This window comes from Aeromicrobium ginsengisoli, assembly GCF_004134905.2.
In the GTDB taxonomy this organism is placed as follows: domain Bacteria; phylum Actinomycetota; class Actinomycetes; order Propionibacteriales; family Nocardioidaceae; genus Aeromicrobium; species Aeromicrobium ginsengisoli.
Genome location: NZ_SDPQ02000001.1, coordinates 390588 through 447433 on the forward strand (window position 1 = coordinate 390588; position 56846 = coordinate 447433).

Annotated in this window: 55 protein-coding genes (2 of these 55 cut by a window edge); 21 read left to right on the forward strand and 34 right to left on the reverse strand. The window is 67.5% G+C overall.

Annotation, left to right across the window (positions count from 1 at the left end):
* Window positions 1–202, reverse strand: the 5' end (the start) of a protein-coding gene (locus ESP70_RS02050) for an urea amidolyase associated protein UAAP1 (protein ID WP_149687708.1). 638 nt of this gene lie to the left of the window's left edge; the window shows 202 of its 840 coding nt (coding positions 1–202); the start codon lies at window positions 200–202; its stop codon lies off the left edge, out of view.
* On the reverse strand, window positions 202–1785 hold the full coding sequence (locus tag ESP70_RS02055; RefSeq protein ID WP_149687709.1) for an APC family permease: 1584 nt from the start codon (window positions 1783–1785) through the stop codon (window positions 202–204). The genes ESP70_RS02050 and ESP70_RS02055 overlap by 1 nt, the downstream gene beginning before the upstream one ends.
* 182 nt (window positions 1786–1967) lie before the next feature.
* On the opposite strand from ESP70_RS02055, the gene xylB reads away from it, so the two are divergent.
* The 4 genes from xylB (at window position 1968) to ESP70_RS02075 (ending at window position 8585) form a co-directional block, all read left to right on the forward strand.
* Window positions 1968–3377 (forward strand): xylulokinase, encoded by a 1410-nt coding sequence (gene xylB / locus ESP70_RS02060; RefSeq protein WP_149687710.1) that lies wholly within the window; start codon window positions 1968–1970, stop codon window positions 3375–3377.
* A gap of 7 nt (window positions 3378–3384) precedes the next feature.
* The gene (gene xylA / locus ESP70_RS02065; RefSeq protein ID WP_056213567.1) at window positions 3385–4545 is read left to right on the forward strand and encodes a xylose isomerase; all 1161 of its coding nucleotides are present in this window, start codon (window positions 3385–3387) and stop codon (window positions 4543–4545) included.
* Window positions 4546–4547: 2 nt separating this feature from the next.
* Window positions 4548–5735, forward strand: a complete 1188-nt coding sequence (locus tag ESP70_RS02070; RefSeq protein WP_149687711.1) for an ROK family transcriptional regulator — start codon at window positions 4548–4550, stop codon at window positions 5733–5735.
* Between the two features lie 279 nt (window positions 5736–6014).
* Window positions 6015–8585 (forward strand): AAA family ATPase, encoded by a 2571-nt coding sequence (locus tag ESP70_RS02075; protein ID WP_223148583.1) that lies wholly within the window; start codon window positions 6015–6017, stop codon window positions 8583–8585.
* 139 nt (window positions 8586–8724) lie between these two features.
* Here the strand turns inward: ESP70_RS02075 and ESP70_RS02080 are convergent, their stop codons facing one another.
* From ESP70_RS02080 to ESP70_RS02105, 6 genes are all read right to left on the reverse strand, one after another.
* Window positions 8725–9471 (reverse strand): hypothetical protein, encoded by a 747-nt coding sequence (locus tag ESP70_RS02080; RefSeq protein WP_149687713.1) that lies wholly within the window; start codon window positions 9469–9471, stop codon window positions 8725–8727.
* 369 nt (window positions 9472–9840) lie between these two features.
* Window positions 9841–10290 carry a hypothetical protein gene (locus ESP70_RS02085; protein ID WP_149687714.1) on the reverse strand — a complete coding sequence of 150 codons (450 nt, stop codon included), beginning with the start codon at window positions 10288–10290 and terminating at the stop codon, window positions 9841–9843.
* A gap of 120 nt (window positions 10291–10410) precedes the next feature.
* Entirely contained in the window at window positions 10411–11178 is a 768-nt protein-coding gene (locus tag ESP70_RS02090) for a hypothetical protein (protein WP_149687715.1), read from the reverse strand.
* A 472-nt stretch (window positions 11179–11650) separates the two neighbouring features.
* Window positions 11651–12754, reverse strand: coding sequence for a CU044_5270 family protein (locus ESP70_RS02095; protein WP_149687716.1), 1104 nt, complete (start codon window positions 12752–12754; stop codon window positions 11651–11653).
* A complete protein-coding gene (locus ESP70_RS02100) occupies window positions 12751–13272 on the reverse strand; it encodes an RNA polymerase sigma factor (RefSeq protein ID WP_149687717.1) in 522 nt (173 codons plus the stop codon). Before ESP70_RS02100 ends, ESP70_RS02095 begins: the two co-directional genes overlap by 4 nt.
* Before the next feature lie 28 nt (window positions 13273–13300).
* Window positions 13301–13684, reverse strand: coding sequence for a peptidase inhibitor family I36 protein (locus ESP70_RS02105; protein WP_149687718.1), 384 nt, complete (start codon window positions 13682–13684; stop codon window positions 13301–13303).
* Window positions 13685–14138: 454 nt separating this feature from the next.
* Between ESP70_RS02105 and ESP70_RS02110 the strand changes: the two genes are divergently transcribed.
* Both ESP70_RS02110 and ESP70_RS02115 read left to right on the forward strand, forming a co-directional pair.
* On the forward strand, window positions 14139–15152 hold the full coding sequence (locus ESP70_RS02110; protein ID WP_149687719.1) for an ice-binding family protein: 1014 nt from the start codon (window positions 14139–14141) through the stop codon (window positions 15150–15152).
* Between the two features lie 73 nt (window positions 15153–15225).
* Complete coding sequence (locus ESP70_RS02115; RefSeq protein WP_149687720.1) at window positions 15226–15744, forward strand: hypothetical protein; 519 nt, start codon at window positions 15226–15228, stop codon at window positions 15742–15744.
* Between the two features lie 8 nt (window positions 15745–15752).
* Here the strand turns inward: ESP70_RS02115 and ESP70_RS02120 are convergent, their stop codons facing one another.
* The 3 genes from ESP70_RS02120 to ESP70_RS02130 all read right to left on the reverse strand — a co-directional run bounded on the left by ESP70_RS02120 (window position 15753) and on the right by ESP70_RS02130 (window position 18731).
* Window positions 15753–16472, reverse strand: a complete 720-nt coding sequence (locus ESP70_RS02120) for an SDR family oxidoreductase (RefSeq protein ID WP_149687721.1) — start codon at window positions 16470–16472, stop codon at window positions 15753–15755.
* 184 nt (window positions 16473–16656) lie between these two features.
* Window positions 16657–17547 carry a LysR family transcriptional regulator gene (locus tag ESP70_RS02125; RefSeq protein ID WP_149687722.1) on the reverse strand — a complete coding sequence of 297 codons (891 nt, stop codon included), beginning with the start codon at window positions 17545–17547 and terminating at the stop codon, window positions 16657–16659.
* 137 nt (window positions 17548–17684) lie between these two features.
* Window positions 17685–18731, reverse strand: coding sequence for an aldo/keto reductase (locus ESP70_RS02130; RefSeq protein WP_149687723.1), 1047 nt, complete (start codon window positions 18729–18731; stop codon window positions 17685–17687).
* Between the two features lie 76 nt (window positions 18732–18807).
* On the opposite strand from ESP70_RS02130, the gene ESP70_RS02135 reads away from it, so the two are divergent.
* Window positions 18808–19350: a TetR/AcrR family transcriptional regulator gene (locus ESP70_RS02135; RefSeq protein WP_149687724.1), complete on the forward strand. Its 543-nt coding sequence runs from the start codon at window positions 18808–18810 to the stop codon at window positions 19348–19350.
* A gap of 267 nt (window positions 19351–19617) precedes the next feature.
* Here ESP70_RS02135 and ESP70_RS20350 read toward each other — a convergent pair whose 3' ends face one another.
* On the reverse strand, window positions 19618–20625 hold the full coding sequence (locus tag ESP70_RS20350) for a helix-turn-helix transcriptional regulator (RefSeq protein WP_246161753.1): 1008 nt from the start codon (window positions 20623–20625) through the stop codon (window positions 19618–19620).
* A 150-nt stretch (window positions 20626–20775) separates the two neighbouring features.
* Between ESP70_RS20350 and ESP70_RS02145 the strand changes: the two genes are divergently transcribed.
* Window positions 20776–21339 (forward strand): hypothetical protein, encoded by a 564-nt coding sequence (locus ESP70_RS02145; RefSeq protein WP_149687725.1) that lies wholly within the window; start codon window positions 20776–20778, stop codon window positions 21337–21339.
* 47 nt (window positions 21340–21386) lie between these two features.
* On the opposite strand, the gene ESP70_RS02150 is transcribed toward ESP70_RS02145, so the two are convergent.
* Complete coding sequence (locus ESP70_RS02150) at window positions 21387–21761, reverse strand: hypothetical protein (protein WP_149687726.1); 375 nt, start codon at window positions 21759–21761, stop codon at window positions 21387–21389.
* Window positions 21762–21763: 2 nt separating this feature from the next.
* A complete protein-coding gene (locus tag ESP70_RS02155; RefSeq protein ID WP_149687727.1) occupies window positions 21764–22351 on the reverse strand; it encodes a GNAT family N-acetyltransferase in 588 nt (195 codons plus the stop codon).
* A gap of 98 nt (window positions 22352–22449) precedes the next feature.
* Here ESP70_RS02155 and ESP70_RS02160 point away from each other — a divergent pair, with 98 nt between their 5' ends.
* Together ESP70_RS02160 and ESP70_RS02165 are read left to right on the forward strand one after the other, a co-directional pair.
* A complete protein-coding gene (locus tag ESP70_RS02160) occupies window positions 22450–22854 on the forward strand; it encodes a hypothetical protein (protein ID WP_149687728.1) in 405 nt (134 codons plus the stop codon).
* Between the two features lie 138 nt (window positions 22855–22992).
* The gene (locus ESP70_RS02165; RefSeq protein ID WP_188110438.1) at window positions 22993–24183 is read left to right on the forward strand and encodes an FAD-dependent monooxygenase; all 1191 of its coding nucleotides are present in this window, start codon (window positions 22993–22995) and stop codon (window positions 24181–24183) included.
* Window positions 24184–24196: 13 nt separating this feature from the next.
* Here the strand turns inward: ESP70_RS02165 and ESP70_RS02170 are convergent, their stop codons facing one another.
* Genes ESP70_RS02170 through ESP70_RS02180 form a run of 3 tightly spaced genes read right to left on the reverse strand, consistent with a single transcriptional unit; the run spans window position 24197 to window position 25640 of the window.
* A complete protein-coding gene (locus ESP70_RS02170) occupies window positions 24197–24658 on the reverse strand; it encodes an SRPBCC domain-containing protein (RefSeq protein WP_149687729.1) in 462 nt (153 codons plus the stop codon).
* On the reverse strand, window positions 24655–25302 hold the full coding sequence (locus ESP70_RS02175; protein WP_149687730.1) for a dihydrofolate reductase family protein: 648 nt from the start codon (window positions 25300–25302) through the stop codon (window positions 24655–24657). Before ESP70_RS02175 ends, ESP70_RS02170 begins: the two co-directional genes overlap by 4 nt.
* The gene (locus tag ESP70_RS02180; RefSeq protein WP_149687731.1) at window positions 25302–25640 is read right to left on the reverse strand and encodes an ArsR/SmtB family transcription factor; all 339 of its coding nucleotides are present in this window, start codon (window positions 25638–25640) and stop codon (window positions 25302–25304) included. The genes ESP70_RS02175 and ESP70_RS02180 overlap by 1 nt, the downstream gene beginning before the upstream one ends.
* Window positions 25641–25776: 136 nt before the next feature.
* On the opposite strand from ESP70_RS02180, the gene ESP70_RS02185 reads away from it, so the two are divergent.
* Together ESP70_RS02185 and ESP70_RS02190 are read left to right on the forward strand one after the other, a co-directional pair.
* Window positions 25777–26061 (forward strand): DUF4242 domain-containing protein, encoded by a 285-nt coding sequence (locus ESP70_RS02185; RefSeq protein ID WP_149687732.1) that lies wholly within the window; start codon window positions 25777–25779, stop codon window positions 26059–26061.
* A gap of 142 nt (window positions 26062–26203) precedes the next feature.
* On the forward strand, window positions 26204–28777 hold the full coding sequence (locus ESP70_RS02190; RefSeq protein WP_223148584.1) for a helix-turn-helix transcriptional regulator: 2574 nt from the start codon (window positions 26204–26206) through the stop codon (window positions 28775–28777).
* Here ESP70_RS02190 and ESP70_RS02195 read toward each other — a convergent pair.
* On the reverse strand, window positions 28724–29053 hold the full coding sequence (locus tag ESP70_RS02195) for a hypothetical protein (protein ID WP_149687734.1): 330 nt from the start codon (window positions 29051–29053) through the stop codon (window positions 28724–28726). The genes ESP70_RS02190 and ESP70_RS02195 overlap by 54 nt on opposite strands.
* 112 nt (window positions 29054–29165) lie before the next feature.
* On the opposite strand from ESP70_RS02195, the gene ESP70_RS02200 reads away from it, so the two are divergent.
* The gene (locus ESP70_RS02200) at window positions 29166–29966 is read left to right on the forward strand and encodes a hypothetical protein (protein WP_149687735.1); all 801 of its coding nucleotides are present in this window, start codon (window positions 29166–29168) and stop codon (window positions 29964–29966) included.
* A gap of 15 nt (window positions 29967–29981) precedes the next feature.
* Here the strand turns inward: ESP70_RS02200 and arr are convergent, their stop codons facing one another.
* Window positions 29982–30392 carry an NAD(+)--rifampin ADP-ribosyltransferase gene (gene arr, locus ESP70_RS02205; protein WP_149687736.1) on the reverse strand — a complete coding sequence of 137 codons (411 nt, stop codon included), beginning with the start codon at window positions 30390–30392 and terminating at the stop codon, window positions 29982–29984.
* A gap of 153 nt (window positions 30393–30545) precedes the next feature.
* Here arr and ESP70_RS02210 point away from each other — a divergent pair, with 153 nt between their 5' ends.
* The 4 genes from ESP70_RS02210 to ESP70_RS02225 all read left to right on the forward strand — a co-directional run bounded on the left by ESP70_RS02210 (window position 30546) and on the right by ESP70_RS02225 (window position 36285).
* A complete protein-coding gene (locus ESP70_RS02210) occupies window positions 30546–31463 on the forward strand; it encodes an ABC transporter ATP-binding protein (RefSeq protein ID WP_149687737.1) in 918 nt (305 codons plus the stop codon).
* Window positions 31460–32806 carry an ABC transporter permease gene (locus ESP70_RS02215; RefSeq protein WP_246161754.1) on the forward strand — a complete coding sequence of 449 codons (1347 nt, stop codon included), beginning with the start codon at window positions 31460–31462 and terminating at the stop codon, window positions 32804–32806. Before ESP70_RS02210 ends, ESP70_RS02215 begins: the two co-directional genes overlap by 4 nt.
* Window positions 32807–32818: 12 nt before the next feature.
* Window positions 32819–35575: a bifunctional YncE/alkaline phosphatase family protein gene (locus tag ESP70_RS02220; protein ID WP_149687738.1), complete on the forward strand. Its 2757-nt coding sequence runs from the start codon at window positions 32819–32821 to the stop codon at window positions 35573–35575.
* 104 nt (window positions 35576–35679) lie between these two features.
* Window positions 35680–36285, forward strand: coding sequence for a hypothetical protein (locus tag ESP70_RS02225; protein ID WP_149687739.1), 606 nt, complete (start codon window positions 35680–35682; stop codon window positions 36283–36285).
* Between the two features lie 31 nt (window positions 36286–36316).
* Here the strand turns inward: ESP70_RS02225 and ESP70_RS02230 are convergent, their stop codons facing one another.
* From ESP70_RS02230 to ESP70_RS02280, 11 genes are all read right to left on the reverse strand, one after another.
* Window positions 36317–37786 carry an MFS transporter gene (locus ESP70_RS02230; protein ID WP_188110439.1) on the reverse strand — a complete coding sequence of 490 codons (1470 nt, stop codon included), beginning with the start codon at window positions 37784–37786 and terminating at the stop codon, window positions 36317–36319.
* Window positions 37783–38424 (reverse strand): TetR/AcrR family transcriptional regulator, encoded by a 642-nt coding sequence (locus tag ESP70_RS02235; RefSeq protein ID WP_149687740.1) that lies wholly within the window; start codon window positions 38422–38424, stop codon window positions 37783–37785. The genes ESP70_RS02230 and ESP70_RS02235 overlap by 4 nt, the downstream gene beginning before the upstream one ends.
* An 81-nt stretch (window positions 38425–38505) precedes the next feature.
* Window positions 38506–39729: an ROK family transcriptional regulator gene (locus ESP70_RS02240; protein WP_149687741.1), complete on the reverse strand. Its 1224-nt coding sequence runs from the start codon at window positions 39727–39729 to the stop codon at window positions 38506–38508.
* A 2-nt stretch (window positions 39730–39731) separates the two neighbouring features.
* Window positions 39732–40994 carry a sugar ABC transporter permease gene (locus tag ESP70_RS02245; RefSeq protein WP_149687742.1) on the reverse strand — a complete coding sequence of 421 codons (1263 nt, stop codon included), beginning with the start codon at window positions 40992–40994 and terminating at the stop codon, window positions 39732–39734.
* A 12-nt stretch (window positions 40995–41006) separates the two neighbouring features.
* Window positions 41007–41786, reverse strand: coding sequence for an ATP-binding cassette domain-containing protein (locus tag ESP70_RS02250; RefSeq protein WP_149687743.1), 780 nt, complete (start codon window positions 41784–41786; stop codon window positions 41007–41009).
* Between the two features lie 101 nt (window positions 41787–41887).
* Window positions 41888–42934 (reverse strand): sugar ABC transporter substrate-binding protein, encoded by a 1047-nt coding sequence (locus ESP70_RS02255; RefSeq protein WP_223148585.1) that lies wholly within the window; start codon window positions 42932–42934, stop codon window positions 41888–41890.
* Between the two features lie 238 nt (window positions 42935–43172).
* Entirely contained in the window at window positions 43173–45956 is a 2784-nt protein-coding gene (gene acnA, locus ESP70_RS02260; RefSeq protein ID WP_281287291.1) for an aconitate hydratase AcnA, read from the reverse strand.
* Window positions 45957–46095: 139 nt separating this feature from the next.
* Complete coding sequence (locus tag ESP70_RS02265; RefSeq protein WP_149687746.1) at window positions 46096–46782, reverse strand: hypothetical protein; 687 nt, start codon at window positions 46780–46782, stop codon at window positions 46096–46098.
* Window positions 46783–46790: 8 nt separating this feature from the next.
* Complete coding sequence (locus ESP70_RS02270; protein WP_149687747.1) at window positions 46791–49397, reverse strand: SCO7613 C-terminal domain-containing membrane protein; 2607 nt, start codon at window positions 49395–49397, stop codon at window positions 46791–46793.
* A gap of 21 nt (window positions 49398–49418) precedes the next feature.
* On the reverse strand, window positions 49419–50624 hold the full coding sequence (locus ESP70_RS02275) for a class I SAM-dependent RNA methyltransferase (RefSeq protein WP_149687748.1): 1206 nt from the start codon (window positions 50622–50624) through the stop codon (window positions 49419–49421).
* Window positions 50621–52633, reverse strand: coding sequence for an APC family permease (locus ESP70_RS02280; protein WP_149687749.1), 2013 nt, complete (start codon window positions 52631–52633; stop codon window positions 50621–50623). The genes ESP70_RS02275 and ESP70_RS02280 overlap by 4 nt, the downstream gene beginning before the upstream one ends.
* A 69-nt stretch (window positions 52634–52702) precedes the next feature.
* On the opposite strand from ESP70_RS02280, the gene ESP70_RS02285 reads away from it, so the two are divergent.
* On the forward strand, window positions 52703–53365 hold the full coding sequence (locus tag ESP70_RS02285) for a potassium channel family protein (RefSeq protein ID WP_149687750.1): 663 nt from the start codon (window positions 52703–52705) through the stop codon (window positions 53363–53365).
* Window positions 53365–54027 carry a potassium channel family protein gene (locus ESP70_RS02290; protein ID WP_149687751.1) on the forward strand — a complete coding sequence of 221 codons (663 nt, stop codon included), beginning with the start codon at window positions 53365–53367 and terminating at the stop codon, window positions 54025–54027. The genes ESP70_RS02285 and ESP70_RS02290 overlap by 1 nt, the downstream gene beginning before the upstream one ends.
* A 3-nt stretch (window positions 54028–54030) precedes the next feature.
* On the opposite strand, the gene ESP70_RS02295 is transcribed toward ESP70_RS02290, so the two are convergent.
* From ESP70_RS02295 to dut, 4 genes are read right to left on the reverse strand one after another with little or no spacing between them, the layout of a single operon-like run.
* Entirely contained in the window at window positions 54031–54696 is a 666-nt protein-coding gene (locus ESP70_RS02295; RefSeq protein ID WP_149687752.1) for a DUF3159 domain-containing protein, read from the reverse strand.
* Complete coding sequence (locus ESP70_RS02300; protein WP_056213490.1) at window positions 54693–55043, reverse strand: OB-fold nucleic acid binding domain-containing protein; 351 nt, start codon at window positions 55041–55043, stop codon at window positions 54693–54695. The genes ESP70_RS02295 and ESP70_RS02300 overlap by 4 nt, the downstream gene beginning before the upstream one ends.
* A gap of 9 nt (window positions 55044–55052) precedes the next feature.
* Window positions 55053–55682, reverse strand: a complete 630-nt coding sequence (locus ESP70_RS02305) for a DUF3710 domain-containing protein (RefSeq protein ID WP_149687753.1) — start codon at window positions 55680–55682, stop codon at window positions 55053–55055.
* Window positions 55682–56149, reverse strand: coding sequence for a dUTP diphosphatase (gene dut / locus ESP70_RS02310; RefSeq protein WP_149687754.1), 468 nt, complete (start codon window positions 56147–56149; stop codon window positions 55682–55684). Before dut ends, ESP70_RS02305 begins: the two co-directional genes overlap by 1 nt.
* A 54-nt stretch (window positions 56150–56203) precedes the next feature.
* Between dut and ESP70_RS02315 the strand changes: the two genes are divergently transcribed.
* Both ESP70_RS02315 and ESP70_RS02320 read left to right on the forward strand, forming a co-directional pair.
* Complete coding sequence (locus ESP70_RS02315) at window positions 56204–56710, forward strand: DUF3093 domain-containing protein (protein ID WP_149687755.1); 507 nt, start codon at window positions 56204–56206, stop codon at window positions 56708–56710.
* Window positions 56691–56846, forward strand: partial view of a DUF4235 domain-containing protein gene (locus ESP70_RS02320; RefSeq protein WP_188110440.1) — the start only. It continues 291 nt past the right edge of the window; the window shows 156 of its 447 coding nt (coding positions 1–156); its start codon is at window positions 56691–56693; the stop codon falls past the right edge of the window. The genes ESP70_RS02315 and ESP70_RS02320 overlap by 20 nt, the downstream gene beginning before the upstream one ends.

Below are 56846 nucleotides of genomic sequence, written 5' to 3' on the forward strand. Positions count from 1 at the left end.
TGCCTCGCGCCACGACCTTGTGGGTGTAGCCTCCCGGCGCCACCGTCTCGGCCCAGACGAGCGCCGACGGGTCGACGCCTTCCGGCGCGAACGGTGAGCTGGCGGCCGGCAGGTAGGGCATCCAGTCCGAGACGTTCGACCCCTGGGCCCGGGCGTCGGCCCGGGCCGCGAGGACGCTGGCGGTGTCGCGTGCGCCGACCATCAGGCGATCGCCTCCGCGGTGGTGTCGGCCGTCGTGTGCAGCGTGGGCAGCTTGATCGCGCCGCCGTGACGGATGCGGGTGCGCCAATGGATCACGGCACCGACCACGAGCGTCAGGCCGATGAAGAGCAGGGCGCTCCACTGCAGCCACCAGCCGCGGCCCTCGAGGTCGTAGATCTCCTTGCGCGGCCAGGCCAGGTTGATGACCATGCCGATCTGGTACGCGATCGCGACGACGTTCACGAGGATGCCCCAACGACCGAGCGAGAACAGCGGGTTGCCGTCCTCGTCAACGCCGTCGGCCAAACCACGATTGCGGATCCGCGAGACCAGCAGCGGGACCGTGACGCCGAGGTAGGCGAGGTAGAGCATCGCGATGCACAGCGACGCCAGCGCGAGGAAGACCGCACTCTGGTTCCAATTGACCGCCAGGGCAATCGCCGCGCCTACGCCGACGACGACGGAGGTGGCGATCGGGGTGCCGGTGCGAGGCGAGACCTTGGCGAGGACCGACGAGAACGGCAGGGTGCGCTCCCGGGCCATCGAGAACATCATCCGCGAGCCGGCCGTCTGCACGGCGAGGGTGCACGCGAACACCGCGATCGCCACGGCGGCGAGCAGGAAGCGGCCGCCGACGTCACCGAGGCGCGCGGTCAGCACACCGGCAAGGCCGGACGTCGCGAGCGATCCGTCGGTCAGGCTGGGGGCGGCGAGCAGGCCGGCGAGCAGCAGCAGGAGTCCGCCGATGCCGGACACAACGAGCGCCCGGATGATCGTGCGCGGCGTGGTGCGACGAGGCGCGTGGGTCTCCTCCGACAGTTCACCAGCGGAGTCGAAGCCCACCATGACGTACGCGGCCATCAGTGACGAGGCCAGCCACAGCGGCAGGTAGTGCCCCGGAGCGGCGCCGGCGGTCGTGTTGACCGTGCCGAGCCCGCGCTCGGAGTGGAAGAACAGCGCCGTGACCAGAGCGATGACGCCGAGGATCTCGATCACGACCGCCGCCGAGGTGACGACGGCCATCAGGCGTACACCGATGACGTTGATCGCCGTGGTGAGCGCCAGGACGATCAGGCCGAGCACGACGGCGTTCTGCGCGCCGGTCGGGCTGACTGGCGACGAGTCGGCGCCGGAGCCACCCACGAGCTGGAAGCCGGTCCAGATCGCCGGCAGCACCGCCTGCATCGCAATCGCCGCGGTCGCCACCGTGAGGATCTGGCCGATGACCATGATCCAGCCGGTGAACCAGCCGAAGTCGGTGCCGGCGAGGCGGCTCGACCACTGGAAGATCGACCCGGAGATCGGATAGCGGGCGGCGAGCTCGGCGAAGCACAGGGCGACCAGCAGCTGGCCGGCGAACACGATCGGCCAGGTCCAGAAGAACGCCGCACCGCCGAGGCTGAAGCCGAGGCCGAACAGCTGGAAGACGGTCGTCAGGATCGAGACGAACGAGAAGCCCGCGGCGAACGAGGCGAAGCTGCCGACGCCGCGGCGAAGCTCTTGCGAATAGCCGAGGGCGCCGAGGTCGTGGACCTCAGAAGGTGGTGCCGACGGCGGGGATGAAGGCGGAGCGGTGAGTGTCATGGGGCGTCCTTTGAGCGGAGGGTGAGCCACTACCTGTCGCGCGACAGATATCCCGTCCAGTCTCGAACGGCAGCTGTTTCAAGCGTGTTGCGCGACCGTGAAGAGTTCGGTCCTCCGCCCTGCATTCCCGGGGTTCCACTCTGGGTCTTGACTTAATTCAAGAGTCGTACTAAACCTGACCCATGGCATCCGACCTCGTACTGGGCATCGACTCGTCCACCCAGTCGACCAAGGCGCTGCTCGTGGACGCCGCGACGGGCGAGGTCGTCGCGCAGCAGTCCGCCCCGCATCCCGACGGCACGTCGGTCGATCCGCGGGCGTGGCTCGAGGCGTTCGACCAGGCCACTTCTGGACTCCTCGATCGCGCCAGCGCGGTCGCCGTCGGCGGCCAGCAGCACGGCATGGTCGCCCTTGACGACGCCGATCAGCCGGTCCACGACGCGATCCTCTGGAACGACACCCGCTCCAGCGGCGAGGCCCGTGATCTCATCGACGAGCTCGGCGGGCCTGACGCCTGCGCAGAGACGATCGGCAGCGTGCTCGTCGCGTCCTTCACGTCGACCAAGCTGCGCTGGCTCCGCGATCACGAGCCGGACGCCGCAGCGCGTACGCGACGGGTGCTGCTCCCCCACGACTACGTCTCGCGGCACCTCACGGGCGGCGAGTCGTTCACGGACCGCGGCGACGCGTCCGGCACCGGCTACTTCTCCACCGGCAAGGACGACTGGCTGCCCGAGCTCGCCGAGTCGGCGATCGGCCATGCCGTCGAGCTCCCCCGCATCGTCGCCTCGTCCGAGGTCGCCGCCAAGACCTCGGGCGGCCTCATCGTCGGCGCCGGCACCGGTGACAACATGGCCGCCGCGCTCGCCCTCGACCTCGGACCCGGCGATGTCGTCGTGTCCATCGGTACGTCCGGTGTCGCCTCCGCGATCAGCGAGTCCCGCATCGCCGACGGCACCGGGTCGGTCACCGGATTCGCCGACGCCACCGGGCGCTTCCTGCCGATGGCCACGACGATGAACGCCGCCCGCATCCTCGACCTGCAGGCCCGCCTGCTCGGCGTCGACCACGACGAGCTCGGCCGCCTGGCCCTCGCCGCTCCCCCGGGCGCCAACGGGCTGACGATCGTGCCCTACTACGACGGCGAACGTACGCCCAACCTGCCCGACGCCAGTGGCACCTGGAACGGCCTGACCTCGTCGACCAGCCGCGAGGACCTCGCCCGTGCTGCCTTCGAGGCGCTGCTCTGCTCCCTCGCCGACGGCGTCGACCACCTCGTCGCCAAGACCGGCATCACGGTCGGCCGCATCCTCATGGTCGGCGGCGCCGCGGCCAACCCCGCCGTGCATGCCATCGCACCCGCGATCTTCGGCCGTCCCGTCACCGTGCCGGCGCCCGGCGAGTACGTCGCCCTCGGCGCCGCCCGCCAGGCCGCCTGGGCGCTCAGCGGCAGCGGCCAACCCCCGACCTGGAGCTCGGCCACCGCCGAGACCCACGACGCAGAACCCACCCCTCTCGTGCGTGAGGCCTACGCACAGCTGCGCGACCGCACCATCCCGTGGTCCACATCCACCACCCCGTCACAGAAGTAGGGCTTCCATGAGCATCCCGACCCCATCACCCTCCGACAAGTTCTCGTTCGGCTTGTGGACCGTGGCCTACCCCGGCCGCGACCCGTTCGGTGAGCCCACCCGCGAGCCGATGGACCCGATCTATGCGCTCGAGCAGCTCGCGAGCCTCGGCGCGTACGGCGTGAACTTCCACGACGACGACCTGATCCCGTTCGGCTCCGACGACGCCACCCGCGACCAGATCATCGAGCGCTGGAAGAAGGGCCTCGCCGACACCGGCCTGGTCGTCACCACCGCCACGACCAACCTGTTCACCCACCCGGTGTTCAAGGACGGCGGCTTCACGTCGAACGACCGCGACGTCCGCCGTTTCGCGATCCGTAAGGTCATGCGCAACATCGACCTCGCCGCCGAGCTCGGCGCCAAGGTGTATGTCTGCTGGGGCGGCCGTGAAGGTGCCGAGTCCGGCGCCGCGAAGGACATCCAGGCGGCGCTCGACCGCTACCGCGAGGCGTTCAACGTGCTCGGCGAGTTCGTGCACGACAAGGGCTACGACATCAAGTTCGCGATCGAGCCCAAGCCCAACGAGCCCCGCGGTGACATCATCCTGCCGACGATCGGCCACGCGCTGGCGTTCATCGAGACCCTCGACCGGCCCGAGAACGTCGGCGTCAACCCCGAGATCGGGCACGAGGAGATGGCCGGCCTCAACGCCGCTCACGGATACGCCCAGGCGATGTGGCAGGGCAAGTTGTTCCACATCGACCTCAACGGCCAGACCGGTCCCCGCTACGACCAGGATTTCCGCTTCGGTGTCGGAAACGTACGCGGCGCGTTCTGGATCGTCGACACGCTGCTCGCTGGTGGCTACGACGGACCCGTGCACTTCGACTTCAAGACGCCGCGCACCGAGGACGACAAGGGTGTCTGGGTCGCGGCCAAGGCATGCATGACGAACTACCTGATCCTGCGCGAGAAGGCTCAGGCGTTCCGCGCCGATCCTGACGTGCAAGAGGCGCTCGCCGCTGCCAAGCTCCCCGAGCTCTCGCAGCCGACACTGTCCGAAGGCGAGGGCTGGGCCGACCTGGAGGCCGCCCAGCTCGCCGACCCCGACGCGCTCGCTGTCCGCGGCGCCGGGTTCGAGCACCTCGACCAGCTGGCGCTCGAGCACCTCTACGGGGTGCGCTGAGGGTGAGCCTCACCGGGGTCCCGACAGGGACGGAGTACGTACGCCGGCAGAACACCGGCCTCGTGCTGCGCGCCCTGCGGGCCCACGGGCCGGCGACGCGTACCGAGCTGGCCCGGCGCACCGGGCTCGCCAAGGCGACCGTCGGCACGATCGTCGCCGAGCTCGAAGCGGCCCGCGCCGTGACCCAGGACGACGACTCGGTGTCGTCGGGTCGCGGCCGGCCCGGGCGGCCGGTGGCGCTGACGGGTGAGTCGATCCTCGGGCTCGGGCTCGAGGTCAACGTCGACTACGTCGCCGCCGTGGCCCTCGACCTCGGCGGCAACGTCCGTGTCGTCGAGACCCGTCCCGTCGCCACCGCAGGCACGCCGCCCAGCACCGAGGAGCTCATCGAGCTGGCGACCGACGTACGTACTGCGCTGATGGCCGACGGCCACACCGTCGTCGGCGCGACCGTTGCCGTGCCCGGCCTCGTCGCCCACGACAATCGCACCGTCTCGTGGGCACCCAACCTCGGCTGGGATGGCCGGCACCTCGCCGCCGAGCTCGAGGAGGCGTTCGGCGCCGACTGTCCCACCACGATCGACAACGACGCCAACTGCGCCGCCCTCGCCGAGGCCGCCCACGGCGTCACCACCGACGTCAGCCACTCCCTCTACATCACCGGAACCATCGGCATCGGCGCCGGAATCGTCCAGGACGGCCGGCTGGTGCGCGGCGGCGCCGGGTTCGCCGGCGAGGTCGGCCACATGCCGATCGGCAACCCGTCACGCGTGTGCGGCTGCGGCCGGATGGGCTGCTGGGAGGCCTCTGTCGGCCTGCGCGCCATGCTCAGCACGGTCGGCATCGATGAGGAGGACACTCCCCTGCAGACCGCCCTCGCCGTCGCCGACCTCGCCGCCCGCGACGCCTCGACCCGCGCAGCCCTCGCCACCCTCGGCCACGAGCTCGGCACCGGCCTCGCCACCCTCGCCGCCGTCCTCGACCCCGCCGCCATCGTCCTCGGCGGCTACTTCGTCCCCCTCGGCGCCTATGTCGTCCCCGCCGCCGGCCAGGTCCTCGCCGAGCGCCTCCCCTCGGCGTCGATCCACCTCCCCCAGATCCGCCTCAGCTCCCTGGGCATCCACGCCGCCGCCCTCGGCGCCGCAGAAGACGCCCTCGCCGACGTCTACGCCGGCACGCTGGCGCTTTAAGCGACGCAATCTGCCCGCGTCAAACCGCCCACTAAGACGCACGTGCATAGCGCCCGCTTAGACGCAGGTGCGTCTCCGATCCGACCATCCACGCATACGTCCACGGGGGCAGGCATGCGGATGCGGGCTAGCGCAACGATCGGTGAGAATCGTGTGAAACAGCGGGATCTTTCGGTGGCCGGATCTTCACTGAGGTCCCGACGGTGAGCGGTAGCTGCGCCCAGCGGAGGGCGCGTTTCGCTCATGGCTTGCTCGCGCAGCCGTGGGAAGATGGTCGAAGTGACGATTGAACAGGACATAACTGGCTGGGCGCTGACGAGGCCTGCGTGGCAGCAGGACGTGCTGGTCGCACTGTCGCGCGGCGAGACGTACGACGACCCGATAGCCATCGCCGAGCTGGCCGAGTGTCTCCTCCAGCCGGACAGCGCCACGCCCAACGCTGCTGCCCACAACCTGACGCTCGGCGCGGCGGAGCCGAAACAGGTCGGACTCAAGAACGTCTGCAACGTCAAGGGCGTCAACGCACTTGCCGCGGACCAGACGCTTTCGTTTTCGCCTGACGGCCTCACGATCATCTACGGCAACAACGGGGGCGGCAAGTCGGGCTACGCCCGCATCATCAAGGCAATGGTGAGCGCCCGCCACTCCTCGCTCGTGCTGCCGGATGTCTACCAAGACGGCGCGCCAGACCCGAGCGCCGAACTGGACTACTCGGTAGACGACCAAGCGCTCTCGGAGAAGTTCCCGGCCAATCCGCCCGTGCCCGACCTCCGGCGCGTGCGCTTCTACGACGAGCACTGCGGTGACGAGTACCTGAGCCACGAATCCAGCGTCACCTACCGCCCGTCCGCTCTCACGCTGCTGGACGGGCTCATCGCCGTTTGTGGCAAGGTGCGCCAGGAACTGCAGCGGCGCATCGCCGAGAGCAACCTGAAGCGCCTAAATCTCACGCTGCCGCAGGCTACTACCGCAAGCGCCTTCTACGCTCGGCTGTCCCTCAACACAACCGACCAGCAGATTGACGAAGCCTGCACATTCACGTCTGAGGACGCCGACAATCTCGGCAAGGCGATTCAGGAGGTCGCCCGGTTGGAAACGAGCGACGCCACCAAAGAACGTGGACGCCTGCAGACCGACGCCCGCCAGATTAGGGCTTTGGAGATGCGGCTCAACGAACTAGAGAACGCCGTATCTGCTGGCCGCCTCACTGCTGTCGGCAAGCTCAAGGACGAGGCCGAGACCAAGCGCTCTGCCGCGACGGTCGCCGCTGCGACCTCCTTCGACGACGAGCCGCTGGCGGGAGTTGGGTCGCAGACCTGGCGGACGCTGTGGCGCGCTGCCCGTGACTATGCCGTCTCCATGCCCGACCACGAGCACGAGTTCCCTGAGGTTGGTGACGGTGCGCGCTGCGTGCTCTGCCAGCAGCCCCTTGGCGACGATGCCAAGCACCGCTTTACGCGCTTCAACACCTACATGACCGACACCACCGAGAGTGACGCGGTGGTGGCTGAGAGCCTGTACGCCCAAGCGTTGGACGAACTCCGGTCGCTGGACTTCGCGACCCAAACGACAACCGTCGCGCTGGCATCGCTCCACAGCCATGATGAGCCGCTTGCTGCCGCCGTCCAGCAACGGCTAAGCACGCTGGAAGGTCGCCGTGACAAAGCGCTGGAGCGCTTCGCCGCAAGCGAAGCAGCCGTTGCACCGATCGCCGCAACCGCCATCGGAGCACAGCTTGGCGAGCTTGCCACGTCCCTGACCGCCAAGGCAGAGGCGACCGACGTCGCAGGCTTCCAAGCGGCGCTCACTGCTGCGAAGTCCAGGCGCGACGCGCTGGTAGCCTCCCAGACACTGAGTCAGAACAAGGCTCAGCTCAAGGCCGAGGTCAGACGGTGCAAGGATCTCGCCAACCTCAACGACGCCCATTCCGCGACTGACACCAAGGGCATTACGCGCAAGGCAACCGACCTCACGGGCACCTATGCAACGGAGCAAATCCGCGACTACTTCACCCGCGAAACCGCTCGTATGCATTTGGACAAGGTGACGCTCAGGGATTTGGGTGGGCAAAAAGGTCAGGTTCGGCAGATTCCGGCCCTCGTCGGTGTTCGACACAAGAACGGGACTGCCCGTGCTGTGCTGAGCGAGGGCGAGCAGACAGTGCTCGGCCTGGCTGGTTTCTTCACGGAAGCCGAGTTTGACGCCTCCAGGTCTGCCGTCGTCTTTGACGACCCCGTGACGTCGCTGGATCACGTGCGACGCGACAAGGTGGCAGACGGGCTTGCCCAACTCGCCAAGTCGCGGCAGGTCATTGTCTTTACTCACGATGTCGCATTTCTAACCGACCTACTCAAGTCGGCGGGCTCCGCCGACATCAAGGTAACCGCCCGCACGATCCAGCGCCGTGGCGACGTGCCTGGGTATGTGGCAGATGGCTTTCCGTGGAAGGCACAGGACATAGGCCAGCGCATGAACACGATCCAGGGTGAGATCACCAAGCTCACCAAGGACCGCCAGAACCTTGGCGATGACGAGTACGAGAAGCGTGTCAACGAGATCGCAGGGCACCTGTCGGAGACGTGGGAGCGCACGGTGACGAGCGAAATCATCAACCGCGTGTACGACCGGAGCAAGTCCGAGGTACGCCCGCAGATGGTGCGGATGCTGGCCAAGATCACCGAGGCCGACAACACCGAGTACCAAGAGGGCTACAGCAGGACCTCCAAGTGGGCACTACGGCACGACAAGGCCGAAGAGACAAACTACGTGCCGCCCGAGCCCAACGAGCTTGTAGCGGAGTACGAGCGCCTCAAGGCATGGCAGAAGCGCATCAAGAGCTACCAGCAGTAGGCAGCCCCGACGCGGGCGGCAGGGCCGCGGATGACATCGTCGGCCGACGTTGGTCACACCCTGTCACCGCCATGCCCGACCGGTACTCCCTCCTCATCAACCGCGGCCGTGCCAGGTAATTCACGGGAGTTGCACCAAATCATCCGTGTGTGGGCGTCTCGTAGGGCACCCAGTCACCCTCTTGCCAGAGGAACTCGCTCGACCCTGCCCCGCTTCCAACGATGACAAAGGTGCCGAGGTCCATCCGGACTTCTCGCCCATTCACGATCATGGGCAGATCCAACGACCACTGGTATTCGCGCGCCTGCTCAGCGCGCACCCAGATGTGAAACCGTTCCACCTCGCCCCTAGTGAGGCTGAATCCAACTGGACCGCTCGACTCCGCGCCTTCGTCGACGAAGAAGATCATGGGCGGGTCGGAGGCATCGAGGTCGACCTCGAACCTGCGAGGTGTCACCGAAGGTCCGCCAGCCGCTAGGCAAGTCGCCGTCACGCCGTTCAACTCGCGGCTGTTGACGATGCGCACAACGGGGGTGTCCACCACCACGGCGACGTCAAATTTCGCCTGGATGGTGATCAGGAGTTCGAACTCGCCGCACGGTCGACCGTCGTGCTGTTTCGACCAGGCGCTCCAATCGACGCAGGCGTCTGGCGGGTTGTCGGTCGGCAGGGCGTTGTCGAAGTAGTAGCGCCCGCTGATCCACGGCGGCAGGCCCGACCAGATAACTGCGCGGTCGGTCTGGACGTGGACGTCGACCGGATCCTCCTTGAAGGTCGCGCGCCCCTTCTGTTGCAGGAACCGCTGCACCGGCTCCAGAAACGTAAGCACAAAGGACAGCACGACCCCGCTCAAGAGACCCAGCACGAATCCGAGCGCAACCGACATGTCCTGAGCCTACGAGACGAGCCATCCGAAGCATTTAGCGATCTAGCTGTACCCGGGCCATCACGTTGGTGGCAGTCGGCAGAGCGGGAACGGACTTGATCGTCCATGGAGCTCCTCCTCGGGATGGTCTCGCCCACTTCCCACATGTCCACACAGGGACTCGGTGTCCATGCGGTCCAGCGGATTTCTAAGTGCACCGGAACGCCTACAACAGACCGGGGGCATTGACGAAACCGACGTATCCTCCCAGCGGCCAAGATCGTGGGGGCGAAATTCCGGGGACGATGCCGAGCGCCGTGAAGGAAAGCGTCGGCGAGCTGACCCGCGACATTCCGCCGCGTTATTCGGCGAGGCCGAGCGCGTCGGGATCTACGAATCCTTAACGCCCTTGGTCCAGACCTTCAGATCTGCCGCCGAAACACTCATTTGCCCGAACTCGAGGGTCCGCTTGAACCTGCTGCGCGTGTAGGGAAGCAACACAACGAGCGAGACTCCCTCGGCGTGCTCGAGCTCAACACGTACCGCGTCGGACCCGCCGGCCCGGACATCCGCGACGAACGCGGCCGCGCGCAACCCGGCGGCTTCACTGCGAACCCCCTCATAAAGGGTCCCGAGTACCGCGTCAGAGTTTGGGTTCTCGCCCAGTGCAGGATCGCCGCCCAAGAAAGAAGTCTGGCCATCGGCAGAGACGGCCGCCCCAAAGGGATAGAACTCGCCGTGCTTGCCCAGCGACTCCTCGGCAAATGGGAGGACCGCGTTCAGCAAGCCATCCATGTCGTTCTGCGCGAGAGCTGAGGTTGTGTCACGCCAGGAGGTCACGCGCACATCCTGACATTGGGATCGATCCGAATGGCTGCAGCACACGCCGTTGCGCGGTGTTCGGAGTGCCGAGTCACCCCAACCTTGTTTGCGTCATACCGCCGCGACTTCACCTGGGTGCTACGTCGTGAACCTACGCTCGACCTCGCGTTGGAGCTGGCCCCAGGAGCAGTACTGCCAAGCCTGTACGTGCTCGTCGCCAGCACGGGCCGGAAGGTTGGCGACGAGCACAAACCCGCACTGCTGCCAATCCGGGTCTTTCTTCCGATGGACCGCCACGCGGTAGACGGCAGGACGTTCTGGTGAAGGCGACGAGGTCTGCTCAAGCTTGGCAACCTTCAACCGTCGTAGTCGCCAAGCGTTGGGCGGTGAACTGCCGGTCCAGTCAAGTCGCTCGATGATGGGAGCGACTCCGACACGGTGGTCGTCTACCCGAACAACTCGAAAGAGCGCCAACTGACCGTTGCTCGCGGTCTGAGCAAGGACATCACCGGGCCCTAGGTTGGTGATATGTCGCCAAGGCCGCTTCAGCGTCTTTGGTGAGGGCTGTGGACCAGTGAGCGCGGCCTGAAGCTTCTGCAGGGCTGCCTTTCGCTTCGCCAGCTCCGGCGCTCCCGCCTCAGCCCAAAGCTGTAGGCCGCGACCGCTCTCGATGACGTCGAGCGCCTTGGCCTTCACTTCGTCGTCCAGGCGTCCGACCTGACTCTGCGCAGCGGCGAGTGCCAACCACAGGAGATGCTCTTCGTCGTCATCTAGATGCTCGTAGGCGCTCAGCACCCGCCGCGTCGCCTCCTGATCGGGCACTTTGTCCTCGAGCAGTTCTCGATACTCCGAGCGAATGTCTGCCGCAGTGTCGTCGGAGAAGATCGCGGTGCCCCATGCGCCCATGAGTGTCATTCTGCCGCGCCACTGATCAATCCCGCAGCCAAGCCCGCGTGTGCGTGCCCGCGTTCGATCCGCAGTCGCGCCCCGCACCTGCGTCTTACCGCCGCATGCGGTCCGTGCTCCAATGCCGCCTCACGTCTCTCCGCGCTCGGCGTTGCGCCGATACGAACGAACGCGAGAATCGCGCCCACTTTCAAGATCGGCTCAAGGGTCAAGGCGGTCGCATCCGGTCCTCAGGTTAAGGGCGCGTCGCGCTGCGACCATCCGAAGCTGAAAGGGACCGCGCGCTGTGGGGCGCGGCCTCGCCCGGTTCCCGCGAGCACCCCCGGGAGAGGTCCGGAACTCCCATCCACAGACCATCTCTCCGAGGGCGATACCTACTCATCGCAACCGGAGCCGGCAATTCACGCACAAGGCCCCAGTATTTTCGACCAGCAACTCGACTGCCCGAGGGTGCGTTGGTGCTGTCATGGTCCTAACCTTCGGAGCGCGAGCTGGTCGGGTCGGTGTGCTCGGCCGCCAAGAACGCGGAGAACCGGAGGATCGCGGGCGCTTTGAGTGCAAGGTTCGCGTCCGGCTTGATGAGGACGACTTCGAAGCCCAGCAGCTGCCCGGTTTTCGGGCTTGCGATCAGGACGAGGCGCTGGTTCGCACGGTCAGCTGGGACGATGGCAATCCCGACCCCTTCGCGGCCGGCCCGGTCCTTCACGGCGCCGAGGAGCCGGGGGCCTGTTTGTTCACTGAGAAGGCTCCAGAGTGCCGACATCACGCGCGCAGGCACGACGTACGTGTTGCTGTAGGTATCGATGTGTGTGAAGAGGCACCTTGCCCGTTCTGGTCCGCTGGGTGACTGATCGCACCCGCTCACTTTGAGAAGCGCAGGTCTGAGAGCTGACTGATTCTTCGGCAGACGCTCGAGCATCGTCGCGTCGACAGAACCCGGGGGTTGGGTCTCATCCGTGCTCGCCGGGAAGTTGCTCCACGCCCCGTCGTTCGGCAAGCCTCGGCCGTCCGCTGCCAAGGGGGCGCCTCGTCGTTCGACGAAACGTTGTGAACCGTCGGGCGAGACCCAGGACTCTCTGATCGTGGGGATGACCGCAATCGACTTGTCCGCGGCATCGTCATCGATCGCGGCGAACCAGTTGTCGCTGACGACGTGCTGATCTCTTTGACCTGCCGTCGTGCCGACGCGTTGTCCAGCGGCGGCGTCGGCGAGCTTGGTCAGGGCGTCGCTGGAATCTTTGCCTGGCGCGAAGGCGATGTTGTCCGCGGCGGCGAACTCGTACTGCAGCAGGGGTGGAGTGTCTGCTGAAGCCGGAGTGGAGCCCCACGGTTGCAGGACGCTGAGTGCGATGGCCGCAGCAGCGGCCATCGATCCCACGGCGATGATCAGGCGTCGAGGCGTTCTGCGCCTGGGATCGCCGTCGGCCGCCTTCATACGAGCGACGAAGTCGTCGGCGCTGTCCAGATCGATCCCAAAGCGCTCTGGCGCCACATCGAGGTCGATGCCTGCAGCGAGGGCGGTACGACGCAGCTCCGCTGATTCGTCCGTGCCCGTGGACCAGCTCTCCCGATTCACGCTCGTCGCGCCTCCTCGCCAGATTGGTTGTCAGCGTGAAGCGAGGCGATCCGCTGACGCAGTCTTGTGACGCGGGTGGTGTACGCCGTCACGCTGATCCCGAGCAAGCCGGCGGCTCCCGTCTTGTCGAGCGTCCCCAAGAAGGCGACGTTCAGTAGATGCTGCTCGGCCGGCGTCAGCTGACGCCACACCCACCGGGCTGTGTCGGATACTGCCACAATCTCGGCGATGTCAGGGTCGCGAGCCATGTCGAGGGCGGACTCATCGATGAAGCGATTGTCGTGGTGCTTGCGGCGTATGCGCTGCGCCTCTTGCAGGATCTGGTTCTTGGCGATGCCGAACACCCACGCTGGCCACTCGGCCGGATCTGATGGTCCGGAGTCGCGCTTCTTCCAGACGATCTCGAACGTGCTGTTGATGACGTCCTTGGCCTGCTCAGGTGAGAGACGAACAGCGGCGAATGAGAAGACCTGCTGCCTCATTCGACCGTAGAGCTCTTTGAACTCGTCGTCTCCCACCTAGTGAGACTACGCTCCATCGGCGTGTTTAGCAGGCGGCGACCGTGGACAGGTAGACGGCCTGTGACGACTCACGCCAACCGACGAGGTCCGCGATTTTCTGGCCGGGATTGAGGCAGGTGTAGTAGCCGTTCCCGGCGGCATCCTGATGGAGGAAGGCGCGAGCACTCCGGTGGTTGTAGATCGAGTTGACGGCGTACAGGCTGATCGGTCGGTAGCTTCCCGTGGCGCTGAACCTCTGGAACGAACCGCTGTAGTTCGTGCCGGACCAGATGCAGAGGTAGCCTGCGTCGCACTGGCTCAGGGACTTGGAGGGTGACACGGCAGCGCTGGCAGAACTGGACAAAGCCGGCGCGACTGTCGATAGGACGATGGTGGTGACGATGACTGAGATGAATCGTGTTGTCTTCATGCCCGTTCATCACGGCCACTTGGCTCCAGTCACCCCTCACAGGATCAATCCGCGCCGAGGGTGAATTGGTCGCGCTCAGTGGGATAAACACCAGCCCCTTCTGGTGGGAGACGGCGATCTGACGCTCAGGGAACAAAAGATTCGCGGTGTGTGTGAATCTGGGGCTCGTCGGGGGATGTCTTGGTACAACACTCGGTCCGATCTCTAGTTTCGGGTGGCCTGTCAGCTCCCGACTCGAGGTGTACGAACCGTGGCCCGCTCCCAAGACCTGACACTCGACCGCACTCCGTCCCGCCCTCGCAGAAGCCAGGCGACCGTGAACCTGCCCACAGCCACTCGGTCCGGTCCCGTACGAGGACGTCTCGCGAAGCGGCTGGCGATCGGAATCGGGGCCTTCGCCCTTGCTTCCTTGGCAGTCAGCCGGGTGAACTCCGCCGATGCCGCGGACCCCGCGATGGACCTGGGAACCGCCAAGGGCTTTTCCGTCCTGGCGGGTTCCGGCATCACCAACACCGGGATGACACACGTGGCCGGGAGCCTGGGGACGTACGAGACCCCCACCGTCACGACGGACACTCCGTTCGACTTCACGGGCGCCGACGCTGTGAACCACGCCGGCGACGGCGTCACGCAGACAGCGAAGTCGGACCTGCTCAGCGCTTACAACATGGCGGCTGGAGCGTTGCCGCCGACGGCGGTCCCGGAAGAGCTCGCCCGTACGGACCCCTACCTGCCCGGCATCTATCGCGCCAGCAGCAGCATGCTCCTCAGCGGTGCGATGACCTTGGATGGAGGCGGCCGCAAGGACGGCGTGTTCATCTTCCAGGCGCCGGCATCGACGCTGACGACCGCGTCCAACGCGACGGTGAGGTTCGTCAACGGGGCGCAGCCGTGCAACGTCTACTGGCAAGTGGGCAGCTCGGCCACCTTCGGAACCGGCACGTCGTTCGTCGGCAACGTGCTGGCCCACACGAGCATCAGCGCCAAGACCGGCGCCGTCTTCGAGGGACGCCTTCTCGCCAACAACGGCGCCGTGACGCTCGACACCAACACCATCAGCGCCCCAACATGCGACACCACTCCCGACGCCGGCACGGACACCGATACGCAGGGAACCGACGCGGGAACTGACACAGGCACCGATGCCGACGCGACCGACACTGGCACTGACACCGACTCGGAGGGAACCGATGTCGGCACGGACACAGCGGGAACAGACGCCGGCACGAATGCCGACACCGGCACCCAGACCGACTCCGCGGCTGACTCTGGCACCGATACTGGTGGCGGGACCGGCGACGACGTCACAACCCCGCCGAACGGCAGCGGCACCGAAGCAACGGACACGGACCTACCCGACACGGGCGGACCGAACATGCTCGTCCTGACTATCGGGTTCATCGCCATCCTCGGCGGCGTCTCGATCATCCGGTTGCGGAGGACTCCTCGAGCCACTCATCGGGCATAGGGCGAATTGCACCCGGGTCGGCCGCGTGGGCAATGTCGGCACACAGGTTGTGTAATGGTGTAATCATGTAAGCATGAGCAATGAGAGTGCAACTGAGAAGGTCGTCGGCTGGTTCGAGGGCCGACTGCCTGCAGAGTGGCGCGCGACGCCGGCGGACATCACCCGTGACCGCGAGGAGATCGTGGTCCTGCTGACCCAGCCCGATGTGGAGCTGGCCGACCCGACTGAGGTCGCGTTGGCGGAGGCCCGAATCGGTCGTGCCAAGGCTTTCCGTGAGGAGACCCGCCGTCGGCGCATGGAGATCGCTCGCGAGGCCGAGCACCGGTTCGGGGCCAAGGTGTCCTGGGGAGTCGTCGTGGGCGACCACCGCGAGCTCTGGACCCACGTGGCGGCGCCCGTCATGACCCGCTTGCGTCAGCCACAGCGACAGGTGCTCGACACGTTGGTTGAGGCCGGGGTCGCCCGGTCGCGGTCGGAGGCGCTGGCCTGGTGCGTGCGGTTGGTCGGTCAGCACGAGGACGATTGGCTGACCGAGCTGCGCGACGCGATGACGACCGTGTCCGACGTACGAGCCAAGGGCCCCACAGCCTAGGGCGACTGTCAGACCAGTACGGATCCACCGTCGATCACGGTGACCGTGCCAGTCGCGTACTCCTGCTCCATGACGTGCACGTACTCCGCGGCAACGTCGTCGACTTCGGCGACTCTGCCCAGCGGAAGCTGTGAACCAACGTACTCGTACATTGCCGAGCGATCCTCGTCTGACATGGCCGACCACAAGGGTGAGCGGACGACGCCCGGTGCGATCACGTTGACCCGGAGCGGGGCGAGCTCGACGGCCAGAGCCTTGCCCGCCGACACCATCGCGCCCGAGACGGCGGCACCCAACGTCCAGCCTGCGCTGGGACGAAGCGCCGCCGTGCCACTGGTCAGCGCGATCGAGCCGTCCGCGCGCAGATGAGGAACCGCCAGCCGGACCGCTTCGAGGGCGAGGAAGAACCGCAGATCGAAGAATCGGCGCGCCTTGTCGATGTCATAGCTGGCCAATGGGGTCATCTCCAACCCTTCTCCGGCGGTGTAGACAAGGTGGTCGAACTCGCCGACCGTTGCGAAGAACTCTTCGAGAGCAGCCACGGAGCTGATGTCGACGACGCGACCTTCTGCACTCGCGGGTAGCTGCTGCAGCGCCGAGTCAACGCTCGCCTTTCGGCTGGAGACAACGACGACATCCGCCTCCTTCGCGGCGGCTGCCTTGGCAGTGGCCAGGCCGATGCCGCTCGTTCCACCCAAGATGACGACCCGCGCCGCGGCTAGTCCCATGATCTTCCTTCCATCCGTGTGGCTCCGTCTGGGCCAGCACGTACAACTCTGCGGGTCTCGTCCTGCTGACGTCCAAGACCTCTTTCAACGGTTTCTGATACCCGCCGGGCATGACGGAGACAGCAACTCCAGGAACGGACATGGGTGGTGCACGTCGACCTGCGGAACGTGCCGAGCGGATGCGTCAGACCACGACGTCCGCAGCGCGGGCGAACAGCTGAACGGCGATCTCGGACACGGCTTCGATCTCGGCCTCAGTGCGCGCCGCCTCGAAGGCCAGGCCGACCTTGCTGGGGCCGATGTCCGCGATGGAGCGGTAGGCGATGTCAGGTCGGTGGTAGTACTGGGCTGTCGACTCCGGGAGGACGACGATGCCCCGCCCGGAGGCCACGATCTCCAGCTTCTCCTCGACCGTCAACGCGGGAGGCGATCCGGGAATGCCCGCTGCGGGCCGGAGTCGATGTGCGAGATCGCGCCACTCGGGCACCGCGTCTGCAGGCTGCAACAGATTCAGGGGTGCCAGTTCACCGATCACAACCTCCGGCTGTGCCGCGAGCGGGTGGTCGACCGGCAGCGCGACGACCCGGGGCTCCTCGAACAGCGGGATCACCGTGAGCCCGCCGCCAGCGACAGGAAGGCGTACGAAGCTGACGTCGATGCGACCCTCTTGCACCGCGGTCACTTGGTCGTCCCACGAGGTCCGCACGACGTCGACAACGAGCTCCGGGAATGTGTCATTGAGGAGTCTGACGACGGGGGTCACGATCAGACCGGGCATGAACCCGATGACAAGTCGCCGCAGCCTCCCACGCATGCGGCGCGCTTGGCGCTGGAGTGCCCCTGCGGACTCAACCAGGCCGCGGGCACGCTCGAGGAGGGCCTGGCCGGCTTCAGACAGCACGGTCCCCTGTTTGGACCGCTCGAACAGATCCACACCGAGCTCCCGCTCCAGGACCGAGATCTGGCGGCTGAGGACCGGCTGCGCGATGTGCAACCTTTCGGCGGCCCGTCCGTAGTGCAACTCATCGGCAAGGACCAAGAAGTACCGGAGCCTGCGCAGATCCAGATCGGCCACACCTCAGGCTACCGCCGGAAGGACTCGTAGCCTGCGGAACCGGTGCCAGTCACGGCGACTCGGTTCGCCACATGCTCCGGGCTGGCTGCTCCTCCCCCGCAACCGGCGCAGTCTGAGGATTGCTTGCGCGCGAAAGTTCACAGGGCCATCCCCGGGATGCGGGCGCGGATCGCGTCGAGCTCGGCCTCGTCCGAGATGCCTTGGAAGTCGTAGCGCGGGGTGTAGGGCCATTCCAGCGCTTGCAGGTCGTCATCGGTCAGGTTGACGTCCAGCGAAGCAATCGCTTCATCGATCTGCTCCACCGAGCCGGCGCCGACCAGCGGCGCGGTGACGACGGGTTGACGGTGCAGCCAGGCGAGCGCGATCGTCGCTCGGCTCACGCCGTGCGCGTCGGCAACGTCACCAACGGCGTCGATGATGGCGTGGTTCGCGTCCTCGTGAGCCGCCGAGTAGAGCAGGTCGGCGTACGCGCCGTCGCTCTCGGAGCGTGCGGTTGACCTCGCCTCGTCCCAGGCACGGGCGAGCCGACCTCGGGCGAGCGGGCTCCAGACAATGGTGCCGACGCCCTCATCAAGGGCGAGGGGGATCATCTCTCGCTCTTCCTCACGCGCGAGCAGGTTGTAGTGGTCCTGCATGGAGACGAACCGGGCCCAGCCGTTCTGCTTCTGCAGGTGCAGCGCCCTGGCGAACTCCCACGCGTGCATGGATGATGCGCCCAGGTAGCGCACCTTGCCGGCCTTCACCAGGTCGTGCAGCGCTTCGAGGGTCTCCTCGAGAGGGGTTGCGTGGTCGTTGCGGTGCACTTGATAGAGGTCGATGTAGTCGGTGCCGAGACGCTCAAGCGAATGCTCGACCTCGGTCATGATCACCTTGCGCGACAGCCCTCGGCCGTTCGGTCCCGGCCGCATGGGATGGCGCAGCTTCGTCGCGATCACCACGTCATCGCGATTCGCGAAGTCTTTGAGCGCGCGGCCCAGGATCTCCTCGCTCGACCCGTTGGAATACATGTTCGCGGTGTCGAAGAAGTTGATCCCCGCGTCGAGTGCGTACTTGATGAGTGGGCGCGCTTCTTCCTCGCCCATTGACCAGACAGGGTGCCCACGGTCGGGCTCGCCATACGTCATTGCGCCGATTGCGATCGGCGACACGTCCATGCCAGTCGTGCCAAGTTTGCGGTAGTGCATGATGCTCCTCTAAGGTATGTGGAGAGTTCTCCATTTACCGTAGTGGAGAACTCTCCACATAACAAGGTGAGGCTCCATGGTCCGATCAGATGCGCGCGAAAACCGGGAACGTGTGCTTGCCGTTGCCCGCGAGGCATTCGCCGAGGACGATGAGACGTCCATGAACCAGATCGCCCAACGCGCGGGCGTCGGCGCGGGAACCCTGTACCGCAACTTCCCGACCCGCGAGGCGCTGGTCCTCGCCGTCTACCAGAACGAGGTCGAACGGATCGTCAGCAGCGTTCCCGGCCTCCTTGCCGAGAAGTCGCCGCTCGAGGCGCTGCGCCACTGGACGACTGACCTGGTCGAAGCCATGCGCAAGAAGCACGGACTGGGCGAGGCTCTCAGCCCCAGCGCGCACAAGGAGATCACGGAACAGACGTACGGCCCTGTGATCACCGCCATCACGGAGCTTTTCGACGCCGGGAAGCAGGACGGCACGATTCGGATGGACGCCGACGCGGGCGACTTTCTCCAGCTCACTGGCGCCCTCTGGCGCGCCGCGTCGGGAACAGAAGATCGGTCCCCCCGCATGCTCGCGCTCATCCTCGACGGACTCCGAGCCGACTCACAGAAGTAGGCTGCGCAAGCGCCGAAGACGCGAACGGTGTGGTGGGCTGCACCGCAAAGTCTCGCAACCAGAAGACCAGGCGGCCAAAGGCGCTCGCATTCACCCACCGCGTGCCGTTCCTGCGGGCCGGAACCTGCGTCATGTTGCTGCTTTGCATGGAGGGCAGCGCGACTGCGAAAGCCCACCGTCTGATCGGGTTGCTGGGTTGCGGGGCCCAGCTTTCGCGCCGCCTTCGCCGCTAGCGAGCTCGATTGGGTTTGCCGCCGACCTCGGGCGTCAGTCCCCGAGGAGGGCGAGCACGGCCAGGACGCGACGATTGATCGTTGCGTCGGCCGGAAGCTGGAGCTTGGTGAAGATCGAGCTGACGACCGGTTCGACGGTCTTGATGCTCAAGTGGAGCTGTTCGGAAATTGCCTTGTTCGACAATCCCTGCGCGATGAGGTCCAGGACATCGTTCTCTCGCGGCGAGAGGCCGGCAAGTCCGCCGGAGGCGCGAGTCTTCTCGATGACGCGGGTCAGGCTGAGACGGATCATGATCCATCCCGCGGCCACGGGAACCAACGGCGTCATCACCAGCCCAAGGCGAGGCGAATGCCAGACCATCAGGCCGACCAGCAATGCGACGGTTGTGAGTCCGACGGCCGCCCCGAGCAGCGCAAGCTGATCACGCAGAACGCCGTTCGCTCTGCGCCAACGCGCGGTGACCCCCACGACCCACGCCACCTGGAACAACGCGTACGCCGTGTGGGCCGTGACGTTCCAGATGTCGCGTGCGGCGCCCAGCCCTCCTACCCGGAAGGGATGAGGCAGGTCGATACCAGCGGCGGCGTACTCCACGGGCCACAGCGCCGACAGCAGCGAGCAGCAGAAGGCGATCGTCATGATCGCGATACCGAGCCAGCGCCACCGCGCGGACAGGAAACGCCCCTCGGGGAAGCACAGCACCGCCCACGTGATGACGGCCAGCACCAGCGCCAAGGGCCAAACCCCGATCCATCCCCACCACGTATCGGTGTCGCCGACCGCTTGGTGGGCGACCTGACGTCCCAGGAAGAGGACTCCCTCCAAGACTCCGGCGGCGCCGAACAGCAGTGCCTCGCGATGATTCGGCCGCAGCAAGAGCGTCCATGCGGCCACGCCACCAAACGCGAGCGCCAGCAGACCGTTGTGCACGTTGGCCAACCAGAAGCCCTGCGCGAGTCCAGCCGAGACCAAGGAGACGACAGCACCCAACAGCAGCAACGGCACCAGCAGATCTCGTGCCTGGGGCTCGTTGATGCTCACCGGTCCATCGTGGCGCAGCGGGCGCCCCTGCCGCACAGGGTTAACCCTGGAATGTGCGGCGTAGACCGTCTCCAGGGGAATCCCCGGTGCGGGCACCAGCGACCGGATCGGACGCTGGATCTCTCAACACCCGAACCCGAAAGGCGCATCATGTCCATACCGACTCGCACGACCACACCACCAACACTCGACAGTGCGCTTACCGAACGGCTGCTCAACGCCTCGCTCCTGCTCGCGCCGCTCGCGTACATCGCGGTGGACTCAAGCTACGCAGTCAGAGGGTGGGACGACGGACCCACCGCCGCGATGCACATCATTGCCGCAGCCCTGTACGGCATTGCCGCCATCAAGCTGGTCAGCATGACCAGCGGGCGAACCCAGGCGATCCTCCTGGTGGTGGCCGTCCTGGGAGTCGTTGGCAACGCTGGCGTCGGTGAGAACACCCTTCACGTCGCTCTCGGTGGGAATGACCTCTTCGACGCGAACGGTCCTGCAAACGTCTTCAAGACTTTGGGCTTCTTCTTCCCATTGACCTTCCTGGTCGCAGCGTTCGCGCTGCGTACGCGCACGCCGGCGTGGTGGCCGGCGCTCCTCTCGCTGGGAGCCGCACTGTTCCCGATCGCTCACGTCGCCAACATCTCCTGGCTCGCCGTCATCGACGCCGTACTCATGCTCCTGGCCCTCGGAACGCTCACGCGGGTCATTCGACGGTGACTCGTGTTGGCCGGCCTGTGGGGGGCTCCAGCGCATTTCGTCCTCGGTCAAGACTCGACGCGACCAGGCAGCCCAGCCGCGAACCGATCCACCACGTCCTGCTGTGATCTCAGTTGGGCACGTTGCCACACCCGGATGAACCGATCGGGCAACCCGGAAATATTGCGGATGCGGTACGTGACCGCCGTCTGGGCCGCGTCAGCCGATTCGAAGACGTACTCTCCCTGATACCAGAACCCGCCATGCATCCACACCATTGATTCGTCAGGCGTAGCGCCCACGATCACCGATGGTTCTGAGCCAACGCCGATCAGTCGACGCGCATCTGATGCATTGATGTGCTGCTTGACCTGGTCATACGGCACCGCTGCACGTGCGGTGGCGGACCCTAGAAGGGTTCCGGACTTCGGGCTGTGCTCCACGGTCACGTCCTCCCGGAATGAGTACCACCGGCGACGTGGACGCTCTCGTACGTGTCCCGGGTGATCTCGTACTCGACTTCACCGTGCTCCGCGCCGGGAATCGACTCGCTGGAGGCGAATTCCCGCGCAAAGGTGAGCCCTGCACTGGTCATCGTGGCCCGTGAGGCACGATTGACGGCGAGGGTCTGAGCGAAGATCCGGGTCAAACCGACCTCGGCGAACCCGTAGCGAATGAGTTCGCGCGCACCCTCTCTCGCATAGCCGAGGCGCCAGAACTTCCGCAGCAGTCGGTAGCCCAGCTCTGCCTCGCCGTCGACGTCTGGCTGGTCGGGCCCACGGGGCGGCTGAAGGATCCACCAGCCGACGAATTCGCCGTGAACGAATCCGACCCAGAACCCCAATCCTGGGACCTTCTGACCGGCACGCCGTCGGCGCTTGTGTGCTTCCTCGGTCTCGACCCGGGAGCGGGCGTACCCACCGAGGTGACGCATCACCTCAGGATCTGAGTCCAGCTCGACCTCAAGTTCCAGATGCTCATCAGCAAGGGGCGCCAAGACGAGCCGCGACGTTTCGAGTGTCGGCTGGGTCATGCGCCCATTGTCTCCAACCTGCTCGCAAGGCTTCATTTCGCCGCTTGCGAGCGGCAGTCGGCGGTAGCATCGGTCGCTATCGAGCGAGAGGCGGCACGGTGGCTGAGACCGCGACGACAACGCCGTCCTACGCCCGGACCTTCTTCGCTCTCGTGGGGGTCAACGTACTGACCGTGGTCGCCGCCTATGCCCTGCTGATCAATGATGAAGACATCAGATCGCTCGTCGCGGCGATTCTGCTCTTTGGCGTGATCGTCGCTCAAGCTGCCCGTTGCGGACCGTACGCGGCGACGCTCGCCTGGGTGGCCACCTTGCCGATCGCGGTCGCAATGGCTTTCCTGATTGCGGCCCATCCACGCCTTGACTGGTCGGGGCCGGGCGAACCAGACCAGATCACTCTGACACCCCTCGTTCCGGTGATCGTGGGGTTCTATGCCATCGGCTTCGCCCTGATCGTGACCACCGCCCATCTGGCCTACATGGCCGTCCGAAAGCCTCGGTAGGTCGCATTCGGTCGAACCACCCAGTCGCGCGCCGAGTGTCGTATTCGCCGTCGCCCGTTCGTGGAGTCTGTGAAAGGCGGCCCACCGAGCCGCCATACGATCACCGAACCGCCTCGCCGCGGTTGAGAAGGAGACACGATGAGCAAGACCAGGGTGTTGGTATCGGGAGCGAGCATCGCGGGTCCGGCGCTGGCCCATTGGCTGCACCGACGAGGCGCCGAGGTGACGGTCGTCGAACAGTCCCCCGGTCTGCGCCCGGGCGGTCAGGCGGTCGACGCACGTGGCGTGGCCAAGGAGGTCATCCGCCGGATGGGCCTCGACGCGGAGATCCGCGCGGTCTGCACCGACACCGCTGGCGCGTACGTCGTGGACGCCGACGGCAAGGTCCTGGACACCCATCGCGCGGAGGAGAACGACGGCGACGGCTACATCTCGGAGATCGAGGTCCTGCGTGGAGACTTCGCGCAGGTCCTCTACGACGACACGCGCGACGGTGTCGAGTACGTCTTCGGCGACCGGATCGCCGAGCTCAGCCAGGACGCCGACGGGGTCGACGTCACCTTCGCAGGCGGAGACCAGCGTCGATTCGACCTGGTCATCGGTGCCGACGGGCTGCACTCGGCGTTGCGAGGGATGGTCTTCGGACCGCGCGAGCAGTTCGTCCGTCACCTCGGTCTCGTGCTGGCGTTCTACACCGTTCCCAACGAGTTCGGGCTCGATCGCTGGATGATCGACTACCACCAGGCAGGGCGTTCCGCGGGCCTGCGACCGGTCCACGACGCCGAGCGGGCGATCGCCATGCTCTCGTTCCCCTCCCCCGAGTTCGACGTCGACTACCGCGACGTCGAGGGCCAGAAGCGGCTGCTGCGCGAGCAGATGGCCGGAGTCGGCTGGGAGACCGAGCGCATCCTCGCGCACGTCGACAGCACCCCGGACTTCTATCTCGACCAGGTCGCGCAGGTGGTGATGGACCACTGGTCCAGCGGCAGGGTCGGCCTCCTCGGCGACGCGGCCTTCAGCGCGTCGCCGATGTCCGGCGCGGGCACCGGGCTGGCGCTGGTCGGCGCGTACATGCTGGCCGGAGAGCTCGCCGCTGCAGGCTGGGACCCCGAGGTCGGCTTCGCCCGATACGAGGAGCGCATGCGTACGTACGTCGAGGACAACCAGGAGATCGGTCGGATGCACGTCCAGATGCTCACTGCCGACCCTGACGCCGCGCCGGCGCCCGAGCCCGACGTGGATGCCCTCATGGCCCTCGTCGAGCGGGCGGTCGGCGGCCCGGAGCTGCCCGACTACGCAGGTGTCCCGGACTCCGGACCGACCGGGTAGCCAATCGCGGACCCTAGGTCAGGTAGCGGCCCAGGGCGTCGAGGATGCCGCTGGTGCCGGACTCGCGGTTCGGCCCGTCGGCCCAGAACTGGTCGAAGAAGACACCGTGCTCGATGTGGGTGAACCGGGTGCCGTCCGCGATCGGCTCGAACTCGAGTGACGCCACCGACGTCGACATGTGGATCCCGTCGATCCACATGTCGTACGTCGTGACGATGCGGGAATGCTCGACGATGTCGGTGTACGTCGCCTCGTAGCGCGAGACGGGTCCGTCGTGGAACTTCCCCTCGGCGACATCGCGCCCGCCGACGCGGAAGTCGAACGCCCATGCGCGGTGCTCGATGGCGTCGCCAGCGCCCCACCAGCTCAGCTTCTGCTCCTCGTCCGCGAAGGCGTCCCATACGCGCTCGACGGGAGCCGGGTAGTCGCGGGTCAGGGTGAAGTCGCTGCGAGCGAGGCGGCGTTCGATCGTCATGCGCGGCTCAGGGTCACGTGGATCGTGCCGCTCTCGGCGACTTCTGAAGTCACCGTGTGGGTGGCCTCGATGCCGGCCAGCTCGTCCCAGAGCCGGTGGCCCTTGCCCAGGAAGATCGGGGCGACCATGAGGTGCAGATCGTCGACCAGGCCGGCGCGGAGGAAGTCGCGCGCGGTGCGGTATCCCCCGCCGACGCGTACGTCCTGTCCTCCGGCGGCGTTGGTCGCCTCGGCGAGAACGTCCGCGATCGCCGCGTTGCGGAAGTGGAACGTCGTGCCGCCGTCCATCGGGATCGACGGTCGCGGCGCGGTGTGGGTGAGCACGTAGACCGGGGTGCCGAACGGTGGCGTGTCGCCCCACCAGCCCTTCCAGTCCGGGTCGTCGGGGAACGAGTGCAGGCCGAACATGGCCGCGCCCATGATCTCGGCGCCGACCCCGTCCGTGAACGCGGCGGCGTACCGCTCGTCGACGCCGGTCGTGCCCTCGCCGCTGGTGTCGCCGAAGACGTTCTTGCGGAACGTACGCGTCGCCGCGTACGCCTCGGTGAGGCGTCCCCAGTCGGCGCCCATCGGGTCTTCAGCCGTCTGGTCGGCCGGCGTGTAGCCGTCGAGCGAGGTGAACAGGTCCATACGTATGCGGGTCATCAGGTTCCCTTCGGGGTGGTGCGGGTCAGGTGGAGGCCGAGCCTGTCGGCCTGGTGCTCTGCGGGTGTCCGTTGCTCGCCGAGCCACAGGTGGAGCACGTCGAGAGCGCCGGGTCGCAGACTCACGGTTCGGACGCGCCCGTGCTTCTGCGAGGTCACCACGCCGGCGTCCTCGAGCACTCGCAGGTGCTGCATCAGCGACGGCAACGCCATCGAGAACGGCGCCGCGAGCTCGGACACAACGGCTGGGGACTTTGCCAACCGCTCCACGACTGCGCGACGGGTCGGATCCGCGAGAGCGCGGAGCACGACGTCGAGCTGGTCGTGATACTTAGGCATACACCTAACTATTGTGCAGTGGCCTGCGTACGTCAAGAGAAATGTAGGGAGCTGCTCCCGATGTCGGGGCCGTGCCGCGCCGCGAGTGTTGGAGACACCCGGCGGCACCGTCGCCGAACGACACAAGGAGCATGAAGTGAAGAGATTCATCATCGAGCGTGAGATCGAGAACGCCGGCGACCTGACCACCGAGCAGCTGGCCGGGATCGCCCAGACGTCGAACGAGGCCGTGGCCTCCCTCGGCGTGCCCTACACGTGGGTCAACAGCTACGTGGCGGGCGACAAGATCTACTGCGTCCACGAGGCCGAGGATGCCGAGACGATCCTCGAGCACGCCCGGCGCGGCGGCTTCCCGGCCAACAAGGTGACCGAGGTCGCCAACGAGTTCGGGCCCCAGTCCGCGCCGGCGCCGGTGTCGTGAGCCGTCGCCCGACCTCGGGTGTTGCCACCCAAGGACCGGCCCGGAACAGCGGGTCCGGGCCGGTTCTTGGCCGTTCTGGCAGTGAATTGTGACTATGCGCAAATCGGTTGGCAGCCTCGAGGCGCGTACCTACACTGAAGCGGTGCAGCTGCTCGAACGCGAGAACGAGCTGGCGGCTTTGCGGGCCGCTCTGGACGGTGCCGTGCAAGGACAGGGCTCCGGCATCGCACTTGCCGGGGACAGCGGCTTCGGCAAGTCGACACTGATCGAGGCGCTCTGCGCAGACGCCACCGCGGCGCGCGTCCTGCGCACGCAGTGCGACCCGCTGGACACGCCACGTCCGCTCGGACCCTTCCGCGACCTGCGCCAGCTCGAGCTGGTGGGCCTTCAACGTCGTGAGGACCTGCTGCTCTCCGATCTCTGCGAGCAGGTCTACGCCGCGCTCTCGACCGAGCCGACCGTGCTGGTGGTCGAGGACCTGCACTGGGTCGATGCAGCGTCGATCGACGTGCTGCGATTCCTCGCTCGCCGCATCGAGTCGATGCCCCTGGCTCTGATCGTGAGCTATCGCGACCGCGAGATCGATCCGCGGCACTCCGCCCGCCGCCTCCTCGGCGACATCGCGTCGCTCGACGGACTGACGCAGCTGACCCTCAAGCCCCTGTCGGTCGAGAGCGTCGGCCGGCTGCTCGAGGACACTGACCTCGAGCCCGCGCGGGTGCACGCGATCACCGGCGGCAATCCGTTCTTCGCCGCCGAGGTCGCCAAGGAGCCGGACCTCCCGCTGCCCAACTCGGTGCGCGACGCCGTCCTGGCGCACCTCTCCGACGTCACCTCGCACGACTTCGAGGTGCTGCAACTGATCGCCACAGCGCCGGACCGTCTCGACGACCGTGCGCTGCCGCTGCTCGGCGTGGACCTCCCGACGCTTCGCCGGCTCGACGCGACGTCGCTGCTCTCTCGTACGGGAGACGGCATCGTCTTCAGACACGAGCTCGCCCGACAGGCGATCGAGACCACCATCCCGCCGGGCGGCAGCTCCCGGCTGCATGCCGTGTTGCTCGACGTGCTCGAGCAGGTGGAGACCCGCGATCCAGCGGTGCTGAGCCACCACGCGGTGGGCGCTCGCGACGGAGCGCGTGCGACCCGGTATGCCCGCATGGCCGCGGAAGACGCTGCTCGGGCGGGCGCTCACACCGAGGCCGCGGCCTTCTTCGCCACCGCGCTGGAGCATCTCGACTCCCAGGACCCGCGCGAACGAGCCGCGCTGCTGCTCCAGCTCTCGTACCAGCAATACATGACCAGCAGGCTGGTGGAGGCCATCGACAACGTCCGCGCCACGTTCCCGCTCTGGGAGCGCGCAGACGACCCAGCCGGGCTCGCCGCCGCGCACGAGGCGGTCGCGCTCTATGAGTACTACAGCGCTCGACGCCATCAGGCCGAGACGTACTCCGGCCGCGCCGCCGAGATCGCCGCGGCACCAGCGGCCAGCCTTGCACTCGGAACCGCTCGGGCGCTGCAGGGCTATCTGGCGATGATGCGGTCCGAGATCGACCAAGCTCGAGAGTTCTTCGCCGAATCGACCCAGGTCGCCGCCCAGCACCACGACGGTCTGCTGTCACTGAAGAGCGGACTCTTCCACGCCACCACCGAGCTGGTCTGCGAGGAGGACGGTGCACGGACCAGCCTGTTGGACCACATCGACGCCGCGCGCGATGGCGGCTGGGACGAGCTCGCCTCCACCGGCTACTCGCAGATCGCGAACCTCGATGTCGAGCACGGCCGGTTCCGTGCCGCGGAGAACCTGCTTCAGCTCTCAATCCCGTTCACCGTCGAACGGGACATCCCGATCTGCCGGCACTGGCAGACCGCCGTACGCTCACGACTTCACCTTCACCAGGGTCACTGGAGCGCCGCCCTCGAGGACGCCGAGGAGGTCCTCAGCAGCGAAGGCATGCCACTGGCCAAGCTCTGGCCGCACCTGGTCAACGTCCTGGTGCCGCTGCGCCGCGGCGAGGAGGTCGATCTCCACGCACTGGACGAGATCTGGGCTCTCGCCGACCGGATCGACGAGCCACTGCGGCGACTCGGCGTGCTGACCGCCCTGGCCGAGGTGTCCTGGATGACCGAAAGGACCGATGAGCGAGTGGCGGGACTCGCTGTCGACCAGCTCCCCACGCTCGCGGCTCAACCGGGCGCGGCGTGGGGCGCTGGGCAGCTGGCGGTGTGGCTGCGCCGGCTCGAGCTTCCAGTCGATGCCCTCGATCAGCTTGCCGAGCCGTTTCGGCTCGCCCTCGAAGGCCGCCACGCCGACGCCGCTCGGTGGTGGAACCTGGCTGGAGATCCGTTCGCCGAAGCGATGTCGTGGGCCGACTCGGCTGGATCAGAGGAACGAGTGCGCGGGATCAGGCTGCTCGACGGACTCGGCGCCATCGGCACTGCCGACCGCCACCGCGTGGTCATGCGCGCCGAGGGTCACGCAGCAGTCCCCCAACGGCCGCGCGAGAGCACGAGGGCGAACCCGGCCGGCCTCACCAACCGGCAGCTCGAGGTGGCGAAGCTCGTCGCGCGCGGACTCTCGAACGCGGAGATCGCGTCAAGGCTGTACATCTCCCCCAAGACCGCCGATCACCACGTGTCGGCGATCCTCGCGAAGATCGGACTACCGACTCGGCGCGCAGTCGTGGTCCAGGCTGCTGAGCTCGGCCTCGTCTGACCCTTCCGTCGGGCGTGCGAAGCGGAGGAACCAGACCAGCATGAACGCCGTGCTCAGCTGGTTGAACGCGTGAAGGAGCCAGATCGGCCCGACCGGCAGGCTGAGCACGTACACCGAATAGACGGCGTTGCCAGCGTTCGCGAGCACCAGGTTGCCGAGGCTGTACGAGGCCAGGTCGCGGGTGCGCAGAGCCTTGGTGAGCATGGGCAGGGTGCTGCAGGCGAAGATCGCCGTCGAGACGATCCCCGCGAGCACGGGCAGGCTGGTCGAAGTCATGCCCCGACGTTAGGAACCAGCGCGCTCCCAGACATCGGGTGCAGCTCCCCATCTACCGCTCATCCGGTATGCCTGCACGACTCAAGGCGCACCGTCGGTCATACTCACGCTCATGGATGAGCAGCGCACGGCGTGGTGGCGTCGTCCCCGTGCGAAGGTGAGCTTTTCCAGGCTCTGGGCAGGCGGAGCGCTCGTGATTGCGACAGCGTTCCTGGTCGGCCTCGGCGTCATCGTCGACGACGGCCGATGGCGGGCCAAGGTGCTCGGCGGTCTCGTGAGCGCGCTGAGCTTCGGGATCATGCTGCTTGTCGTGGTCCACCTGAGTCGTCCCGTCCGCACGTACGACAGCATCGCCTCGGCGGACACCGACGCGATGGCCGACTGGGACGCAGCCATGCGCACGAGCGGACGCGTGGAGGTCGCACTCAGCCCGCTCAAGGTCCTCCTCACGTTCGTCGGGATCACGGCAGTCCTCGTCGTGACAGGACTGATGGTCCTCCGCAGCGGCGACCCTGTTGGCGTCGTGATCGGACTCGTCGTGTTCATCATGTTCGCGTTCCTTGGACTAGTCCCCCACTTCCAGTTCGTCACCGGCAGCAAGCCGGCGGTCCAGGTCGACGCTCTTGGCATCCAGATCGCGCGCTGGGGACGTCTGACGATTCCATGGTCCGCCGTGCAGCACGTCGAGGTGCTCCAGAGCACTGCCCGGCAAGCCAACGTCATCATTCGCGTGACGCCGACCTTTGACGCACAGGACTTCGCGGCACGTCCACTCATTCTCCGTCTGATCGAGATGCCGTCCCGCGCCTCGAGCGGGGATTCGTACGCGATCCCCTCGACGACGAGGGCCAACGCGCGAACGCTGGCGGCCTGGCTCGCCAAGGAGAAGCTGGAAAGACGCGGTACGACCTGACCACCGTCGCCTGCCTCAGTTGATGATCTCGCCGCGTTCGTCCGCGAGGATCGCGGCGAGTCGGTCGCGCCACTCCTGAAGGGCCTCCGGGGTCAGGCGGGTCCAGTCGTGCACCTCGCCGAGGACCACGAGTGGTTCGGTACTGCGATAGGACCGCGTCGGGTTGCCGGGGAACTTCTTGTCGGTCACGTTCGGATCGTTCTCGAACGACCCCGTCGGCTCGACGGCATACACCCGAGGCTCTCCGTCACCGGCCGCGATCTCGGCGGCGAGGCCGGCGCCGTCGACCAGCGCCGTGAAGTAGATGTGGTTCATCACGATCTCGGGGCGGTAGTTCGACCGAAAGCCCGCTGTCAGCAGGTCTCCCACCTGCAGATCGGCCTTGGTGCCATGGAAGAACGGACCCTCGTCAAGCGCGTCACTCATAGGCCCCCACCCTACGGGTTCGAGACATCAGGACTCGAACGTCATACTGCCCGTCTCACAGCTTCGCCCGCGTGTTCGTCGATTGTTCGTCTGTCGGACCGGTCCCGGACAACCGCGCTGCCTAGCGTTTCTCTCCTCGGGAAGGACGTAGCTATGAGATCGACCCCGGTGGCTCGGGCTCGCGGGATCAGCAAATGGTTCGGACAGGTGATCGCGCTCGACGAAGTCGATTTCGACGTCGCCGCCGGGCAGGTGCACGGCCTGGTGGGGCCCAACGGAGCAGGCAAGACCACGCTGCTCGGTCTGCTGCTCGGCCTGGCACGTCCCGATGCCGGCGCCCTCGAGATCCTTGGGTCGCCGACGCGGCACACTCTCGAAGTCCCGGTGGGCGTCGCCGGGTTCGTCGACGGGCCGAGCCTCTACCCGGCGCTCTCCGCCCGACAGAACCTCGCAGCTCTTGCCTCGCTGCGCGGTACGTACAAGGCATCCGCCGTCGACGACGCCCTCGAGCAGGTCGGTCTGAGCGATGTCGCGGACAACCGCGCTCGTGGATTCTCACTGGGTATGCGGCAGCGCCTCGGCCTGGCGGCGGCGCTGCTCACCAACCCCCGGCTGCTGATCCTCGACGAGCCGTCCAACGGTCTGGACCCGGCCGGCAAGCAACACGTCCACCAGGTCATTCGCACGCTGTCCGACGACGGCGTCGCAGTCGTGCTCTCCAGCCACCGGATGGATGACGTGGCCGCGCTCTGCACGGACGTCACGTTGCTGGCCACCGGCCGGGTGGTGTTCACGGGACCACTGGCCAAGCTCGCCGCCGAGAGCGACGAGACCGACTACCGGGTGCTCACGTCGGACGCCGCGAAGGCCGCGGTCGTCGCGGCGGACACCCCTGGTCTCAGGATCATCGAGTCCGGGGAGACGCTGGTCGTACGCGGACCGGTGCTCGCGATCGATCACCTGGTCATCCGGCTCGTCGGAGCCGGTGTCGCCCTCCGCGAGCTCACTCCCGTGATGTCGCCGCTCGAGGCCGCGTTCCTCGCGCTGACCCATACCGAGCCACCGCTGTGAGCGCCACGCTCTCACGGCCGGTTGCTCCGCCGGCCGCACCGTTCATGCCCGCGTACCGCTTCGAGCTCGTCAAGCTGCTCGTCCAGGGCCGGACCCGGGCCGTGCTGCTGGTCTGCCTCCTCGCGCCGGCCGCCTTCGTCGCAGTGATCAGCCAGCAGAGCTCGCTGCCGACCGACACCGTGTTCGGTCGCTGGATGAACGCGACCGGATGGGCCGGCTCACTGGTGGTCCTCGCCTTCGCCTGCAGCTGGGGACTGCCGTTGCTCGTGTCGCTCGTCGCGGGCGACGTCTTCGCGATCGAGGACCGGCTGGGCACCTGGCGGCACCTGATGGTCGCGGTGCGCTCACCTCGGCGGATCTTCGTGGCCAAGGCGCTGGCCAGCCTGACCGTGACGCTGCTGCTGATCGCCTGCTTGGTGACCTCGAGCGCGATCGGCGGTCTGGCGGCTGTCGGCAACCACCCGCTGGTCGGCCTTGACGGACATCTCCTGACGCCCGGTGCAGCGGCGCGGACCGTGCTGCTCGCGTGGGCTTGTGTGGTGGCGCCCGCCCTGGCGTTCGGCGCGATCGGCCTGCTCGGATCGGTGCTGCTTGGCCGCTCCCCGATGGGCCTTCTGGTGCCGGCCGTCCTGGCTCTCGCGATGAACCTGGCGCTCCTGCTGCCCGTGCCGGTCGCGCTCCGCCTCGCCCTGCCCAGCAACGCCTTCCTGGCCTGGCGCGGGCTGTTCACCGAGCCCGCCTCGACCGGGCCACTGCTGATCGGCATCGTCGTCAGCCTGCTCTGGACCGCAGTTGCGACGGGACTCGCATATGTGATGTTCGTACGTCGCGACTTCACGGATCTGTCCAACGACGGAGCCACCCGGCGTACGCTCGTCGCCGCGGCCCTGCCGCTCGCGGCGCTGGCTGGCGCCACCGCGCTCGTCCTGGCCGTCGCCTCCCCAGGCAGCACCGGCACCGGCGTCGAGAAGGCCAAGCTCGAGACCTCGTTGTCGACCGCGTTCGCGCATCTCTACGTGCTGCAGACGCAGGAGCTGCATCGTCCCTCGGTCACCGAGGCGCAGCTCGACACGAGCACCGCGTGCGACAAGGGCGGATCGCGGGTCCAGGACCACGGCCCCGGCAACGACTGGCGCTGCGTCGTGACCTGGCGCCTGCCGGGCGCGTCGGCGACAGGCTCCGCGATCTATCAGCTCGACGTCACGGCTGACGGTCGGTACATCGCCGACGGAGACGGACCGAAGGAGGTGAACGGCTCATTCCAGGTGCGCACGTCGACCGGCGACACACCTAACCCCCTGTGGCAGCTCGACGGCTATGTCGACCTGCTCGACCGCAACTGAGAAGGGAACACCATGCACGTCGTGCGCCAACGGACTCGCCCCCAGGGCAAGTCAGGGCTCCTCGCAAAACACCGGTTCAAGATCCTCGTCGTCGGCGCCACCACGCTCGCGGTGGTGGGCACCGGCACCGCAGTCGCCGCCACCACGGGGTTCGGGCACAACCAGGTCGGCACCGAGTACGCCAACGGTCTCCAGGTCTCCTCCAACCAGATCCTCAAGCCGCTCGGCGACCGCCTCTCCACGTCGTACGGGAAGATCATGGGCTCGACGATCAGCCCCGACGGCCGCTTCCTGGCGGCCACCGCCACGGACCGTTCGGTCTCTCTGCAGATCTACGACCTCCCGACCTACAAGCTGATCTGGCGCGGCGGCTCGGCCGCAGGCGTCGACATGAAGCTGTCGGACAACACCGTCGGCCAGGAAGGCCCGGCCTACTCCCCCGACGGCAAGTTCCTGTTCATGCCGAACGCCACCGGCATCACCCGGTTCCCGGTGAACGCCGACGGCACCCTCGCGGCCGGCACGCCGATCGCCATCCCGACGGTCGACGGCAAGCAGGCACTCACCGCCGGACTCACGTTCGCGCCCGACGGCACCTTGTATGCCGCTGTGAACGGCCAGAACACCGTCGTCGCGATCGACCCCGTCGCCGGCACGGTCACCCGAACCTGGAACGTCGGCGTGGCACCGCGGCAGCTCCGGTTCGTCGGCAGCAAGCTCTACGTCAGCAACGAGGGCGGCCGCACGGCCAAGCCCGGCGAGACGACGATGGACTCGTACGGCACCGCTGTGGTCGCCGACGGGACCCGCGGCACGTCGACCACCGGCACGCTCAGCGTCATCGATCCCGCCGGCACCGACGTGGGCACGGTCAAGGTCGGCCTCCACCCCACCGCGCTGTACGCCAACGGGCGGGTCCTCTACGTCGCCAACACCAACGACGACACGGTCTCGGTGCTCGACACCGCCAGCGGGCACGTCGTGCAGACCATCGCCACCCAGCCGTGGCACGGTTCCGCGATCGGATACGAGCCGGACGGCATCACGGTCCAGCACGGCCGGTTGCTCGTCAGCCTGGGCCGGGCCAATGCGGTCGCCGTCTACAAGCTCGGCAAGAACGCCCTGGACCCGGTCAGCTACGTCGGCCTGCTCCCGACCGACTACTACCCCGAGGACGTCTTCGCCGTCGGCGACAAGACGGTCGTGGCCAACCGCCGCGGCATCGATGCGCGCGGGCAGAAGATCACCTCCAACCAGGGCCTGGGCACCACCCCGGCGACCGCGTGGGGCACCCACGGCACGACGGCGTCGCTGACCCGTTTCACGCTGCCCAGCGACCGGCAGATCCGCGACACGTACACCGAGAGGGTGTTCAGCCAGAACGGCTGGGACTCCGCGAGCACCAAGCGCGCGAGCGGCAGCCACGCAGCTGCCGTGCCGGTGCCGAAGCGGATCGGCGATCCGTCGACGATCAAGCACGTGTTCCTGCTCGTCAAGGAGAACCGCACGTACGACCAGCTCTACGGCGACATGCCCGAGGGCAACGGCGACGCGTCGCTCGCCCAGTTCGGTGAGCAGACCACGCCCAACCAGCACGCGCTGGCACGCCAGTTCGGCCTGTACGACAACACGTACGACGTCGGCACCAACTCGGCCGAGGGACACAACTGGCTGATGCAGGGTGACGACCCGGAGTACACCGAGTCCAGCGCCGGTGAGTACACACGTTCGTACGACACGGAGGAGGACGTGCTGGGCCACCAGCGCTCCGGCTTCCTGTGGACCGCGATCCAGTCGGCTCGCAAGACCGCGCGCAACTACGGCGAGTTCGAGTACCCGGAGGGCAAGCCCTCGGGGACGTGGCAGCAGTACTACTGCGCTGCGGACAGCGTCGACGGTGGCGGCGACCCCACGCAGCTCACGACCCCCGAGCTCAAGGGCGACTACGGATCAGTGATCCCGTCCCTGAACGCCATCAGCGATCCGCTGTCGCCGCCGTTCGACCTGTCGATCCCGGACATCTACCGCTACCAGATCTGGAAGCAGGACTTCGAGAAGAAGGGTCCCGCCGACTTCCAGATGATGTGGCTCTCCAGCGACCACACGGGTGGTCCGTCGACGCCGCGCGCCGCGGTGGCCGACAACGACCTGGCGGTCGGCAAGGTGGTCGACGAGATCTCGCACAGCAAGTACTGGAAGAGCTCGGCGATCTTCGTGGTCGAGGACGACAGCCAGGCCGGCGTGGACCACGTCGACGGCCACCGGGCCCCGGTCCAGGTCATCAGCCCGTGGGCCGCCCACGGCACGACGGTCTCGACGTACTACTCACAGATCTCCTTGGTCCGTACGATCGAGCAGATCCTCGGTGCGGAGCCGCTGAACCAGAAGGTCGCCGCCGCGACGCCGATGTACGACGCGTTCCGGTCCAAGGCGAACCTGACGCCGTTCACCGCGGTGCCGAACCAGATCCCGCTGACCGAGAACGTCACGCCGGCACCGGCGTGCGGTCCGGACAAGACGGCCTCCGGAGTCGAAGCGCCCAAGGTCCCAGCGAGTGCCACTCCGCTCGCCACGGCCTGGGGCACCTGGGCGCAGAAGCAGCACTTCACGGGCCGTCAAGCCCGCGCTGACTACGCGCACCCGGAGCAGATGAACCGCTACACCTGGTACCAGGCGCACAACTGGACCAAGCCGTACCCGGGTGATGCGAAGCTCTACCTCCCGAACGACGTCCCGGGGGCGGCGATCCCGTCTGCCGACAACGACTGACGCGAGGATGAAGCGAAGGACCCGCCGGCATCACGCCGGCGGGTCCTGTCGTTCGGTACGTCGTGACGCTTGCAGTGTGAGGCTGTCCGGGTGGACTCTGAAGGATGGCGCCGGGTCGATGCCGTACGGCCATCGTGGGGCTCGTCGGCGTGCTCGTCGTCGGGTGCGGAGGTGGATCCGATTCGCCGGCCAAGGCGCCGACCACGACAAAGACCGCCGCGCCCACCGTCGAGGACTACCTCTTGCAGGCAGACGAGGTCCCTGACCTGACACCGGTGGCGTCGCCGCAGACCGACTCAAGGGATCCGTTCCTGCTGCAGGAGGACGGCACCCGGCACCTGAAGCACAGCGGCTTCATCTCGACGACCTTCCAACCCGCCGATGGTGACGACGGCGCAGGAGTCAGCAGCGTGATGCTGTTCAAGACCCCGGCCGGCGCGCGCGAATGGATGGCGTACGAGACGAGCGACGCCGGGATCAAGGCCCAGCTCCCCGACTCGAAGGTCAAGCGGTTCACAGTCGCCGAAGTCCCGGGTGCCCACGGTTGGACGGGGCCTGACCTGCACGGCAACGCCATCGGCCAGGTCTACTGGACCCAAGGCCGCTGCATGATGCTGATCGGCCTCGAGGTCGAGGGGCCACGGGTCGAACGGCTGGCTGCCGGCGTCCGCGCGATCTACGAACGGACGGGCGGCACCTGCCTGGACTGATGCCGCCCGCCCGCTCGCCAGATCAGAGCAGCTACTCCGCCATCGCAGGGGCGGCGGCCGGCGCCGGCGGGGCGACCTTGTTGACGCGGATGAGCGCCAGCGATGCGATGAGTGCCAGGGCTGTCACGACGATCGCGGCCTCGAACGCGTGGTGCTGGCCGTTGATGAAGACGTCGGACTGGCCCGCCGCCGTACGTGCCTGCGCACCCAGCTCGCGAGCGCGATCAGCCGAGGCATGGGCGAAGATCGTGCCGAAGACGGCGAGACCGATCGCACCACCGACCTGCTGGCCGGTGTTGAGCAGCGCCGAGGCGAGGCCCGTCTCGTGCGGCGCGACACCGTTGACGGCGGTCATGGTCAAGGGCACGAAGCTGCAGCCCATGCCGACGCCGAGGAGCAGGATCGATCCCAGGAACGGCCAGTAGCTGCTGTTCGCGTCGAGCTGGGCGAACGAGATCATCGCGGCAATCGCGAGGATCGGGCCGACGGTCAGGAACGGACGGATGCCGATCTTGGGGATGAGGCGCCGGACCACGACTATCGACATGAACATGATCGTCGCGGGCATCGGGAGGAAGCCGATGCCGGTGTGGAACGGGCTCCAGCCGTGCACGTTCTGCAGGTACTGCGCCAGGAAGTAGAACGTCGTGAACAGCGCTGCCGCGAGGAAGAGCATGATCAGGTAGGCGCCGCTGCGGTTGCGGTTGCTGAAGATGTGGAACGGCATGAGCGGGTGGCTCGAGTTCAGCTCGATGACCACGAACGCGACGAGCAGCGCTGCAGCGATGGCGAGCGTCACCAGCGTCGTCGTGGAGCCCCAGCCGTCGCTGGCGGCCTTGGTCAGGCCGTAGACCAGCGTCGACATGCCCGCGGTGACGGAGATGGCGCCCGGCAGGTCGAGCTTGGTGCCGTCGCCCTGCGACTCGTTGAGCACGCGCGGCGCCATGAAGAGCACGATCGCGCCGATCGGGGCGTTGATGAACAGGGCCCAGCGCCAGCTGGCGTAGTCGGTCAGCACGCCGCCGAGCAGCAGGCCCAGCGCTCCGCCGGACGCTGCCATCGCCGCGAACACGCCGAAGGCGCGAGCGCGAGCCGCAGGCTCGGTGAACGTCGTGGCCAGGAGCGCGAGCGCGGTCGGAGCGGCGATTGCTCCGCCGGCACCCTGCGCTGCGCGGGCGATGATCAGCATCGCCTCGCTGTTGGCGAACCCACCGACGAGCGATGCGGCGGCGAAGATCCCGATGCCGATCATGAACATGCGTCGACGACCGAACAGGTCGCCCGTGCGTCCGCCGAAGAGCAGGAGGCCGCCAAAGGCCAGCGAGTACGCCGTGACGACCCACGTCAGGTTGTCGAGCGAGAAGTTGAGGTCGTTGCGGATGCTGGGCAGCGCGACGTTCACGACGGTGGCGTCGAGCACGACCATGAGCTGCGCCACGCAGATCACGGCCAGGGCCAGCCCGCCGTTGCGGGTTGCTGTCGAGGGTGGTGCTTCAGTCATTGAGGTGTCTCCGTGTCAGTGTTCGAAAAGGTTCGTGCGGGGCGGCCGAGCACCGGGAGCAGCACGCTGCCCACGACCTGCTGGGCATAGGCGCGGCCGGCCGGCTGACCGGTCGTGAGGACTCGCTGGAGCATCAGCGACGGCATCAGGCTCGCGGCCATGGCGATGTCGATGTCATGGTCGAGCTCCCCACGGGCCACTGCGCGCTCGAGGATCCCGCTGATGCGCGCGATGCGGGGCGCGGTGAAGCGGGTCCTGAAGGCCTCGAGCAGCTCGGGCTCTCGGGGAAGCGCCGAGCAGATGCTGACCATCACTTGGAGCAACCGCTCCGAGTGCGGACTGCAGGAGACCGCGATCATCAGATCGATGTCGCCGTCCAGCGATCCGGTGTCGATCGTGTCGACGGACGGCTTGAGTGTGGCCATCGCATCGACGACCAGCTCGGCCTTGCTGTTCCAGCGGCGGTAGACCGTCGCCTTGCCGACGCCGGCCGCGGTGGCGACGCCCTCGATCGACATGCGGTCATAACCCTCACGGATGAGGGTGCCGATCGCGGCATCGATGATGGCGTCGTCGCGACTGGGGTCGCGCGGGCGACCCTGCTTGGGCTCGGTCGCCGGCGTGCTGATGGTCTCCACGCTCTGACCTTAACACGAAACGGAACGGGTCCGTATCGTAAGTGTCGGACGACACATGCAGCCGTCGGCAGAGACGACCGATCAGCCGGCCAGTGCCGAGTCGACGTCGAGGCACGCCGTCGCCAGGCGGCCAACGGGGTCGGCCAGCAGCGGCTCGAACGCGAGCTCCGCGGCGCCATGGAGCACCGAGTCGCCGCCGAGGCCCGGCAGCGTGACCAGCACCTGCTCACGAGGTGCGGCGAGGCCGTGCACCTGGAGCTCGGCGTCGACGTCCTCGCGCACGAGAGGGAACAACGAACGCAGGTAGCCACCGAGCACGATGACGCGAGGGTTGAGCAGATTGACCGCACCGGCGAGGCCGCGACCGAGGTGGCGGCCGACGACGCGCAGATCAGGAGTGGCTTCGTGGACACCCTCGAGGAACTCCCCCAGCGCACCGACCTGCTCGGCCGGGCAGCCGACGGCCAGTGCAATCGCGGGAGCACCGATCTCGGTCTCCCAGCAGCCGCGTGCACCACAGTGGCACAGCTTGCCTTCGGGCAGGAACGGCATGTGGCCGATCTCGCCGGCATAGCCGCCGGCACCCTCGAGCTTGCGGCCGCCGACGATGACGCCGGCACCCACGCCGACCTCACCGGAGAGATAGACGAGGTCGTCGACGCCGACGCCAGCACCGCGCAGGTGCTCAGCAAGAGCGCCGAGGTCGGCGTCGTTGCCCAGCACCGGCATGGCGATCGGGCCCAGCCGCTCGGACAGGATCTTGGTGAACGGCACGTCGTGCCACCCGAGGTTGGGCGCCAGGCGTACGAGCCCGTCGTCACCGCGGATGATGCCCGGCACGCCGAGCCCGACGCCGACGAGTGCGGCGTTGGGCTCGACGTCACGGACGACCAGACGCATGAGGTCGACGACAGAATCGGCGATGGCGTACGGGTCGTGGTCAGGTGGAACGGGACCTGTCGCCCGTGCCCGCACGACTCCTCCGAGCCCCACACGAGCGACCGTCAGGCCGTCCACCCGAAGGTCGACCGCGAGAACGTACGCACCGGTGCGCGCCTTCACGTCGACCGACGGGCGTCCGGCGCCGATCCGGGTCCCCGAGGGCTTGGCCTGATCGGCCAGCCCCAGGGACTCCAGCTCGGCCACCAGACCCGCGATCGTGCTGCGGTTGAGACCCATGCGAGCCGTCAGCTCGGCACGAGAGATACGGCCCGCACGATGCACGTGCCCGAGAGCTGTCCCGAGATTGTGCCGGCGGACGTCCTCCTGATTCGTGCCGACCCCCGAGCGTCCGGCTGTTGCCATGGTCAGATACCTGTCGCCGAACGTCGCCTGCGCGAGATCGCGTCAACGCTGGCGGCGAGGAGCAGCACGCCACCGGTCACGACGAAGTTGATCCACGACGCCTGGTTGAGCAACCCGAGACCGTTGGCGATCGTGGCGATCACGAGACCACCGGTGACGGCGTCGCGAGCCTTGCCCTTGCCGCCGAACAGGCTCGTGCCGCCGATCACGGCCGCGCCGACCGCGTAGAGCAGGGCGTTGCCGGCACCCGACGAGGACGAGACCTTGCCACTCACGGACGCCTGGACGATCAGGCTGAGCGCCGCCATCGTCGAGCACGCCATGAACACCGAGATGCGGATCCGATCGACGCTGATGCCGGCGCGACGCGCTGCCTCAGGGTTGCCACCGACGGCATACACGTGCCGGCCCCAGGTCGTCCGACCGAGCGCGAAGGTCCACAGGATCAGGAGCACGACGATCATCGGCAGGACGTACGGGATGCCCTTGATCGGGAACGTCGGGTTGACGCTGCGGTCCTGGTTGAGGACGAACGCCACTCCGAGCGTCACGAGGCCGAGGGCGACGATCTGGGCGACCACGACCGCGAACGGCTGGTGCTGGAGGCCACGTTCGACCTTTCGCCTGTGGCGAAGCAGTGCCAGGACGGCATAGGCAGCGATGACAGCCACGGCGAGGATCCAGCCAGCCGCGACACTCATGTTGTTGTTGGCGATACCGGCGATGACTTCCTGGTTGATCCGGACGGATCCACCTTCACCGATCAGCTTCAAGGTCACACCCTGGAGGCCGAGGAAGAACGCCAAGGTCACGACGAAGGACGGAATCCCGAGCTTCGCGACGATCAGTCCGATGACGATGCCGATCACGGCACCTGTCGCCAGTGCGGCGAGCACCGCGAGGCCCCATGGTTGGTCGTGCTCGACCATGAGCACGCCCATGACACATGCCGCCACACCTCCGGCGACGCCTGCGGACAGGTCGATCTCGCCCAACAGCAAGACCGGCACGAGCGCCATGGCGAGGATGATGATCGGCCCGGCCTGCGTGATCAAATTGGCCATGTTGAGGTTCGACAGGAACCGGTCGTTGGCGAAGCCGAACACGATGAACAGCACGACGAGGCCGAACACGGACGGCAGCGCGCCCATGTCACCGCCACGCACGCGACTGATGTAGGCCTGGACGGACTCGCCCAGCGTGTTGGACTGCGTGAGGTCGGACGCGAAGCCCGCCTCCTCGGATTCAGTGATGATATCGGTCATGATGTCTCCCGATCAGGCCGTGGTGGACGGGGCCGCGGCACCGTCGAGGTCGGATGAATGTCCGGTCGTGATGAGCTCCACGACCTGGCGGGACGTGACGTCCTTGGTGGCGACATCGGCAGCGACGCGGCCGAGGTAGAGCGCCGTGATGCGGTCGGCGACCTCGAAGACGTCAGTCAGGTTGTGCGAGATCAGCAGCACGCCCACGCCGGAGTCGGCGAGGCGGCGTACGAGATCCAGCACCTGACGCGTCTGCGCGACGCCGAGAGCAGCGGTCGGCTCGTCGAGGAGCACGACGCGCGAGTTCCACAGCACCGACTTGGCGATCGCGACGGTCTGCCGCTGGCCACCGGAGAGGCTGGCGACGCTCTGGCGTACGGACTTGACCGTGCGGACCGACAGCGAGGTCAATGCCTCGCGCGCCTTGGACTCCGTCGTGGTCTCGTCGAGGACGATGCCGCTCTTCTTCTCGCGGCCGAGGAACATGTTCTCGACGATGTCGAGGTTCTCGCACAGGGCGAGATCCTGGTAGACGACCTCGATGCCGAGGGCACCGGCGTCCTTGGGGCCGTGGACCGAGACGGGCTTGCCGTCGAAGATGTACTCGCCGGTGTCGATCGGGTAGATGCCCGCGAGGCACTTGACGAGGGTGGACTTGCCGGCGCCGTTGTCACCGACGAGCGCGGTGACCTGTCCGGGATAGATGGCGAGGTCGACGTCATGGAGGACGTGGGCCACACCGAAGCTCTTGTTGATTCCTCGCAGCGCGAGGAGGGGGGTCGATTCGCTCATCGTGAGCCTTTCGGGGGGGTGCATGGTCCGAGATGGGGGGTGCGAAGACAGCATCGGGTGCGGTCCTCCGGAGATTGCCCGGAGGACCGCACCCTCAGCAATCAGCTGATGCCAGCGTCAGTGCACAGCTTGGCGTAAGCGCCGGTGCACAGATCAGAGGCCTTCATGTCGCCCGCGTCGATGACAGCCTTGACGTTCGACTTGTCGATCGCAACCGGGTCCAGAAGGATCGCCGGGACGTCACGCTTGCCCGTGTCGTCCTTGACGGTGCCCGTGGTCTCAGGCTTGTCACCCTTGGCCATGGCAATCGCTGCCTTGGCAAGTGCGCCGGCCTGACCCGTGGCGGACTTCTGGATCGTCATGCACTGGTCACCCGTGAGGATGTTCTGCAGACCCTCGACCGTGGCGTCCTGGCCCGTGACCGGGACCTTGCCGTTCTGGCCGTTCTTCTTGAGGATCGAGATGACGCCGCCCGCGAGGCCGTCGTTGGCCGCGTAGACGCCGTCGACCTTGCCGTCGACCCGGGTGTAGAGCTGCTCGAAGATCGTGACGGCCTTGTCGTTGTCCCAGTCCGGGACGGCCTGCTCAGCGACGTTCTTGTAGTTCGAGATCTTGTCGAGGACGCTGTGAGCACCCTGCGAGAAGAGCGTCGCGTTGTTGTCGGTCGGCGAACCGTTGAGGTAGATGATGTTCGCCGGCTTGTCGCCCAGGCACTTGGCGAGGCCTTCACCCTGAAGGGCACCGACCTTGCTGTTGTCGTAGGAGATGTAGACGTCGGCCGAGCCACCCAGCGTCAGGCGGTCGTAGTCGATCGTCTTGACGCCCTGCTTGGCCGCCTTGGCCTCGATCGCGGCGCCCGAGTCCGAGTCGAGGTTGACGATCGCGAGGACCGTGACACCGTCGGTGATCATGCCGTCGGCGATGGTGGCCATCTTGTCGGCGTCACCCTCGGCGTTCTGGATGTCGTACTTGACTCCAGCAGCCTTGAAGGCCTTCTCCAGGGCGGGACGGTCGGCGCTTTCCCAGCGGACCGACGACTTGGTGTCGGGCAGGATGACGCCGATCTTGCCGGCCTTGTCCTTGCTGCCGCCGCCATCGCTGCCGTCGCTGCTGCCACCGCAGGCGCTGAGCGCGAGGCTCGCACCCATGATTCCTACAAGTACGAGATTGCGTGTCCGCTTCACACAGACCGCCTCCTATTTCCTCCAGTAGTGCGCCGGGGCCGACATTATTTCGTCCACGTGACGCGTTTGTTGTTTGCCACAACGTATACCGTGACTGGGGTCACGTCCAGCGGTTGCGACAACAAATGGGTTACAGGACGGTGACCTTGCAACGCAGCAGGGGCACCGCCGCGTCGGCGATGCCCCTGACCTGCGGTTTTGCTCAGTCGAGCAGGCTGCGCAGCACGTACGGCATGATGCCGCCGTTGCGGTAGTAGTTGGCCTCGCCCGGCGTGTCGATGCGCACGACGGCGTCGAACTCGACGTCTCCGGCCTTCACGTGGACCGTCCGCGGGGTCTCACCGTCGTTGAGCTTGGTGATGCCGGTGAAGTCGAACGTCTCCTCCCCCGTCAGTCCGAGCGACTCGGCGTTCTGGCCCTCGGGGTACTGCAGCGGGAGGACACCCATGCCGATCAGGTTGGACCGGTGGATGCGCTCGTAGGACTCGGCGATGACGACCTTGACGCCCAGCAGCGCGGTGCCCTTGGCGGCCCAGTCACGCGACGACCCGGAGCCGTACTCCTTGCCGGACAGGACGACCAGCGGCACGCCGGCGGCCTGGTAGGCCTCGGACGCCTCGAACACGCTCGTGACCTCGCCACCGTCGATGAGGTTGCGCGTGAAGCCGCCCTCGGTGCCCGGCGCCATCTGGTTGCGCAGGCGGATGTTGGCGAACGTGCCGCGGATCATGACCTCGTGGTTGCCGCGACGCGATCCGTACGAGTTGAAGTCGCGCGGCTCGATGCCGTGCTCCGAGAGGTACTTGCCGGCGGGGCTGTCCTTCTTGATCGCACCAGCGGGGCTGATGTGGTCCGTCGTGACCGAGTCGCCGAGCTTGAGCAGGACGCGCGCTCCGGTGACCTCCTCGACCGGCGAGGGCTCGAGAGCCATGCCGTCGAAGTAGGGCGCCTTGCGGACATAGGTCGAGTCGGGGTCCCACTCGAACACGTCACCGTCAGGCGTCGGCAGGTTCTGCCAGCGCTCGTCCCCGGCGAACACGTCGGCGTACTCCTTGGTGAACGTGCCGGAGTCGATCGACGACGCGATGACGTCCTCGACCTCCGTGGGCGACGGCCAGATGTCCTTCATGAAGACGTCGTTGCCATCCTGGTCCTGTCCCAGCGGATCGTTGAACAGGTCGACATCCATCGAGCCGGCCAGCGCGTACGCGATGACCAACGGCGGCGACGCGAGGTAGTTCATCTTGATGTCGGGGTTGATGCGGCCCTCGAAGTTGCGGTTGCCCGAGAGCACCGCGGTGACGGCGAGGTCACCATCGTTGACGGCCTTGCTGACCTCGGGGATCAGCGGCCCGGAGTTGCCGATGCACGTCGTGCAGCCGTAGCCGACGAGGTTGAAGCCGAGCTTGTCGAGATAGACGTTGAGCCCGGACTTCTCGTAGTAGTCCGTCACGACCTTGGAGCCCGGTGCCAGCGTCGTCTTGACCCACGGCTTGCGCTGCAGACCCTTCTCGACGGCGTTCTTGGCCAGCAGGCCGGCACCGATCATGACCGACGGGTTGGACGTGTTGGTGCACGACGTGATCGCGGCGATCGTGACGGCGCCGTGGTCGACCTCGAACTCGGTGCCGTCCTCGAGCGTGACCTTCTGCGGGTTGCGCACGCGATCTTCGCCATTGCCGTGCGGAGCGTGCGGCTCGTCGGCGCCGTTGTGCTGCGACGACGTCGGCGAGTCGGACGCGGGGAACGACTCGTCGACGGACTCGTCGTAGCCGTTGAGCTGCTGCTCGTCGTGGTCGACGTAGTCACGGAGCGCTGAGCGGAACGAGGCCTTGCTCTCGGTGAGCGAGACGCGGTCCTGGGGACGCTTGGGGCCGGCGATCGACGGGACGACGTCGCCGAGGTCGAGCTCGAGGTACTCGGAGTAGCGCGCCTCGTGCTCGGGGTCGTGCCACAGGCCCTGGGCCTTGGCGTATGCCTCGACGAGCGCGATCTGCTGCTCGTCGCGGCCCGTCAGGCGCAGGTACTTGGTGGTCTCGTCGTCGATCGGGAAGACCGCGATGGTCGAGCCGTACTCCGGGCTCATGTTGCCGATCGTGGCGCGGTTGGCCAGCGGAACGGCGCCGACGCCGGAGCCGTAGAACTCGACGAACTTGCCCACGACGCCGTGCTTGCGGAGTTGCTCGGTGATGACGAGGACGAGGTCGGTCGCGGTGGCGCCCTGAGGCAGCTCACCAGAGAGCTTGAAGCCGACGACGCGCGGGATCAGCATGCTGATCGGCTGGCCGAGCATGGCCGCCTCGGCCTCGATGCCGCCGACACCCCAGCCGACGACGCCCAGGCCGTTGACCATCGTGGTGTGCGAGTCGGTGCCGACGCACGAGTCGGGGTAGACCGTCCCGTTCTTGTCGAACACGACGCGCGCGAGCTTCTCGATGTTGACCTGGTGCACGATGCCGGTGCCCGGCGGGACGACCTTGAAGTCGTCGAACGCGCCTTGGCCCCAGCGGAGGAACTGGTAGCGCTCGCGGTTGCGCTCGTACTCGATCTCGACGTTGCGCTCGAACGCCTCGGGGGTGCCGAAGACATCGGCGATGACGGAGTGGTCGATGACCATCTCGGCCGGTGCCAGCGGGTTGATCTTGGTCGCGTCGCCGCCGAGGTCGGCCATGGCCTCACGCATCGTGGCGAGGTCGACGACGCAAGGGACGCCGGTGAAGTCCTGCATGATCACGCGGGCCGGCGTGAACTGGATCTCCTTGCTGGGATCGGCCTTGGCGTCCCAGCCCGCGAGCGCCTCGATGTCGGCCTTGGTGATGTCGGCGCCGTCCTCGGTGCGCAGCAGCGACTCGAGGAGCACCTTGAGGCTGAACGGGAGGGTCGAGACGTCGAGTCCGTCGCCCGTCACCGCGTCGAGGCGGTAGTAGTCGTACGTGGAGTCCCCGACTGTGAGGGAGTCCTTCGATCCAAAGCTGTCGACGGCCATCGTCATTCTCCTTCGCGTCGTCTTCCATCCTGCCCAGCATCGCTGCGCAGCGCACGGTCAGGCTGTCCTAACTTCATGCGCGAATGTCTCTTGACATCAAGATACATGATATCGAGACGTCGGACACCCCGACCCGCGGTCAGAACGGCTCGGGAAAGCGCAGCAGCGGCGAGTAGTAAGCGATGTAGATGATCGCGACGGCCAGCAGCCCGACCACCCCGGCCACGTCCATCGCGGTCAGGATGCGCTGGCGTCCCTCGGTCGTGGTGGCTCCGTCGCCGGTGGCGCGGATGACCTTGGTGCGGGCGATGCGGTCGGCGAAGCCCCGGTCGCTCGAGAGCAGCAACGGCACGACGAGGACGATGAGCGCCAGGTAGGCGGCGCCGCCGAAGTGCCAGCTGTCCGGCGTCAGGCGGCGGAACGTCGTGGGCAGGCCGATCGGGATCGCCGCGACCGCGAGGTCGAGCAGCACCGCCATGATCAGGCCGCGCAGGATGCCCCGCGCGGCACCGGTGGGCGCTTCGTCACCGACGTCGACCACGGCGAGGCCGACGCGATGCTTGCCGATGCTGTGGCCTCGCAAGCCTTGGCGCAGACCGTTGTTCCAGACAAGGAACAGCTCCCCCACGATCAGTCCGCTGAGGATCAGGTCGTCGGAGAGGCTGATGGTCCAGAAGTCCGTGTTGCCGCCGTCCGACAGCCCCTCGCGGATCGCCCGGCCGAGGAAGTAGAGCAGCGCGCCTGCCGAGAACGCGGCGCTGAACAGCAGGGCATCGTGCCCCAAGGCTTCACGCCTCAGCTGCCTGATCGTCCTGTAGTCGGCCATGACGACTCCTAACGCATCGATCGTACGTAACCGACGAGCTTGCGGCCGTCCCTGACACGGTCCTCCCACGTGATTCCGAAACCGAGCAGCATCGCGCTGACTGCGGCGATGAGGACGACCCGCGGAGCCGCGTTGGCGTACGGGCCGATGTTGAACAGCACCAGCAGCGTGAGGATCGTGACGCCGAAGACGAACGGCGCCTGCCAGCTGAAGCGGATGCCGAGCGTCAGCGCCGCGGCCGCGCCGATGCCGAGCAGCAGGGCCCGCAGGTCCGTCGGATTGGCGAGCGCCTGGGGCACGCTCGGCACCAGCGCGAGGGTCAGTCCGGGTCCGAGCAGCAGCCAGGTCTCCATGTCGGGCTTCTTGCGGACGAAGTAGAAGCCGACAGCCAGCGCGATCGCACCGAGCGGCAGCGTGTAGGCCTCGACGAACGAGAAGCCGCTGTCCACGACGAGCAGGACGTACGCGACAGCGAGGGCGGCACCGCCGAGCCACAGGTACCACTGGCGGTCCGGCACGACGAAGCTCAGGCCGATCAGCACGACGCCGACGATCGTCCAGCGGACTGCCGCCTCGGACGTCGAGCCCTCCGCGATCAGAGCGACGAACATCGTGAACCCGGCGGCGGCCTCGACGCCGATGCGTACGGGCTGGTCGCGCAACACGACTCCAGTGGCCGCCACCAGCGCCAACGAGACGACGACGCCGACGAGGGCCGGCACGGCGTGGGGCGGATCGAGCAGGTCGGCAGCCGCGACGAGGCCACCGACGAAGGCGATGACGCTTGCGATGGCGTACGTCTGACGCGCCCAGTCGGCGCCCTTGGCGTACGACAGGCCGGCGAGCACGACGGCGCCGGCGACATACGCCGATGCCGAGACACCTTGGTTGGGCGCGGCCAGCGCGGCGGCAAAGCCGACCAGGACGGCAGCGGTGGGCCCGACGAGCACGCCGAGGTTGCGGACATGGGCGGCGAGCAGTGCCGCGGCGACGACCATGAGCGCTGAGACGCCGGCCCACAACTGCAGCCTCGCCTCGACCACGGCAACGAGGGCGCCGAGGGCGAGCGCGACGGCGACCGCAGAGGACGCGTGCCGATGGATCGCCTTGAGCTCTGGCCAGCGCGGTACGAACCACGCCACCACGACAAGACCGATGACCATCGGGATGACGACCCACGCTGCGGTGTCCTCCGCCCACACGGGGTCGAGACGGCCGTCCCAGGGCCCGGACCAGGCGGCGTCGAACCCGTTGCCGATGGCGTTGAACACGTCGGCCAGCAGCCCGAGGTGCAGCAGCACCAGCCCGCCCACGACGGGTGTGGCGCCGCCCCGCAGTCCCTTGGCCCAGGCGTTCGTACCGCGTGAGGCCGCGACGGCGAGCACTGCGGCGAGACCAGCGACCGCGAGCCAGGCGCCCTCCGGGCGCCAGGCGTCACCTGATGGGACCGCGACCAGCGCGCACACCGCGAAGACCGCGAGCGCGACGGCCCAGATGCGTACCGGAGCGACCAGCCAGGCAATGACCACGGCGGCGACGGCCATGAGGACCAGCGGCAAGCCGTGTCCGTCGCCCACGAGCTCGTCGACCTTGGGATGGTCGACCAGCCCGATCACCGCCACGACGTACGACCACGTGAAGAACGCAGCGACCACGACTCGGGCGGTGATCGTCAACGGGCGTATGCCGGCCGGTCGGGTCGCCAGGGCCAGCAGGCCGGCGGCGACCAGGGCGAGGATCGATCGCCACGGCATGTCCCAGTCGGCGGGCACGTTGGCGGCGCCGATCCCGGCGAGCGTGATGCCGAGTCCTCCGACCAGTGCCGTCGAGAGCAGGTCGGCGTTGAGGAACGCGCGGGCGAACCGGCCGATGAGGATGCCGAGACCGACCAGCACGACGCCCCAGACCACCCAGGCCCACGCGATGCTCATGCCGTCGAGGCCGAGCATGCCCTCGTGCCGGGCGGCGAAGAAGTCCAGCGTCAGCAGGGCCAGGACGACGGTCCACACCGCTTCGGCCGATGCGCGCAACGTCCGGCGGGTGACCCACACGCCGAGCGCCGCGAAGCCCGCGGTCACGCCGAGCAGCACGAGCGTACGACCGACGAGTCCCAGGTCGCCCCAGGATCGGGTCACGAAGATGAACCCGGCGACGATCAGGCCGAAGGCGCCGAGAGTCAGCAGGATCGTGCCGACGGACCATTCCTTGGGCGGCGTCCGCTCTCCGGCCCGGAGCTGTCCCGACTGCAGGAACCCGCCGAGGGCATAGTCAGCCGGAACGGGCCCGGGCTGGGGATACGACGGGAGCGGACCGACGGTCGGCGACTGGGCAGGCGGTGGCGGCGTCGCCGGTGGTACGGGTGCGGGGGCAGCGGGGGGCGGTGGAGGTGGCGCGGCGGTCGCGAACGGGTCGGCGGCCTGAGGCGGTGGCGGCGCCTGCACGGAACGGTCGCGTCTGAGGGCGGCGCGCGCGAGCAGCTCGTCGGCCTGGAGGAGCGTCTGCCAGAGCTGCCGGACCTCGGCCGACGTCAGGTCGAGGCCGCAGTGCGGACACGTCGACTGACCGGCGATTGCGCCGCGGCAGTCCGGACAGGCTTGCGGGTCTGCGAAGCGCATGGCCTCACTGTGTCCTGACCGTCACTCCCGCACAAGCACCGCCACGCACTCGACGTGGTGCGTCATCGGGAACAGGGCGAACGCCCGCAGCCCGTCGAGGGCGTATCCACGAGCCGAGAACGAGGCCAGGTCGCGGGCCAGCGCCGCCGGATCGCACGCGACATAGACGATCCGCCGCGGAGCCAGGTCGACGATGCCGGCGACGGCCTTCTTGGCGCCCGTACGCGGTGGGTCGAGGACGACGACGTCGGCCGAGTCCCCCAGCGATCCGCTGCGGAGGGCCCGCTCGACGGTCTCGCCGACGAGGCGGACCTGCGGGAAGTCGTGCAGGTTGCGGCGGGCGTCACGTGAGGCCCCCCGGTCCGACTCCACGCTGAAGACGACGCTCTCCTCCCCCGCCTCGTCGGCGAGGAACGTCGTGAACAGGCCGACGCCGGCATAGAGATCGAGCACCGTGTCGCCCTCGGCCACCTCGGCGGCCTCGATGACCGCCTCGACGAGCGTCGCCGCAGCGTCGGGGTGCACCTGCCAGAACCCAGAGCCGGAGACCCGGAAGTCGGCGGCCAGCACGCGTTCGGTCACGGCACCTCGTCCGCCGCGCACGGTGCCGTCGACCGCGACGACCCCGTCGACGGCCGCCTCGACGTCATCGGGGATCGACGCATCCGTGACGAGGATCGTGTCCCCGGTCGAGGACACGATCGCCTCGACGGACTCGGCGTCCCACCTGCGCCCGAGCACGTCCGGCAGGTCAGGGTGGGCGATCAGGCAGCGATCGACCGGGATGATCTCGTGGGACCGGTGCTTGCGGAGTCCGGGCCGGCCATCGGCGTCGACGGCGAACTGCATGCGCGTACGCCACCCGAGTGCCTCGGGCTCGACAGCTTCGACCTCGCCGTCCCACGTGATGCCGGCGAGACGGCGGAGCTGCTCGCGTACGACGTCACCGAGCAGCTCTCGCTGCGCGGCCGGATCGACGTGCTGGAAGTCGCAGCCGCCGCACCTGCCGGGTCCGGCGTCGGGGCACGGCGCCTCGACTCGGCCCGGTGCGGGCTCGATGATCTCGACGGCATCGGCCCGCAGGAACGACTTCGACCGGTCCGTGATGTGGATGCGAACGCGCTCGCCCGGCAGTGTGTGGCGCACGAACACGACCTGCCCGTCGAGGCGGGCGACGCAGTGGCCGCCATGGGCGATCGGCCCGACGTCGACGATCGGGTCGGTCATCGGTCGCGGAAGCCGCGGCGGACGTCACCCGGTGCCGGACGGCTGCGGGCAAGGCGCTTCTTGGCGCGGCCGGCGGAGCTCAGCTGGTAGGGCACGCTCGTGACCATGACGCCGGGCATGAACAGCAGGCGGCCCTTGAGGCGAAGCGCGGTCTGGTTGTGCAGGAGCTGCTCCCACCACTTGCCGACGACGTACTCGGGGATGTAGACCGTGATGATGTCGCGAGGGCTCGACTTGCGGAGCTCCTTGACGTAGCGGATCACGGGGCGCACGAGCTCGCGATAGGGCGAGTTGACGACCTTGAGCGGGATGGGGATCTCGAGGTCCTCCCACTGCTTCATCAAGGCCGCGGTCTGCGCCGGGTCGAACTCGACCGTCAACGCCTCGAGCGAGTTGGGCCGCGACACCCGGGCGTACGAGAGTGCGCGCATCGTGGGCTTGTGCAGCTTGCTGACCAGGACGATCGCGTGGACCCGGGCTGGCAGCGCGACGTCCGAGTCGTCGATCGCGAGCTCGGCGGAGACCCGGTCGTAGTGCCGGCCGATGCCCCGCATCAGCAGGAAGATCGCGATCATCGCGACGATGGCGATCCATGCGCCGGCGAGGAACTTCGTGATCAGCACGATGACCAGCACCGTCGCGGTCATGCCGAGGCCGATCGAGTTGACGACCCTCGAGCGCTTCATCCGGGATCGTGCGGCCGGGTCCTGCTCGGTCCTGAGGTGCCGGTTCCAGTGGCGGATCATCCCGAGCTGGCTCAGGTTGAACGAGACGAACACGCCGACGATGTAGAGCTGGATGAGCCTCGTGACCTCTGCGTCGTACGCCTGGATCAGCGCCACCGCTGCGACCGCCAGCAGGATGATGCCGTTGCTGAACGTGAGCCGGTCGCCGCGGGTGTCGAGCTGACGGGGCAGGAAGCCGTCGCGGGCCAGGATCGAGCCCAGCACCGGGAAGCCGTTGAACGCCGTGTTGGCGGCCAGCACCAGGATGATGCCGGTGCAGGCGATCGTGAAGTAGAACAGCGGCGTGAAGTCGCTGTAGAGCGACTTGGCCAGCTGGCCGATCACGGTGTTCTGCTCATAGCTCTTGCCCACCGCGGTGCCGTCGGCCTTGAGCAGCTGGCGAGCCGGGTCCTCGACGTAGTGCAGCTTCATCAGGTCGGCCAGCACGACGATGCTCATGAGCATCGTGATGGCGATCGAGCCCAACAACAACAGCGTCGTCGCGGCGTTCTTGCTCTTGGGCTTCTTGAACGCCGGCACGCCGTTGCTGATCGCCTCGATGCCGGTCAATGCGGTGCAGCCCGACGAGAACGCGCGGGCCAGCAGGAACACCATCGCGACACCGGTGAAGCCGTTCTCGAACTGGCCCTCCGGCGAGATGGAGTACTTCGCGCTCTCCGCGTCCGGCAGGTCACCGGTCAGGTAGCGCAGATAACCCCACAGCCCCATCAGGATGATCGCGATCATGAACAGGTAGGTCGGCACCGCGAACGCCTTGCCGGACTCCTTGGTGCCGCGCAGGTTCATCGCCATCAGCACGAAGACCAGCACCGAAGCAGCGGTGGCCTCATGACCGTTGAGCCACGGCAGCGCGGAGGCTGCGTTCTGGACGCCGGAGGAGATCGAGACCGCGACCGTGAGCACGTAGTCGACGAGTAGTGCACTGCCGACGGTCAAGCCGGCGGTGGGCCCGAGGTTGACCGTCGCGACCTCGTAGTCGCCACCACCGCTGGGATAGGCGTGCACGTTCTGCCGGTAGGACATGACCACGATCGCCATGACGCAGGCGACGGCGATGCCGATCTTCCAGTTGAACGCGTACGCCGACAGTCCGCCGAGCGAGAGCGTCAGGAAGATCTCGTCGGGGGCATACGCCACCGACGACAGCGCATCGCTCGCGAACACCGGCAGCGCTATGCGCTTGGGGAGAAGAGTCTCACCGAGCTGGGTGCTGCGTAGCTTGCGGCCGACCAGCGCGCGCTTGGCGACCTCGGTGATTCCCACGAGAGACGATGCTAGACCTCACACTGAGTCTCTGCGCGAGCCGTCCCGTTGCGGTGTAGCGTCGCCTGCGTGCACATCGTGATCATGGGCTGCGGCCGAGTCGGTTCGACCCTCTCTCGCAGCCTCGAGGAGCGCGGCCACACCACGGCCGTCATCGACTCCAACCCGGACGCCTTCCGCCGCCTGGGCCCGGGATTCAGCGGGATCACGGTGACCGGCATGGGGTTCGACCGCGAGGTCCTGATCAAGGCCGGCATCGAGCGCGCCGATGCATTCGCCGCCGTGTCGAGCGGCGACAACTCCAACATCATCTCCGCGCGTGTCGCCCGCGAGCAGTTCAAGGTCGAGAACGTCGTGGCCCGCATCTACGACCCGGGCCGCGCCGAGGTCTACGAACGCCTCGGCGTACCCACCGTGGCCACGGTGCCGTGGGCCGCCGACCAGGTCCTGCGTCGCGTGGTGCCGGCCGGTACCGAGCCCGCGTGGCGTGACCAGACCGGCGAGGTCCGCCTCGACCAGGTCTACGCGCCCACGCCGTGGATCAGCCGCAAGATCGCCGAGCTCGAGGACGCCGCCGGCGTGCGTGTGGCGTTCCTCCGCCGCCTCGGCACCGGTGTGATCGCCACTCCCGACACCGTCATCCAGGAGGGCGACTACTTGAGCCTGTTCATGCGCGAGGACCACGCCAGCAGCGCGCTCGCCGCACTCGAGGCCGGACCGGAGGACGACTGATGCGCGTCGTGATCGCGGGAGCCGGCGCTGTCGGCCGCTCCGTCGCCCAAGAGCTCATCGACAACGGCCACTCCGTGCTGCTGATCGACAAGTCCCCCGCGTCGATCAGGGCCGATGCCGTGCCCGAGGCCCAGTGGCTGCTCGCCGACGCGTGCGAGCTGTCGTCCCTCGAGGAGGCGCAGCTCGAGTCGTGCGACGTCGTCATCGCCTCGACCGGCGACGACAAGGCCAACCTTGTCATCTCGCTGCTGGCCAAGACCGAGTTCGCCGTCCCCCGCACCGTCGGCCGGGTCAATCACCCCAGCAACGAGTGGTTGTTCAGCGAGTCGTGGGGCGTCGACGTCTCCGTCTCGACTCCCCGCATCATGTCGGCGCTCGTCGAGGAGGCAGTCTCGGTCGGCGACCTGGTGCGCCTGTTCACGTTCCGGCAGAGCAACACCAACCTCGTCGAGCTCACGATGCCCGAGGACTCGCCCTATGTCGGCAAGCGCGTCGGCGAGGTGCCGTGGCCCGATGATGTCGTCCTCGTGGCGATCCTGCGGGACAACGCGATCCAGACACCTGACGCGGACCGTTCGCTGGAGTCCGGGGACGAGCTGCTGTTCGTGACGCCCGAGGAGGCCGAGGACCACCTCGGCGAGCTCCTCTCCCCCAAGGGCTGAGGCTCAAGCCTCGTCCGGCTCGAGCGGGGTGTGGTTGCGGCCGAGCAGCCAGGCCATCACGGCGAAGGACGCGAGCTGCAACGGCCAGCCCAGGGCGATCTTGGCCGTGCCGAGCAGCGCGACGTGATCGGTGAGCCACAGCGGATACTGCACGACGACACGCAGGACGCACGGTGCCGCCATCACCCACGTGAGCTGCGAGCACAGCTTCACCAAGCCACGGTCTGAGTGCCACGCCGTCGGGTCACCGGTGACGCTGCCGATCATGAAGCCGAGCAGCGGCCATCCCACGAGGATCGACAGGACGAACACGGCCGCGTAGGCGCCGTTGTAGATGATGCCGGGCAGGAAGACGTCACGCGCCTCGCCCGAACGTGAGGCGAAGACCGCCGCGATGCCGATGCCGAACAGTGAGTTGAGGACGAACTGGACCGTGGAACGCTGGGCCACGCGTACGACCAGCAGCAGCACCGTGGCGACGACGCTGATGACCAGCGACAGCTTGAGCTCGTGGCTGATGATCCAGGAGAGCGTGAACAACGCGGTCGGGACGGCACTCTCGACGATGCCGCGCCGGCCACCCAGCGCCTTGGCCAGCTGGCCGCGGACCAGCTGCTCGACGGTCTCGTAAGCGTCAGTCCCCGGATTCGATCCGTGGGCGGAGGTCATGCCTCGAGTTCGTAACGTGGGTTGTAGATCACGCGGGTGCCGTTGCGCATCCCGATGCGGCCGTACGCCTTGAGCTGCCGGCCGGCGGCAACGCCTTCGATCTTGCGGCGGCCGAGCCAGATGAGGGTCACGCAGTCCGAACCGTCGTAGAGCTCGGCCTCGAGGGCCGTGACGCCGTCGACCGGGCGCAGCGTGACGGAGCGCAGGACGCCGTGGATCGTGACGACGGAGCGGTCGGCCTGAGAGGCGATGAGCTTGCAGCCGGCCTTGGCTGCGTCGCTCTGGAGCTCCTCGGCCTCGATGTTCTCGGTCGAGAGTCGTTCAAGGGTCCTGCTGATGCGTCCCATGCTGAAATTCTACTCCTCGTCCGGGGTCGCGACGGCGTTGTCGGGCAGTGTGAGCAACAACGCTTCCCGCGGAATCCGAGCCTCGACGCCGCGGACCACGATGACGTCCTTGAACGCGTCCATGAGCGGTCCGTCGTCGACCGGATTGAGCCCGACCTCGCCGAGGAACGTGCCGCGGAGCAGCCAGCGCGGGCCTTCGACGGCGACGATGCGGCTGGGCTGGAAGCCCTTCTCGCCGTCGGACAGGTCGACCGGCACGCTGACGCGCAGCTCGGGACCGAACAGGCCGTCGACCTGCTCACACTCGCCCTCCAGCCGGGCGACCTCGAGGATCAGGTCGTCGCGCACCTCGTCCCACAGACCGCCCGAGCGGGTCGCGGCGAAGGCGCGCAGCTCGAGCGCGGAGTCCTCGGCGACCAGGACCGCCGAGGCGATCTGCCCGGCCTCGCCCTCGGCCGGGAGCTGGATCGAGTACGCGTCGCGCGCCCGTACGAGCAGCGGCCCGAGGTCGACATAGGAATCGTCGCCGTCGGGCGTCTTCTCCGAGATGTCCCACGGACCGTTCGCACGTACGTCGGGCGTCGTCTCCTCGGACTCGACCTCGTCCTGCGACTGCTCCTGCTTGCGTCGGCGCACCATCAGCTTCTCTCCCCCTGGGGCTCGGCGATCGCGTGACCGCCGGTCGAACCGTACCCTCCGGCCCCACGCACCGAGTCCGGCAGCGACTCGGCCTCCGTGAACGCCACGCGCTCGACGCGTTGGATCACGAGCTGCGCGACCCGATCGCCGCGCGTCAGACGTACGGACTCGCGGGGGTCGTGGTTGACCAGAAGGACCTTGATCTCTCCACGGTAACCCGCATCGATCGTGCCGGGGGTGTTGACGATCGACAGGCCGTGGCGCAGAGCGAGTCCTGAGCGCGGGTGCACGAACGCGGCGAGGCCGTCGGGCAGGGCGACCGCGATGCCGGTCGGGACCAGCACCCGCTCCCCCGGTGCGAGATCGACGTCGATCGTCGTCACGAGGTCGGCACCGGCGTCGCCGGGATGCGCGTACGTCGGGAGCGGCACTCCCGGATCAAGCCGGGTGACGGTGACCTCGAACATGGCAGCGACCCTACCTGCGTCGGGCCGCCGTCCGGCATGAGGCAAGGTTGAACCGTGACGACGTACCGCGAACGACTGACCGCGCCCGCTTCCTGGTGGCTCGCGGCGCTCGTGTTCGCTGCCGCCTGGGGCTGGATCATGCTCGTCGCGACCAACTGGCCCATCGCGGTCGTCACGACGGCCATCGTCGCCGGACCCGGTCTCTACGTCGTGTGGCGCTACGGCTCTCTGCTGATCGCGGTGGACGCCGACGGCCTGCGGGTCGGTCGCGCGTCGATCGATCGTGCGCACGTCGGTGCGGTCGAGCCACTGCACCGGGCCGACTACCGGCTCAAGCTCGGCACCGGCGCGGACGCCCGGGCCTACCTCGTGACGCGCCCCTACATCGATCGCGGCGTGCTCATCCCGCTCGCCGACGACAGCGACCCCACGCCCTACTGGCTCGTGTCGAGCCGCCGTCCGGACGCGCTTGCCGCAGCTCTGGGCCACACTGAGAATGCGCCGGCCACACCGGCGTACGACCCGAACGGAGACACGCCCCGTGGCGAAGAAGAAGGCTAAGCACTCAGAGCAGCTCCTCGCCGAGGCCGCCACGACGCCCAAGACCAAGGCGCCCGGCAAGAGCACCTGGCGACTCATGGATCGTGGCTCGTCGATCGTCGCGGGCCTGCTCGCGCAGCGGGCGTCGGTGCTCGCG

Coding starts and splice junctions, on each gene's coding strand:
- ESP70_RS02055 (WP_149687709.1), bottom strand. CDS start 1,785: ATGACACTCACCGCTCCGCCTTCATCCCCGCCGTCGGCACCACCTTCT.
- xylB (WP_149687710.1), top strand. CDS start 1,968: ATGGCATCCGACCTCGTACTGGGCATCGACTCGTCCACCCAGTCGACC.
- xylA (WP_056213567.1), top strand. CDS start 3,385: ATGAGCATCCCGACCCCATCACCCTCCGACAAGTTCTCGTTCGGCTTG.
- ESP70_RS02080 (WP_149687713.1), bottom strand. CDS start 9,471: ATGTCGGTTGCGCTCGGATTCGTGCTGGGTCTCTTGAGCGGGGTCGTG.
- ESP70_RS02090 (WP_149687715.1), bottom strand. CDS start 11,178: ATGGGCGCATGGGGCACCGCGATCTTCTCCGACGACACTGCGGCAGAC.
- ESP70_RS02105 (WP_149687718.1), bottom strand. CDS start 13,684: ATGAAGACAACACGATTCATCTCAGTCATCGTCACCACCATCGTCCTA.
- ESP70_RS02110 (WP_149687719.1), top strand. CDS start 14,139: ATGGACCTGGGAACCGCCAAGGGCTTTTCCGTCCTGGCGGGTTCCGGC.
- ESP70_RS02115 (WP_149687720.1), top strand. CDS start 15,226: ATGAGCAATGAGAGTGCAACTGAGAAGGTCGTCGGCTGGTTCGAGGGC.
- ESP70_RS02120 (WP_149687721.1), bottom strand. CDS start 16,472: ATGGGACTAGCCGCGGCGCGGGTCGTCATCTTGGGTGGAACGAGCGGC.
- ESP70_RS02130 (WP_149687723.1), bottom strand. CDS start 18,731: ATGCACTACCGCAAACTTGGCACGACTGGCATGGACGTGTCGCCGATC.
- ESP70_RS02135 (WP_149687724.1), top strand. CDS start 18,808: ATGGTCCGATCAGATGCGCGCGAAAACCGGGAACGTGTGCTTGCCGTT.
- ESP70_RS02145 (WP_149687725.1), top strand. CDS start 20,776: ATGTCCATACCGACTCGCACGACCACACCACCAACACTCGACAGTGCG.
- ESP70_RS02155 (WP_149687727.1), bottom strand. CDS start 22,351: ATGACCCAGCCGACACTCGAAACGTCGCGGCTCGTCTTGGCGCCCCTT.
- ESP70_RS02165 (WP_188110438.1), top strand. CDS start 22,993: ATGAGCAAGACCAGGGTGTTGGTATCGGGAGCGAGCATCGCGGGTCCG.
- ESP70_RS02170 (WP_149687729.1), bottom strand. CDS start 24,658: ATGACGATCGAACGCCGCCTCGCTCGCAGCGACTTCACCCTGACCCGC.
- ESP70_RS02175 (WP_149687730.1), bottom strand. CDS start 25,302: ATGACCCGCATACGTATGGACCTGTTCACCTCGCTCGACGGCTACACG.
- ESP70_RS02180 (WP_149687731.1), bottom strand. CDS start 25,640: ATGCCTAAGTATCACGACCAGCTCGACGTCGTGCTCCGCGCTCTCGCG.
- ESP70_RS02195 (WP_149687734.1), bottom strand. CDS start 29,053: ATGACTTCGACCAGCCTGCCCGTGCTCGCGGGGATCGTCTCGACGGCG.
- ESP70_RS02200 (WP_149687735.1), top strand. CDS start 29,166: ATGGATGAGCAGCGCACGGCGTGGTGGCGTCGTCCCCGTGCGAAGGTG.
- arr (WP_149687736.1), bottom strand. CDS start 30,392: ATGAGTGACGCGCTTGACGAGGGTCCGTTCTTCCATGGCACCAAGGCC.
- ESP70_RS02210 (WP_149687737.1), top strand. CDS start 30,546: ATGAGATCGACCCCGGTGGCTCGGGCTCGCGGGATCAGCAAATGGTTC.
- ESP70_RS02220 (WP_149687738.1), top strand. CDS start 32,819: ATGCACGTCGTGCGCCAACGGACTCGCCCCCAGGGCAAGTCAGGGCTC.
- ESP70_RS02225 (WP_149687739.1), top strand. CDS start 35,680: ATGGCGCCGGGTCGATGCCGTACGGCCATCGTGGGGCTCGTCGGCGTG.
- ESP70_RS02230 (WP_188110439.1), bottom strand. CDS start 37,786: ATGACTGAAGCACCACCCTCGACAGCAACCCGCAACGGCGGGCTGGCC.
- ESP70_RS02240 (WP_149687741.1), bottom strand. CDS start 39,729: ATGGCAACAGCCGGACGCTCGGGGGTCGGCACGAATCAGGAGGACGTC.
- ESP70_RS02245 (WP_149687742.1), bottom strand. CDS start 40,994: ATGACCGATATCATCACTGAATCCGAGGAGGCGGGCTTCGCGTCCGAC.
- ESP70_RS02250 (WP_149687743.1), bottom strand. CDS start 41,786: ATGAGCGAATCGACCCCCCTCCTCGCGCTGCGAGGAATCAACAAGAGC.
- ESP70_RS02255 (WP_223148585.1), bottom strand. CDS start 42,934: ATGGGTGCGAGCCTCGCGCTCAGCGCCTGCGGTGGCAGCAGCGACGGC.
- acnA (WP_281287291.1), bottom strand. CDS start 45,956: ATGGCCGTCGACAGCTTTGGATCGAAGGACTCCCTCACAGTCGGGGAC.
- ESP70_RS02265 (WP_149687746.1), bottom strand. CDS start 46,782: ATGGCCGACTACAGGACGATCAGGCAGCTGAGGCGTGAAGCCTTGGGG.
- ESP70_RS02270 (WP_149687747.1), bottom strand. CDS start 49,397: ATGCGCTTCGCAGACCCGCAAGCCTGTCCGGACTGCCGCGGCGCAATC.
- ESP70_RS02275 (WP_149687748.1), bottom strand. CDS start 50,624: ATGACCGACCCGATCGTCGACGTCGGGCCGATCGCCCATGGCGGCCAC.
- ESP70_RS02290 (WP_149687751.1), top strand. CDS start 53,365: ATGCGCGTCGTGATCGCGGGAGCCGGCGCTGTCGGCCGCTCCGTCGCC.
- ESP70_RS02295 (WP_149687752.1), bottom strand. CDS start 54,696: ATGACCTCCGCCCACGGATCGAATCCGGGGACTGACGCTTACGAGACC.
- ESP70_RS02300 (WP_056213490.1), bottom strand. CDS start 55,043: ATGGGACGCATCAGCAGGACCCTTGAACGACTCTCGACCGAGAACATC.
- ESP70_RS02305 (WP_149687753.1), bottom strand. CDS start 55,682: ATGGTGCGCCGACGCAAGCAGGAGCAGTCGCAGGACGAGGTCGAGTCC.
- dut (WP_149687754.1), bottom strand. CDS start 56,149: ATGTTCGAGGTCACCGTCACCCGGCTTGATCCGGGAGTGCCGCTCCCG.